Below are 42009 nucleotides of genomic sequence, written 5' to 3'. Positions count from 1 at the left end.
GGCGCGCTTTTTGCGTTCCGGGGACAAGAGCGAGCGTGAGCGCATAAGGCGGACGCTTTTGCGGGCCATAAATGACAAAGAGCCAGAAGGTCGGCGAATCCGGCTTCTGGCTCTTTCTCATTTAATTGATGTGTTACTTCATACGCAGACGCCGGCGTCACTGCCCCTCGGCAAGGCGGGCCAGATAGGCGCCGTATTCGGTTTTCTGGAACATCTCGGCGTGTTTCTTCAACTGCGCGCGATCGATCCACCCTGCCAGATAGGCGATCTCTTCGGGGCAACCGGACTGCATTCCCTGCCGGACCGACAGGGTCCGAACGAAATTGCCTGCATCGAGAAGCGACCCGTGTGTGCCGGTATCAAGCCACGCATAGCCACGGCCCATCTTCTCGACCAGCAGCGAGCCGTCCTTAAGATACGTCTCCAACAGCGACACGATCTCAAGCTCGCCCCGTGCCGATGGCTTGATCTCTCGCGCGCGGCGCGGTGCGTCGCCGTCCAGGAAATAAAGGCCGGTGACCGCATAGTTCGATGGCGGCACCTCGGGCTTTTCGATGATCTCGCGCACCGTCCCGTCGGGGGCGAAATCGACGACGCCATAGCGTTCGGGATCGGCGACATGATAGCCGAATACCGTTCCACCAGTGTCTTGGGCCGCCGCGCGCAGCAGGATCTCGGGCAGGCCGTGGCCGAAGAAGATGTTATCGCCCAACACCATGACCGACGGCGCACCGTTCAGAAAATCCTCGGCCAGCACATAGGCCTGCGCCAGTCCGTCGGGCGAGGGCTGTTCGATGTATTCCAGCGTCAGGCCCCATTGGCTGCCATCGCCAAGCAGGCGCTTGAATTGGGGTTGGTCCTGCGGCGTGGTGATGATCGCGATCTCGCGGATGCCGGTCAGCATAAGCACCGTCAGCGGGTAATAGATCATCGGCTTGTCGTAGATCGGCATCAGCTGTTTCGACACGGCCATCGTCAGCGGATACAGCCGCGTGCCGGAGCCGCCGGCGAGGATAATGCCTTTGCGCGCTGTCATGCTGTCTCCAATTCCTTCAGTATTTCAGTCAGTTCCGCCTTCCAGTCCGGACGGGAAATGCCAAGCCGATCCAGCGTGCTGCAATCCAGCCGAGAGTTGTGCGGGCGGCGCGCCGGGGTTGGAAAGGCCGTCGTCGGGATATCCTCCACGACCACGTCGCGGCCGGCCTGCCGGAAGATCTCGCGCGCGAAATCGGCCCAGCTGACGTCCGGCGCGCCGGCGAAATGGTATGTTCCAGAGACCGAAGCGTCGTTTTTCAGCGCCTCCACCGCGGCAAGGCAGGCGGCGGCAAGCGGGCCGGCGGGGGTAGGCCCACCGATCTGATCTGCTACGATGGTCAGCTTGTCGCGTGTTTCGGACAGGCGCAGCATCGACTTCACGAAGTTCGCGCCGTGCGCCGAGACCACCCATGACGTGCGCAGGATCGCGTGGGGGCCGCCCACGGCGCGGATGCCGAGTTCGCCCGCCAGCTTTGACTGGCCGTAGGCGTTGATCGGGCCGGTGGGGGCGTCGGGCGCCATCGGCGCGTCACCCTTTCCGGGAAAAACGTAATCCGTCGACATGTGGACGAAGGGAATGCCCTGTGCCGCGCAGGCGGCTGCCATTTCTGACGGCGCCTCACCGTTCACCGTCATCGCAAGGTCGCGTTCTTCTTCGGCGCGGTCCACGGCGGTGTAGGCCGCCGCGTTGATCACGGCAGAGGGTTCGGCAAGGTCGATGATCGCCTTCAGCTCTTGCGGTCGGGACAGGTCAGCCTCGGTTCGGCCGATGAACCGCGCATCGGGCACGCGACGGGCAAGCTCGCGGGCGACCTGACCGGACTGGCCGAACACAAGGATCATTTGCCGCCCCCGGTGCCCAACCGTTGGCCGACGCCCTGCCGCGATTGCAGTTTGCGCCACCACGGTTCGTTATCAAGGAACCAGCGTACCGTTTTCTCCAGCCCCTCCTCGATGGTCACCGAGGGGCGCCAGCCCAATTCTTTGCGAATTCGCGCCGGGTCGATGGCGTAACGGGCGTCGTGGCCGGGCCGGTCGGTGACGAAGGTGATCTGGTCAGCATAGCTGCCGTTGTCCTTCGGCTGAAGCCTGTCGAGAATGCCGCACAGCGTCTTCACCAGTTCGAGGTTGGAACGCTCGTTCTCGCCGCCGATGTTGTAGCTGCGGCCAAGTTCGCCCTTCTGCACCACCAGCAGCAACGCGTCGGCGTGATCCTCGACAAACAGCCAGTCGCGGACGTTGGATCCGTCGCCATAGATCGGCAGCGGCTTTCCGGCCAGCGCGTTCAGGATGATCACCGGCACCAGCTTTTCCGGGAAGTGATAGGGGCCGTAGTTGTTCGAGCAGTTCGTCAGCACGACCGGCAGGCCGTAGGTCTCGTGCCACGCGCGGACAAGGTGGTCCGAGGCGGCCTTTGACGCGGAATAGGGACTGCGCGGGTCGTAAGGGGTCGTCTCGGTGAACTGCACGGACGGGTCGGCGGGCAGGCTGCCGAACACCTCGTCGGTCGAAATATGATGAAAGCGGAAGTCTTCGGGCTTGCCTGCGCCTTCCCAATAGGCGCGCGCGGCCTCCAGCATGTTGAAGGTGCCGGTGATGTTCGTCTCGATAAAATCGGACGGGCCGTCGATCGACCGGTCGACATGGCTTTCGGCGGCAAGGTGCATCACGGCGTCGGGCTTGTGCGCGGCGAACACGCGATCCAGCGCGGCGCGGTCGCGGATATCGACCTGCTCGAAGGCATAGCCCGGCGCCTTGGCCGCGTCGGCCACGTTGTCCAGGCAGGCGGCGTAGGTCAGCGCGTCGACGTTGACGACCTCGTGGCCGCGCGCGATGGCCAGCCGGACGACGGCGGACCCGATAAACCCGGCACCGCCGGTAACCAGTAGTTTCACGAAACCTTCTCCGCGTAGGTGAACGGCGTGTCGAAATCCGCCAGCGCGGGCGCCTTCGCGTCCTTCTCGGACAGCACCGGATCGGCGCCGGTGTGGGGCCATTCGATGCCGACGTCAGGATCGTCCCACCGCACGGCGCCGTCGCATTCGGGCGCGTAGAAGTCAGAGCATTTGTAAACGATCTCGCAGTCGGGCTCGAGCGTCATGAACCCGTGCAGGAAACCTTCGGGGATCAACAGCTGGCGACCGTTGTCAAAGCTGAGTTCCGCGCCGGTCCACTGGCCGTAGGTCGGGCTGCCGCGCCGGATGTCGACGGCAACGTCGAAGATCCGCCCACGGCCACAGCGCACCAGCTTGGCCTGTGCGTGGGGCGGCGATTGAAAGTGCAAGCCCCGGACGGTGCCTGTTGTCCCCGACAACGAGTGATTGTCCTGCACGAAGCGGATGTCGATCCCTGCGTCGGCGAAGACGCGTTCGTTATAGCTTTCGCTGAAGAAGCCGCGATGATCGCCGAAGCGACGCGGCGTGATAATGTAGACACCTTCCAGCGATGTCGTCTTGAATTCGGCCATGACCCCTGAAATCCACGTCGTGTCGGTACGGGTTCCCCCCGGGCGAACCTAGGGCAGTTGCAGGGTCCGGTCCATCATGCATCCGGGGAAATACTGTGGCGATCGAAGGGCGTTACCGCAGCGACCGGCCCTTGACGATCGCATCCGGGCCAAAGCGTTGCCGGATCGCGTCGGTGGCCCGTTCGGCGTCCGCGCGCCGCCCGGCGTTGGGGTCCAGCAGGTCCCCCACCCGGTCGGCGGTGTCGTCGCCGCTGAGATGCGAGATACCGACGCCCAACAGCCGATAGGGCCCTTGGTCGCCAACGTGGTCGAACAAGTCCCGCGCGGTCCGATAGATGCGATCCGCGATCTGTGTGGGATCGGTCAGCTGCGACTGTCGCGTCAGGATGCGGTGGTTCGCGCGCTTCAGCTTCAGCGTGACGACGCGTCCCGCCTTGCCCTTTGCCTTGGCGCGGTCGGAAACCTTCTCGGACAAGCGCCAGATGTGGCCGTCCAGAACCTCGGGGTCGGCGGTGTCCTCGTGAAACGTCGTCTCGTTCGAGATCGACTTCACCGGCGCGTTGCGGGTGACGCGCCGGTGATCCTCGCCGCGTGCAAGATGGTACAGCCGTTCACCCATCGACCCGAAGCGGGCGACAAGCTGCTCTTTGTCCCAGCGTTTCAGGTCCGCGAAGGTGCGAATCCCGGCAGCCTCCAGGCTGGCGCCCGACGCGTTCCCGACGCCCCAGATCAGGCTGACCGGCCGTGGATCAAGAAACGCCTGGGTCTCGGCCTTGCCGATGATCGCGAAGCCATGCGGCTTGTCGAGATCGGACGCGACCTTGGCGAGGAACTTGTTGTGCGACAGACCGATCGACCCGGTGATCCCCAGTTCGGTCTTCATTCGCTTGGTCAGCCGCGCCAACAAAACGGCGGGCGGCGCATGGTGCAGGCGTGCGGTGCCGGTCAGGTCCAGAAACGCCTCGTCCAGCGACAGCGGTTCGACCGACGGGGTCAGCTCTTCCATCATCTGCCGCACCTGTTTCGACACCTCGACATAGGTGTCCATCCGCCCCTTCACGACGACCGCCTCGGGGCACAGCTTCAGCGCCTGAAACATCGGCATGGCGGACCGCACGCCCTTGATCCGGGCGATGTAGCAGGCCGTTGACACGACACCCCGCCGCCCGCCGCCGATGATCACCGGCTTGTCGCGAAGCTCGGGATTGTCGCGCTTTTCGACCGAGGCATAGAACGCGTCGCAATCCATGTGCGCGATCGACAGGTCCCACAGTTCGGGGTGCGCGATGATGCGCGGCGACCGGCACGACGGACAGCGTGCGCCGGTATCGAAGCGTGTCAGGCAGTCTCTGCAAAGGGCGGGCATGGGGCGGCGTCCGTTCGGGCACTGGTCCGGTACGGTGCTTAGAATAGCGCGACCGCGCCCCGGACGGGAGAGGCGATCATCCTTCCGGTGCGCCAAGGGTTGCGCGCGGACGCGGACGGGGGGCAGTATGCGCCCCGTCGTCCCCGGTTGGAGAAAACCCTTGCGCGTTCAGGTCGTTGCATTCGACACGCCCGTCGATGCCTTTTTTGCGTTCCGCTCGGTACAGGCGGTTCTGGCTGCCGTCCCGGACGCGAAGGTCGACGTCGCGGTTCAGGGCGAACCCGGCAGCGTGTGGGAAGGCTTCCGCACCGCTGTGCCGGGCGTCACGGTAGCGGGCGCGCCTGCCGGGCCGGGCGCCGTGCCCGCGGGTGCGCTTTTGAGGCCGGGGCAGCCCGTCGCGTTTCCGGAAGACGCGCTGGCCGCGTGGCTTGCCGACCCCGAAACCGGCCCCGGCGACGTTGGCGGGTTCCTCGATATCCGGGGACGTATCAACGCGGTGGGCCTGCTGGATCTTCGGTTCTTCGACGAGGCCATGCGGGCGGAGGCGCGCACGCTGAACCATGCGTTCCGGTCCGAGTTCGACAACCGGCTGTTCTGGTCCTACCGCTATGCGGTGGACCCGAAACTGGGCAGCGGCAAGGGATCGCGGGGCGTTTTCGTCACGCTGAAACGCCACTGCCTGAAGCGCGTCGGGATCGAGAACGCAAGCAGCGTGCTGGACGTCGGTTGTGGCGATCTCGAGGTGGTGAATGCCCTGTCGCTGAAGGGCTACCTTGGTCTCGATCTTGCCGAGACCGCGCTGGACAGGGCGCGCGCGCTGCGGCCGGACTGGGCGTTCGAGGTCGGCATGGTCGACCCGGACCGCCACGGCCCGCGCGATGTGGTCCTGTGCCTTGATGTGTTGATCCACCAGCGCGACCCGCAGGCCTTCGCGACCCTTGTACAGGGGCTTGTCGCCGCCACCGGCCAGCGCCTGATCGTATCGGGGTACGAAGCCTCTGCCGGGCCGGGATACATGATCGGGTTCCACGAACCGCTGTCGCAGGCGCTGGCGGCCACCGGCGCCTTTGACCGGATCGAGGCGGTGACGCGGTATCGCGGCACGACGCTGCTTGTGGCTGACCGGCCGGAAAGCACTTTCCCGCCGGCGGCCCCGCTGGACACGCTTGAGATCGGGGAAATCCTGTTCGACCATCTCGACGGCCTTGGGCTGTAGGCCGCACGCATGACCAAGGCCGACCCCGCCCCGCCGCAGGATTTCGATGGCGCGAAGCTTGCCGTGATGAGCGAAGGCGTGGTGCTGTCGCTGTTACGGGACAATCGCCCCGACATCCCGTTCCCCGGGCTGTGGGATCTGCCGGGAGGTGGCCGCGAAGGCGACGAGTCCGCCGAGGACTGCGTTCTGCGCGAAACGCGCGAGGAAACCGGCCTGCACCTTGATCCGGCGTGGATCATCTGGAAGCGGCTTTACCCCAATGCGAACGACCTGACCGGCCCGCGCCGCTGGTTTCTTGTGGCCGAGGTGCCGCCCAAGGTCATCGCGTCCGCCCGGCTGGGCGACGAGGGTCAGGCGCTGCGGTGGTTCAGTGTCGAAGAATTCCTGTCCCGGCCCGACGCGATCCCGCATCTGCAGCGCCGTCTCAGGGATTACCTGACCGGCCGGGCAAAGCGGGACTGAGCAAAAAAATAGGAGGTTCCGCGCCACCGGGATGGGGACTGGTGAACACGGAACCTCCAGGTCCCCTGGGACGGGGAACCATTCGGGCGAAGGGAGACTGCTTCCGGGACCGAGAGGCCGGAAGATGCCCGAAACTGACAATACACAGCGGGTCCGATGCCGACCTCTGTTCCGGCGGCACACAAGCCGGAACATGGGATGAAGCGACAACGCGCGATGACCCTGGAAAACAATGTACTCGTTACTTCTCCGACCCGTTTGAGCCGGATTACCTAAATCCACGTAATGGTTTGTCGGAAGTTTCACGCGACGCGAAAAAAATTTGAAACTCCGAAAGAATGTGACGTCCGCTTGGTCAGCGCATTGCGTTGCGGGCCGGGTGGGGCGTGCTACCCTGCCACCGACCGACCACAGGAGACCGCGATGTCCGACCCTTTCTTTCACCCCGTGTCGGGTCTGGAACTGCCCCGTTTCGCCGGGGTGCCCAGCTTTATGCGGCTGCCGGTCGTGCCGCCGGGACACGACCGCTTCGCGGATGTCGACATCGGCGTCATCGGGGTGCCTTGGGACAGCGGCACCACCAACCGGCCCGGCCCGCGTCACGGCCCACGTCAGTTGCGCGACGCGTCCACGATGATCCGGGCCGAGAACGGGGCGACCGGGGTTCGCCCTTTCGAGGTGGTGAACTGCGCCGATTTGGGCGACGTCGCGCCGAACCCGGCGGACATCGCCGACAGCATGGCGCGGATCACGGCGTTCTACGAACAGGTGAAAGTCGCGGGCATCCGTCCGCTGACCGCAGGCGGCGACCACCTGTCCAGCCTGCCGATCCTGCGCGCGCTGGCGAAGGACGGACCGTTGGGCATGATCCACTTCGACAGCCACACGGATTTCTTCCACTCGTATTTCGGTGGCCAGATGTACACCCATGGCACCCCCTTCCGGCGCGCGGTCGAGGAAGGTTTGCTTGATCCGAAACGGGTGATCCAGATCGGCATTCGCGGCACTGCCTACGATACCGAAGACAAGGATTTTGCCCGCGCCAACGGCGTCCGCCTTGTCGAGATCGAGGAATTCTTCGCCCGTGGCATCCCGGACGTGATGGCCGAGGCGCGCGAGGTGGCGGGCGGTCGGCCCACCTATGTCAGCTATGACATCGACTTCGTCGACCCGGCCTTCGCCCCCGGCACCGGCACCCCCGAGGTCGGGGGCCCCAATTCCTTTCAGGCGCTGTGCGTTGCGCGGGAACTGGCGGGCGTGGACATCGCGGGGGCCGACCTTGTCGAGGTGTCGCCGCCCTTCGACGCGTCCGGCGGCACGGCGTTTCTGGGCGTGTCGATCATGTTCGAGATGCTGTGCGCGATGACCGGCAAAGGCTGACCGCGCACGAAATCGTGCGGGGGGCTGGGGGATGGACAAGCCCCGTTTTGCGCCAGATCATGGTGGAACCCCGACACCTGTCCGAGTGTTGGCCGGACGAAAGGAGCCCTTGAGATGGCTGAAGTGCAGATTTCCGCGCGCCGCGTGGCGCATGTGATCTTCCGCGCCCGCGAGTTGGACGCGAAGGTCGGTCGCTGGGACAGCCCGGGCGACTCGATCGATTCCGACGCGATCCTCGAGATGCGCCGCGGCGATGCCACCGAAACCGAGGTGCGCGAGTTCATCGAGAACCTGCCCAAGGACCAGCAGGCCGAGCTTGTCGCGATCATGTGGATCGGCCGCGAGACGTTCGAGCCCGAGGAATGGGACGAAGCCGTGCAGACCGCCGTTAACGAGCGTACGGGCCCGACGTCGGATTACCTGCTGGGGATTCCGATGCTGCCCGACTACCTTGAATCCGGTCTGGAAAAGCTGGGCGTCGACGTCTCAGAGGTCGAAGAGGACTTCCTATAGCCGCGTGCCTTACGGCATCGCGATGCAAAGGCCGGGAATCAGGTACAGCTCTTGCGGGTGGTTGCGATAGGCGCCGTCCGTGGGGGCCATTTCGGCAAGGTCCATCGCTTCGGCAGGGCAGGGCGGTTCGGACCCGCGCGGCAGAACCAGCAGCACGTCGCCGCCATCCGCGCGATACGGGTATTTCAGCGCATAGTGATGCGGCGCGCGACCCTCTGGTGGGACGGCGAACATGCGAATGCCCGCGTCGCGTCCGGTATAGAACAGGTCGGCAAGGATATCGCGGTTCGATGCGACGATGGCATCGACGCCAAGGTCGCCCGCGATGTCGATGATGGTTTCACTCATCTCGGCCCGGCCTAGATAACGCGATAGAAGTTGCTCACCGTTCCAGGTGAAGCTGGTCGGGATCACGCTGGCGACTGGCAGAAGCACGCAGAAGAACCCGTTGATCGCGAAGGACGCGACCAGCCACGCGCGGTGACGGCGCAGCAGCCACGGCACGGCGACCAGCAGGCCCGCGATATAGGTGGCGGCGGCCCAGTTCGCATAAGCGCGGCTAAGAAGCGCCTGCACGCAGACGATGGCAAGGATCGGCAGCGCGAAGATCAGCAGGAACTGCACGACGGGCGACCGCTTGCGGGCGCGGGCGGCGATGATCAGCAGCGCCGTGAACAGGACCGGCCCGAACACGATGAACTGCGACGCGAAGAATTCGAACAAGCCGCTGAAGTTCAGGCTGGCGCGGCTGCCCGGATCGCGGACCCAGTCGGCGTTGTCCAGCGTATGAGAGACCGTCGAGAACCCGTTCAGCAAGTTCCACAGCAGGTTCGGAGAGATCACAAGGACGAAGACGCCCATGATTATCCCGACGTTGCGGCGGGTGGGGCGCGCCTCGTGGAAGACGACGGCGGCCAGCACGGCGCAGATCGGATAATAGATCGCCGCGTATTTCCCAAGGAACGCCAGCCCCAGCAGCAATCCGGTCAGCGCCGCCGCCTTGCGGTCCTGCGTGTCGAGCACGCGCAGGTACATCGCCAGCGCCCCCGCCAGGAAGGGGAACATGATCGTGTCGGTGGAAATCAGCAGGCTCGCCAGCGCGACCATCGGCAGGGTGACATAGGCCAATGCGGTGACGACGGCGGCCCGCGCGCCGAACAGCCGGTCGGCAATGGCGCCAAGGATCATCGCCGTCGCGCCGTGGAACAGCGGCGCGGGCAGACGGACCCAAAAGGTCGCGTCGGAAAACACGGTGAACAGGCCGATCACCCAGCCAATCAGCGGCGGCTTGGAATAGTAGCCAAGCGCCATCTCCTGGCTCCACAGCCAGTATTGCGCCTCGTCCACGAACAGGTCGGTGCCATTCACCGCCAGAAGGACAACGCGCACAAAGGTGATGGCAAGGACCCCCGCCGCGGCGGGCTTCAGCCACCTGCGGGCGTCAGACACCGCGTTTCTCCGCATGGATCAGCCACAGGTTCCGCGCATAGATCACGACGCCCAGCGACTGGCCCAGCACGAACACGGGATCCGCGCGGTACAGCGCGTATGTGAACAGGACCAGCCCGCCGCCAAGCGAGAAATACCAGAACGCGATCGGGATCACCGAGCGGCGTTCGCGTTCGGACGCGATCCATTGGACAAGGAACCGGCAGGTGAACAGCAACTGTCCGGCCAGCCCGAAGACCACCCACCAGAATTCCGTCAGGGTGTCGACGTGCAGCCAGGAAAACAGCGTCTGCATCGTTTCGTTCATGGGCGCGTTGCCTCTTGCGGTTCGGCCTTCTTGCGGCGGCGGATCAGCCAGGCGACCCCGATCAGGTCGTAGATCCCGACCAGCGCGCGCTGAAGGTTACTATAGTTCGATGTGCCCGATTGTCGTTCACGGTGCGCAACGTCAACCAGCCGGATGTCCCAGCCGTCGCGTGTGAACAGCGCCGGAAGATAGCGGTGCATGTGGTCGAAGTAGGGAAGGCGCAGGAACGCCTCGCGTCGAAAGCCTTTCAGGCCGCAGCCGGTGTCGCGGGTACCGTCCTTCAGCGCCCAGCGGCGGATGCGGTTCGCAAGTTGCGACGCCACGCGCTTGGACCATGTATCCTGCCGCTGGACCCGCTGCCCGGCCACAAGCCCGACGGCGGCGTCCTCCATCAGCGGGACCCAGAGCTTGGCCAGCTCTTCGGGCGGGTTCTGGCCGTCGCCGTCCAGCGTGCACACGATCGGCGACCGCGCCGCCAAAACCCCGGAATGAACCGCCGCGCTTTGCCCGCCAGACGTGGCGTGCTGCACCAGGCGAACCGGATGGTCGGCCATCAGTTCTTTCGCGCGGTCCGCGGTGGCGTCGGTCGACCCGTCGTCGACCACGATGATCTCGTAATCGGGCAGCACGGAACAGGCGGCCGAAATGGCCGTGACCAGAGGGCCGATGTTGCCCTCTTCGTTCTTCATGGGAATGACGACCGAAACCGCCGGCATGATACGCCCCGAACTGCTGTGACCGCGCGCTGTCGCGGGGCATTAACAGGCTGGACGCAAGGTTGTCCACTGTGCACGCCGGTCGTGCGCGGCGCGCCGCGCGGGTCAGCGTTTGAGTGTCGCGCCCAGATCGATTGTTGGCGTCAGCACAACCTTCTCGCCACCGCCCTCTTCGCCGCTGGCACGCCGGGCGATGATGCGGGCCGCCTCGCGGCCGATTTCGGCGCGGCAGGCGTCCATCGTGGCCAGCTTCACCGGCAGACCTTCCAGCAATTCGACGCCGTTGAACCCCGCCAGTCCGACCCGGCCCGGAACGTCGATGTCGTTGTCCAGACAGTACAGCAAGCCGCCAGCGGCGATCATGTCGTTCGAATAATACAGGAATTCCAGATCGGGCGACCGCTTCAGGATCGTCTCGGTCATCTCGCGCCCCTTCAAAAGCGCCGATCCGCCTTCGTAGAACTCGCGGTCGTGGATCTCGATGCCTTCCTTGGCAAGCGCCTGCGTGAAGCCCTCGAACCGTTTGCGGGCCCGGTGGTCCAGCGGCATCTTGGTCCCGAGGAAGCCGATCTTGCGATAGCCCTGCTTTACGATGGCCTGCGCCATCTCGCGTCCGGCGCGGCGGTGAGAGATGCCGACGACCGAGTCGATGGGCTCGCCGTCGGTGTCCATGATCTCGACAATCGGGATGCCCGCGGATTTCAGCATCGCGCGGCTGGCGTCGGAATGTTCCAGCCCCGCGATGATCACGCCGGACGGACGCCACGACAGCATCTCGTACAGCACCTTCTCTTCACGCTCAGGCTTGTAGTTGGTGACGCCATAGACCGGCTGGAAATGGGTCTGGTCCAGAACTTCCGATATGCCGGCCAGCACCTCTGGAAAGACGAGGTTCTGAAGCGAGGGCACGATGACCGCGACAAGGTTGACGCGCTGCGACGCCAGCGCCCCGGCGATCTTGTTGGGCACGTAACCAAGCGCGCGTGCCGCTTCCAGCACCTTCTCGCGCGTGGCGGCAGAGACGTCTCCGCGGTTGCGCAGCACGCGGCTGACGGTCATCTCGCTGACGCCCGACGCCTCGGACACGTCGCGCAAGGTCAGGGGACGACTGGCATTCTCTAGATCGTCACTGGCCATTATTCATCCTCCATCGACTGCGCGTCTGCGGAAAGTAAGCGCCAATTCCGGGACATACGCAAGTCGCCGCGCTGCCGCATCGGGTCTGTTTGGGCGATGTGGCGCCCAACTGTCGCATGTCAAACCGCGTCGTCGCGGTCCACTGGCAGGCCGGCGTCGCACCATGCCGAGAAGCCGCCGGCGATCTCGGCGACATTGGTCATGCCGTACGATTGAAGCGCATCTGCCGACAGGGCAGACCGCCACGCGCTGGCGCAGAACAGGATCAGCGTGCGGTCGCCCGCCAGTTCCGGCTTGTGATAGGGCGAGCTTGGGTCGATCCAGAACTCCAGCATTCCGCGCGGCGCATGGAACGCGCCGGGCACGCGCCCTTCGCGGGCCAGTTCGCGGATGTCCCGGATGTCGACCAGCAACGCCGTTCCCGCGTCGGCGCGGGCCTGCGCCTCTGCGGGGGACAGGGTCGTGATGCGCGCCTTCGCCTCGGCGACAAGGTCCTTCACGGGGCGGATCGGCATGGTCGTCTCCTTAGTATCCCAGCGCGCAGCCATCCTTGCGGGGGTCCGAGCCGCCTTCAAGGATACCGCCGTCGTGATCGATGCGGATCGCCTGAGCGCCGCCGATGCCGACCGGCACGGGCGCAAGCGTGTGACCCTTGTCCGCAAGCTCTTGCTTCACCGCGTCGGAATAGCCGGATTCAATCGTCAGCGGGCCGCCGGGTTCGGGGAACAGGCGTGGGCCGTCGATCGCGGCCTGCGGGTCCATGCCGTAGTCGGTAACGTTGGTCAGGAACCGCCCGTGTCCGCAGGACTGGTACTGCCCGCCCATCACGCCGAACGTCATATGCAGTTTGCCGTCCTGCCGCAGCATCCCCGGGATGATCGTGTGCATCGGCCGCTTGCCGCCTGCGGCCTCGTTCGGGTGGCCTTCTTCCAGCGTGAACCCGGCGCCACGGTTCTGGAACAGGATGCCGAACCTGTCGCTGGCCAGCCCGGCCCCAAAGCTGTGGAACACCGAATAGATCAGCGAGACCGCCATGCGGTCGCGGTCGATCACGGTGATGTAGATGGTGTCGCGGTGCACCGACTCGGTCAACGTGGCGGGTGATGGCATCGCGCGGGCCGGATCGATCAGCGCGGCAAGCGCCTTGGCCGTGGCCGGATCCAGCATGTGCGCCAGCCGCGTCATGTGGTCCGCATCGGCCATGAAACGGGCGCGGGCGTCATAGGCCAGCTTGGTCGCCTCGGTCTCGATATGGGCGCGTTCGGCGCCGAACGGGTCAAGCGACGCAAGGTCGAAGTGCGACAGGATGTTCGCCAGCAACAGCGCGGTGGCGCCCTGACCGTTTGGCGGATGCTCGACAAGGTCGGTGCCGCGATAATCGGTCGACAGCGGGTCGCCCCACTGGCAGGCGGTGGCGGCGAAATCGTCCAGCGTGTGGCTGCCGCCAAGCGCGTTCAGCGATGCGACCATGTCTTCGGCGATCTCGCCTTCATAGAAACCGGCGCGCCCTTCGGCGGCGATCCGGCGCAGGACCTCGGCCTGTTGCGGGTGCCGGAAGATCGTACCGGGCACCGGCGCCGCGCCGTCACTGGTCAGATAGAAGTTGCGGGCGCGGCCCTGCAGCAGCGACGCGGATTCGTCCCAGTCGCGGGCAACGCGCGGTGCGACGGGAACGCCGTCCTCGGCATAGCGGATGGCGGGGGCCAGAACCTCGTCCAGCGCCTTGATGCCGTAGTTGTCGCTGAGACGGCAGAAAGCGTCGATGGCGCCGGGGACGGTCACGGCCTCGACCCCGGTGGTGGGGATTGCGGTCAGACCACGGTCGCGCATCGCGGCGGCGTCCAGACCGCGCGGCGACCGGCCCGAGCCATTGAGGGCGACGATGCGTTCGTCCCCGGCGGGTTTGATCAGCGCGAAGCAGTCGCCGCCGATCCCGGTCATCTGCGGTTCGCAGATCCCCAGCAGAACGGCGCCGGCGATGGCGGCGTCGACGGCGTTGCCGCCCTGTTCAAGCACATCGACCGCGACCTTGGCGGCCAGCGGGTGAGAGGTGGCGCACATGCCGTTCGCGGCGAAGACGGGCGACCGACCGGGCGCTTGGAACGAACGCGTCTGAGTCATGCTGGGGGCCTTTCCGGATTTTGGCGGAAGCCTACTGCGTCGTGCGCAGGTCTGGAACCGGAAACCGTGGGCCGGGCTGCCCGGAATAAGGGCAGTGTCTGAACGGTCCCGACAGGGCACACTGGGTGGGGGCAATGGTGCGCACCCTGCCGGGCTTAGCCATTCAGCTATGCCCCTGTTATCCCGCCGGTTGCGGGCCGCGATGTGACTGCCGCCGGGTCATTTGGCGGCGATTCCGATACTGTCGCCATGCATTCGCCCCAATCGTTTACGAACTGAAAACGATTGGGGGCGTGCCGCGCTGTGCGTCAGGGGTTTGTCCCAAGGCTGATCCGCAGCTCGTTCACCCCGTCCACGCGCCGATAGGACAAGTCTTTCGCTAAGCTTCGGATCAGGAACCAGCCGTAGCCGCCTTCGGACGGGGCGGTGGCCGGATCCGGCCGCTCGGGCAGGTCGCCGGCGGGGGCGTCGCCGCCCGGCATCGGCTTTCCCGTGTCGGTCACCCGCAGATCAAGGCCGCCGGGCCGCTGATCCCATTCCACCGTGATGCGGGCGTTCTGGTGGCCGCGCACCGCGTGTTCCACCACGTTATTCAGCACTTCCGCGAGCACCAGTTCCGCATGGTCCGCAAGGTCCGGCGGGATTCCGTAGGCGCGCCACCTGTCGGTCAGCCCGGCCAACGTGCGGCGCACATCGGCCAATGTCGCGGGCAGTTGCACGGCCCCGCCCGGGACGGCGCCTGCCTCGCCGCCGTCCTTGTGCGCCGCAGGGGGGTCAGGGGGCATCGGCCGGCGCGGCCAAGGCCTGTTCAACATCGGCATGGATCGCAAAGACGGTGTCCATTCGTGTCAGGCTGAACACCTTGGTCACGATCGGCCCCAGACCGGCCAGTTCCAGCCGCCTGTCGGGGGCAAGGTGTTTCATCGCGGCGACGATGGCGCCAAGACCAGAGGAATCAAGGAACTCCACCGCCGACAGATCCAGCACGACACGGTTCTGCGCGTCGGCCGTCACATCGCGGAACGCATCCTTGAACTGCACCGCGACCACCGCGTCCAGCCGTGGCTGCGTCGCCCGCACGATCCGGACACCATCCCGGTCCTCGGCTTCCAGCTGCATCGGTTCCTCCATCGCTCGGTCATGGGCAGGCTAGGGCGCAATGGTTACCATCCGATGACCGCCGCTCTGGACGCTGGGGGGCGCCACGAATATCTGGGACGGACACCGCCCCAGACGGCATCGAACACGGAGCCCGCCATGCGCATCGACTATCCCGCCATCGCCCGCACCATCGGCTCGCTGACCGAGGGCGAGACCGATGCGGTTGCCCTGATGGCGACCGTCACGTGCGAATTGCACCACGCCGATGACCGGTTCGACTGGACCGGCTTCTACCGCGTCACGGGGCCTGAAATGCTGAAGATCGGTCCCTACCAAGGTGGCCACGGCTGCCTTGTGATCCCCTTTGCGCGCGGCGTCTGCGGCGCGGCGGCGCGCACCGGCGAAACGCAGCTTGTGCCAGATGTCGACGCGTTCCCAGGCCACATCGCCTGCGCCTCGTCGACCCGGTCCGAGATTGTCCTGCCGGTGCGCAACGGCGATGGCGACCTGATCGCGGTGCTGGACATCGACAGCGACCGCCCCGCCGCCTTCGACGAGGACGACGCCGCCGCGCTGGAGGCCATCCTGACGTCGGTCTTCCAGCGGCCCGGCGTCGCCTGAGACCCCGCGCCACCCTTGCGCCCCGCGTCCGGCGAGGCTAGGCCGCGCGGCATGTCCGATGTCTACGATCCGCCCGACACCCCGCTGGAGGTGATCCACGCCGATCACGAGATCCTCGTGGTCGACAAGCCTTCGGGCCTGCTGTCGGTCCCCGGCAAGGGCGAGCATCTGTCGGATTGCCTGCTGTCGCGGGTACAGATCGCCTTCCCAGAGGCGCTGTTGGTGCACCGGCTGGACCGCGACACGTCGGGGGTCATGGTCTTCGCATTGACCCCGTCCGCCCAGCGGCATCTTGGGCTGCAGTTCGAGAAGCGGCAGACGAAGAAGACCTATGTCGCGCGTGTGTGGGGAAAGCTGGAGCCAGCGAAGGGAGAGGTGGACCTGCCGCTGATCGTCGACTGGCCGAACCGCCCGCTGCAGATGGTCGATCACGAGAACGGAAAGCCCGCGCAGACGGAATGGCGCGTCATGCGGCTAGAGAAAGCGGATGGCGCGGAGACCACGCGCGTGCGCCTGATGCCGCGCACCGGCCGTAGTCACCAATTGCGGGTTCACATGAAGGCGCTGGGCCACCCGATCCTTGGCGATCCGTTCTATTCCGAAGGCCCGGCACGCGCGTTCCCGCGCCTGATGCTGCATTCGGAAAGCCTGCGGCTGCGCCACCCCGACGGCGGGGTCGGCGTGACCTTCAAGGCCAAGGTACCGTTCTAGGGAAGAAGACCCGGGGGGTCAGTTCAGCTGCACCTGCAGCGGATAGTGGCCATCCTCGAAATCGCCGAACAGGTCGGGCAGGTCGGGATGGTCCACGGGTTCGCCGGAATAATCGGCGACAAGGTTCTGCTCCGAGACATAGGCCACGTAATAGCTGTTCTCGTTCTCGGCCAGCAGGTGGTAGAAAGGTTGCTCTTTCGACGGACGGCTGTCCTCGGGGATCGCGCGGTACCATTCCTCGGTGTTGGCGAACATGGCGTCCACGTCGAAGACCACACCCCGGAACGGGTGCTTCTTGTGGCGGACGACCTGACCCAACGAATACTTGGCACGCGATTTGAACATAGTTTTGCCCCCGTTTCGCCAGATTCTTACCGGAGTCGAAGCCCTGCGTCCATGCAACCGCCCGTAAATTCGGGGAAACAGTTTGTAGGGTCAGGTCCGACAGTGGTTTCGTCGGCCTGCGCAATTCTCGCCACGGGGACGAATTCGTGAAGGGCTGGAAAAGAAAATTTCGTTTCGTGCGCGTGGCTTTTACTTTAGTCTCTACAGGCAAAAGAACACAAGAGGGGCATATGAGCAGGACCCTTCGCGCATTGATTTTGCTGGCCTTCGTCGCGTCCTGCGGCGGTGGCAGCGTCGAGCCGCCGCGAAACCTGGACAACGCTTGCGCGATTCTCGCAGAGCGTCCGGACTTCAAACGCGCGTTCCGCCGGGCGGAGCGCAAATGGGGCGTGCCCGTGCACGTCCAGATGTCGACGATTTACCACGAGTCGAAATTCGAGGGCGACGCACGCACGCCGTTGAAATTCGCGCTGGGCGTCATCCCGATGGGCCGGCTGAGTTCGGCCTATGGCTACAGCCAGGCGCTGGACGGGACGTGGGACGAATACCTTGCCGCCGAGGGGCGGCGCAGGGCGCAGCGGGACGACATCCGCGACGCGACCGACTTCATCGGCTGGTACATGACCAATACCGAACGTCGGCTGGGTATCTCGAAACTGGACGCCCGCAACCAGTACCTTGCCTATCACGAAGGGCAGGCGGGCTATGCGCGCGGCAGCTTCCGCGCCAAGCCGTGGCTGATGCGCTATGCCGACAGCGTGCAAGAGCGCGCGATCATGTACGAGGTTCAGCTGCGCGGCTGTCGCTAAGCTGTGGGACCGGAACGGAAAACGCCGCCCTCAATGGGGCGGCGTTTCGCGTTTTCGGGGGTGATGTCCGGCAGGCTCAAAGACCGCGCTGGCGCATCTCTTGCGGGATGTTGAACAGACCGACGCGGGGGCTGGCCTGCGTATCAAGCCCATCCAGTGTGACCGTGGTCTTGGTCCCGTCGCCGCTGGTTATGATCCACTGCTGAAGCTGCGTCGGAGGGCCGCCGAACATCAGGCGGATGTTGCCATACTCGGGGTTCTTTGGATCCTGCGCGACGATCATGGTGTAGGTGCCGTCGTATTCGAACGCGGTCACCATGTTCGCGCGGGTCAGGTCGACGTCCCGTTCGAGGATGATGTTCAGCGGGGTACGCCGCAGCGGATACTGCTCGGGCGGTTGGTTCGACTTGTTGTCGAAGATCGCCACCTGACCGCCGCCGGCAATGACCAGCGCGTCGTTCGGGGGATCGTACTCGAACCGGATCCGGCCGGGGCGCCGGATGTAGATCGTGCCGGTGGCGGTCGATCCGTCGTTGTTGATCTGCGTGAACCGGCCCGTCGCATCGGTGATCGAGTTCAGATAAGCCGAGATCTGGTTCAGGTTCAGAGCGTCCGCAGAGGCTTGCTGAACCGAGGCCGCAAGGAGCAGCGGCAAAAGGAAGAGGCGAAAGAGTTTCATGCCGCGCATTTAAGCATGTCGGCGCGGCTTTGCACCTGCCGAGATTTCACGTTGCGGAGATTCGCCAAGTCCGGCCGAAGGGGGGGCCGCAGGCCGATCGCGGATCACTCGATCTCGAACACGACGGAATAGGCGACGTCCGCCCCGGTGCGGTTGACCAGTTCGACGATGTGGTCGCCCGACTGGGTCAGCTCTGCCGCATAGTCGCGGATGCTCGACAGGCGGTCCTGCAGCACGGTGCCGTCGGGGTTGATGATGCGATAGGTGATCGGCGGTCCATCCGGCGACACGTCGATCCGAAGCGTTCGGCCATTCCCGGCATCGACCACATAGCGCCGGGATTCGCCCGCGCCCAGCAGGCCAAGCAGCTCGGCCCCGGGCGCGTCGGGCTCTAGGTCGACCCGGGTGTCGCCGGGCGATGCGGCCGGGGCGGACAGGGGAAGAGGCATCTTCGACGCGTCTGCCTCGATCACATAGTCGCCCGCGACCCAGCCCTCGGTGGCGGGGTCGGTCAGGGTTACGACGTTGCACCAGCGGCGCCCGTCGATCACCCGGCATCCAAGGTTTCGCAGCCCCGCGCCGTTGACCAGCATCGCCAGAACCTCGGTCCCCGACGTCGGGCCGGCCCGCAGGTTCAGCGCGCTGCCCGGCGTCACCGACACGGCAAGCGCATCCGGCCCGCCGACAAGGGTCGCAGCCAGTTGGTCCGAGACGACGGCGTCCGACGGAATCTCTGCCACGTCGCCATCGACCGAAACGGTCAGGGTGAACGTCGCGCTTTCCCCGCGGCGCGCCGCGGCCCGGTACAGGTAGACAGAGATCGTGTAGTCGCCAGACCGCGTCAGCGTGCGGGTCCAGTCGTTCGGCGGATTGGTGAACTCTCCGACTGCAAGCGCCTCGTCGCCGGGGGCGCTGTCGGGCGCATAGACGTTGAAATAGGCGGCCGGATTGTCCGAGGTCATCGTGACGTGCACGGTCCGGCCCGCACTGGCGGTAAAGCGGTACAGCGCCAAATCGCGCCCGGTGACGGTTTCACTGATCGTGGTCTCGTCGCCGCCGTCGGACAGGCGAAGGTCGACAGCGGGGCCCGGTGCGGCGGCGGTCAGGTCTTGCGCCGCGGCGGTTCCGGCCACAAGCGCCAAAGCGGCTGCGGCAAACAGGGTTCTGGACCAGATCATTTTTGCCCCCCAGGCAAGGCCTGTCCCGTTTGGGCAGGCGCTGACCCAAGGTTAATAAAGGCGACCGGACAGTCAATGCGCGACACGCCCCGCGCGGGGCGGGGCGTGTGCAAAAGGGGGGGCATGCTGTGGTCCGCGCGGCGCGCGGGCGGCGCGATTACTGTTCGGGCACCAGGATCTCGCGCTTGCCGACATGGTTGGCAGAGCTGACGACGCCTTCCTCTTCCATCTGCTCGACCAGTCGGGCGGCCTTGTTGTAGCCGATGGCCAGCTTGCGCTGGATGTAAGAGGTCGAACACTTGCGGTCCTTGATGACGATGGCGACGGCTTGATCGTACAGCGCGTCTTCGCCGTTGGTGTTGCCGCCAAGGCCAAGCACCAGGTCGATGTCGCTTTCCTTGTCGTCGTCCGGGCCTTCGACCACGCCGCCGACATAGTCGGGCGGACCGTAGGCCTTGAGATAGTTCACGATCTCTTCGACCTCTTCGTCCGACACGAACGGGCCGTGTACGCGGGTGATCTTGGCGCCGCCGGCCATGTACAGCATGTCGCCCATGCCCAGCAGTTGCTCGGCGCCCTGTTCCCCAAGGATGGTGCGGCTATCGACCTTCGAGGTCACCTGGAACGAAATCCGGGTCGGGAAGTTCGCCTTGATCGTGCCGGTGATGACGTCGACCGACGGGCGCTGCGTGGCCATGATCAGGTGGATGCCCGACGCCCGCGCCATCTGTGCCAGACGCTGAATGCAGGCCTCGATCTCTTTGCCCGCGACCATCATCAGGTCGGCCATCTCGTCGACGATGACGACGATATAGGGCAGCTTCTCGGGCTTGAATTCCTCGGTCTCGAAGATCGGGTCGCCGGTCTCGTCGTCGAACCCGGTCTGGACCGTGCGGCTGAACATCTCGTTGCGGCTAAGCGCGTCGGCGACGCGACCGTTAAAGCCCTCGATGTTGCGCACGCCCATCTTCGACATGCGGCGATAGCGTTCCTCCATCTCGGCCACGACCCATTTCAGCGCGACGACGGCCTTCTTGGGGTCGGTGACGACCGGGGACAGCAGATGCGGGATGCCGTCGTAGACCGACAGTTCCAGCATTTTCGGGTCGATCATGATCAGGCGGCATTCGTCGGGCGTCAGCTTGTACAGCAGCGACAGGATCATGGTGTTGATCGCGACCGATTTACCGGAACCCGTGGTCCCCGCGATCAGCAGGTGCGGCATCTTCGCAAGGTTGGCCACCACGGGGTCGCCGCCGATGTCCTTGCCAAGGGCCAGCGGCAGGCGCTGGTTGCCGTCGCCGAAATCGCGGGTTGCGAGGATCTCGCGCAGGACGACCTTCTCGCGGTTGGCGTTGGGCAGTTCGATGCCGATCACCGACCGGCCGGGCACGGTGGACACACGGGCGGACAGCGCCGACATCGACCTGGCGATATCATCGGCAAGGCCGATCACGCGGCTGGCCTTGAGGCCGGGCGCCGGTTCCAGTTCGTACATGGTAACGACGGGGCCGGGGCGGACCGAGACGATCTCGCCCTTCACGCCGTAGTCGTCCAGCACCGTTTCCAGCATTCGCGCGTTCATCTCCAGCGCCTCGTCGCTGAGATGGTGGCGTTCCACTTCGACCGCGCTGGTCAGCAGCGACAGCGGCGGCTTCTGATAGTCGTCCACCGGTTCGTCGAACTGCAGCGCCGGCTGCGCCTCGGCTTGGGCCTGACGCGACGGGGCGGTCTTGCGATGCGTGTGCTGGACCATGCCACGGGTGTCCGGGCCGGCATTGGCTGCCGGGGCAGGGGAGGCGGCGGGCATCGTCGCGGCGGACGCGGGCGCGGCCTCGCCCCGGCGGATCACTTCGGGGGCCGGTTCGGCACCATAGGCATCGTCATAGGCCTGCGGCGTATGATGCGGGGCGGCGAAGGTACCGGCGGGCTCTGCGTCGATACGGAACTCGGCTGCGGGCTGCGGTGCCGGGGCGGCGGCGGGCTGGGCGTGGGCCTGCGGTTCCGGGCGGATGCCGGTTTCCAGCGCGGCCTGGTGCGCCGCCTGGCGCTGGGCCACGGCGGCGGAAACGGCCGACATGCCCGGCGCGCGCATCAGCGGCTCTTGCGCCTGCGCAGCGGTCACGGGCGGTTCCTGCGGCAGCACGTTGGGATTGTTCAGCAGCATCGGGCGCGGTCCGTGACCACGGCCACGGGTCAAAGACGGCTCGGCGCGCGCGGACGATCCAAGGCCGGGGACCTGCCGCACGCGGGTGCGGATCACGTCGGCGATCTTCGTCTTGATGCGGTCCTCGGTCGGGCCTTCGGCGTCGTCGAAGGCCAGCGGCTGCGGCTCGACCAGTTCCGGCTCGGGTTCGGTCTCGGCGCGCTTCATCAGGCCGGGCAGACGCAGGCGCAGGCCGCCTTTCGGCTCTGGCTCAGGCGCGGGGTCGGCGTACAGCATGTCCGGTTCGTCGAAGTCGTCCGGCTCGGGTGCTTCGATCGTGAAGTCCTCGTCCGCCGGGCGGCGGGCGACCAGCGGGGCGCTGCGGGTCATGCGCGGCGCGATCTCGATCTCGGCGGCGATGGCGGCTTCTTCGGCTGCCGCTTCCTCCGCGGCAAGACGGCGGCGTTCCGACCGTTCGGCACGGGCCGCCTTCATGGCAGACGCACCACGGACCGCCCCGGTCAGCGCACCTGACGCGCCGCGCCCGGCAAGAGTCATCAGGCTGGCATAGGCAAGGACCACGCTATAGCCCAGATACCGGCCGATGGTGCGCAGTTCGGGTACGGTGAAGCCCAGCACGAACAGCGCCATGCCAACAGTCCCGGCTGCGAACAGCAGCGCCAGCACCTTCAGCCCAAAGGCCGCGCCCACGGGCACCACGCCCAGCACGGCGCCCAGAACGGTGTCACCGAACAGGCCGCCAAGGCCGAACGAGTGCGTCCAGACAGAGCTGGGCACATGGGTAGAGGCATAGACGGAAGCCACCGCGATGGCGATCGGGGCGAAGATGACACGGCCCACCGCACGGTCGGACCCGCGATGCAGCACAAAGCGCACGCCCCAAGCAAAGAATACCAGAGGGAAACCCCACGCGCCGAAGCCGACGATGATGAACAACGGCGAGGCGATCGACGCGCCGAACCGGCCCAGCAGGTTGTGCGCGGGCTGGTCGGTGGCCGACAGCCACGAGGGATCGTCGGGCACGTAGGACCCAAGGATCATCGCGGAAAGCAGCCCGAGTATCAGAAGCGCGACGCCCAGCAGTTCTTTGCCCCGGCGTTCGATGATCGCCTGCGTCTTGCTGTCGAAAAGGCGCTCTCGCTGTCTGACCTGATAGGAAGCCATCGGTTACCTCGTCCTTACCCGTAAATGCAGTCGCGCAGCATCATAAGGCCGCGTTGCATGTTCTCGATCGGGGCCACCATCGCGACCCGAATGTATCCCGCACCCGGATTTCCCGCGCCGGTGTCGCGTCCGAGATAGGCGCCGGGCAGAACCCGCACCCCGGTCTCGGTCCAAAGTTTGAGTGCCGCTTCCTCGCCGTCCGCCACCGGCAGCCACAGGAAGAAGCCCGCGCGCGGCGGCATGTAGTCCGGCACGTCGCCAAACAGTTCGTCGGCCAGCTGGTACTTGTCCTGATACAGCGCGCGGTTCGACTCGACGTGGACCTCGTCGGCCCAGACCCGTTCGGCGGCGCGTTGCAGGGGCAGCGGCAACGGCGCACCGGCGTAGGCGCGCAGTTTCTTGATCCGCGAGATGCTTTCCGGCCCGCCCGCGACGAAGCCGGACCGCAGGCCCGGCAGGTTCGACCGCTTGCTGAGCGAATGGAAGATCACGACGCGTTCCGGTGCGGCGCCCATCTCGTAGGCGACCTGCAGCGCGCCCACCGGGGCCTCGCCGCGATAGATCTCGGAATAGCATTCGTCCGCGAAGATCTGGAAATCGTGCTTCTCGGCCAGCTCGATCAGCCGCGCCCAATAGGCGCGATCGGCCACCACGCCCTGCGGGTTCGACGGCGAACAGAGATACGCGATCTCGGTCCGGTCAAGGATCTCGGGCGGCAGCGACTCGTAATCGGGCAGGAACCCCGTTTCGCGGGTGGCGGGCACGTAGACCGGCTCTGCCCCGACGGCCAGCGCGGCGACGGCGTAGACCTGATAGAACGGGTTGGGCATCAGCACGACGGGCTGCTTGCCGTGGCGCGTCTTCTCGGGGCACAGCGCCATGCAGGCGCCGAACAGCCCCTCGCGGGTGCCGTTCAGAACCATGATCTGCTTGTCCAGCGCCACCGGCACGCCATAGCGGCGACCGATCCAGCCCGAGATGACGTTCAGCAGCTCGGGCGTGCCGTCGTTCGGGGGATAGCGGCCCATGTCGGCGATGTTGTCGGCGATGATCTGGCCGATCCAGTCCGGGAACGCGTGTTTGGGTTCGCCCAGGGACATAAGGATGGGATCACCGCCGGGCGCATAATCGTCCAGCAGTGTCCGCAGACGCGGAAACGCGTATTCTGGCAGGTTCGAAAACCGCTCTGGGAACGTCATCGGTTCGCTATATGCCTCAGGGTCCGGGGTCATTGGCGCCCCGTTTGCCGATCAGCGTACCGGGCAAAGGCCGCCCGGTCCAGAAAACGACAGGTTTTTCGAAGCTTGAGGGGCGAAGTTGTGTCTTTTAGGCCAGCGCCTAGGACAATGTTGCCTCTGCCGCGAAAGACAGCCGCAACAGTCGTTCTTCTGCCGTCGGCGGCGCCATCAGCAGGATGCCGGTGGACGGCACGCCGGTCGGTAGCGTCAGCGAACAGTTGCCCAAGAGATTGCCGATCCGCGTGTTGCGCAGGGTCAGCAGGTTCTCTGTCACGTAGTAGGTGTCGTCGCTCATCAGCCGCGCCGCGTCGGGCGGAAGGTTCGGGGCGGTCGGGATCACCACGGCGTCGTAACCGGCGGTCGCCTCGGCCCACTGCTGCCGGAACCCGTCCAGCTTGCGCCACGCGGCCACGTAATCCGCGGCGCTGACCTCCGCGCCGCCCCGGAACCGTTCAAGGATCGGCGGGTACATCTTTTCGGGCGCGGCCTCGATCACGTCCTTCCAGATGCCGTAGGCTTCGGGCGCATACAGCAGCGGCGACAGCGCCAGCATGTCGTCCACGAAGGGCAGGTCAACCGTGTCGACGGTCGCCCCGGCGGCCTGCAAGCTTTTGATCGCGTTGTTGAATCCGTCAAGCGGCGTGTCGCGGATGTCGTCCATCGCGCCGGTCGTCAGCGCCATCAGCCGGGCACCGTCCAACGTCGCGCCGCGCAGGTCGGGCGCGGTCTTTCCTTCCATCACGGCCATCAAAAGCGCGGCGTCTTCGACCGACCGGCACAGGGGGCCGACGGTGTCGAACCTGTCGCACAGCGGCACCGCGCCGGTCAGCGACAGGCGACCGTGGGTCGTCTTCAGGCCGACCAGATCGTTCCACGCGGCGGGAATGCGCACCGATCCCCCGGTGTCGGAACCGATCCCGGCGGCGGCCAGCCCGAAGGCGACCGAGGCCGCGGCGCCCGACGACGATCCGCCGGGCACCGCGCCGGCGTCGTTGACGCAGGGCGGCGTGGCGGTCATCGGGTTCAGGCCCAACCCCGAGAAGGCCAGTTCCGACAGGTGTGTCTTGCCAAGGCACACCAGCCCGGCGGATGTCGCGTTGCGAAGCACGGTGGCGTCACGTTCGGGGATGCGGCCCTCCAACAGCTTGCTGCCGGACTCGGTCGCGGTTCCGGCGCTGTCGAACAGGTCCTTCCACGAGATCGGCACCCCGTCCAGCAGCGACAGGCGCCGCCCCGACGCCGCGCGGTCGGCGGCGGCTTTCGCCTCGGCACGGGCGCGGTCGGGCGTGGTGCGGGCATAGATCCGGCCGGCTTCTGCATGGTCGTCTATGGCGGCCAGATAGGTGTCGGTCAGCGCGACCGGATTGACCCTGCCGTCCGCGATCCCACGTCCGAGATCCGCCGCCGTCATCCACAACCAGTCGTCCACGTTCCGCACCTCCTGCTTTGCGCCGACGCTAGTCGCTGCGGGCGCGAGAGGAAATGGGGGAAGTGACGAAACCGCCGCCGTGGCGCGGGCAGGTTCGGGCAGCGGCGGGCAGGTACGGTCGGGCCAAACCCATACTGTCGCATGGACAAATCCGGCCGCAGGCGCATATAGCGCAGCATGGACGTGATCCTCATAGGCGGCGGGCTGAACGGCCCGGCTTTGGCACTGGCGCTGGCTCGCGCGGGCCTTTCCGTGACGTTGGTCGAACGGCTTGCGCCCGAGCGGCGGACCGATCCCGATTTCGATGGCCGTGGCTATGCGCTGGCCCATGCCTCGGCACGGCTGCTGGATGCGGTCGGCGCTTGGGGCGCGGTGCGCGATCAGGCGCAGGCCATCGACCGGGTCGTCGTCAGCGACGGCCGTGCCGGAGAGGGGGCGTCGCCCCTGGCGCTGCTGTTCGACGGCGCCGAGGTCGAGGACTATCCCGTCGGCTGGATGATCGAGGACCGCTACCTGCGCGGCGCGTTTCAGGACGCGATGGACGCCGAGGCGAGCATCACCCAGATCACCGGCGTCGACGTGACCGGGCACGAGGTCGGCGGCAGCGGCGTGACCGTCGCACTGTCGGACGGGCGGAGCTTGCAGGCGACCCTGCTGGTCGGTGCCGACGGTGTGGCATCGCAGACCGCGAAACGGGCGGGCATCGGGCGGATGGAATGGTCCTATGGCCAGACGTCCTTTGCCTGCGCCATCGCCCACGACCTGCCGCACGGCGGTGTCGCGCACCAGTTCTTCATGCCGCCGGGGCCGCTGGCGATCCTGCCGCTGCCGGGCAACCGGTCGTCGATCGTCTGGACCGAGGCCGAAAGCACTGCGCGCCGGATCTCGGCGCTGGACGACGCGGGTTATCTTGCGCTGCTGCGCCCCCGGGTCGGGGATTTCCTTGGTGATATCCGGCTGGAGGGCAAGCGGTTCGCCTACCCGGTGCCCTTGTCCATCGCGCACAGTTTCGCCGCGCCGCGCGTGGGGCTGATCGGCGACGCCGCGCACCGGGTGCATCCGCTGGCGGGGCAGGGGCTGAACGCCGGGCTGAAGGACGTGGGCGCGCTGGCCGAGGTGCTGGTCGATGCGTATCGCCGGGGCGAGGACATCGGGGGGCTGGACGTGCTGCAACGGTACGAACAGTGGCGGCGGTTCGACGTGGCCACGCTGGCGCTGGCGACGGACGGGATCAACCGCCTGTTCTCGAACGACAATCCGCTTCTGCGGCTGGGGCGCGACATCGGTCTGGGCTTGGTGAACGGCCTGCCCGGCCTGCGCCGGACCCTGATGCGCGAGGCCGCCGGTGTGACCGGCGACCTGCCGCGTTTGCTGCGCGGGCTGCCGCTGTAGCAGGGGGCTCTGCCCCCCGGCCTGCGGCCTCCCCCCCGGGATATTTCCGGACAGAAGAAGATCAGACGTATTTGACCTGATCGCTTGCGAGCAGTTCGACGATGTTCTCGGGAACCTTCAGGCCCTTCTGAAGCTCGGCGTCGAGGCTGTTTTCCAGTTCCGTGACCTTGGCCAGCATCTCGATGACCTCGTCGATCCGGTCGAACGGCACCACGGCGATGCCGTCGCGGTCGGCGACGATCATGTCGCCGGTCTCGATCGCGCGGCCGCCAAGGGTGATCGGGAAGCCGACCCGGCCGGGGCCCTTCGCGAAGGGCGAGCCCGGCGTCAGGCCGGTACACCAGACCGCAAGGCCGGTCGCCTTGATGCCAAGGATATCCCGCATCGGGCCATCCGTGATGAAGCCGATGGCGCCGCTGTTCTTCATGAAGGCGCAGACGCGGTCGCCCGCCGCGGCGCAGCCCTGATGGCCGCCGAAATCGGACACCACCACGTCGCCGTCGCGGACCTGAGGCAGGGCGGCAAGAACCGCAAGGATGTCGGCGGGACCGGCCTCGACGGTCAGGGCGGGGCCGGCGGCGGCATATTCGGGGTCAAGCGCGCGGATCACCGGCGGCAGCGCGCCGTCGCCGTACATCGCGTCGACGACGAAGCTGGACGGCACGCCCTGAAAGGCGGCGATCTGGGCGTCGGTGGGGCGGCGCGTGGGGCGCCGGATGGTCAACAGTGGCGGTTCTTCGATCATGGATGGTCCTCCCTGCGCGGCACCAAAGCCCAATCCTGCGGGAAGGTCCATCCACCGATTAAGCTGTTCAGGACAGGGGCACCGCGTAGCCGCAGGTTACCGGCGGCAGCAGCGCGGGGTCGACGACTTCGAACCCTGCGGAATAGACGACGCCCGCCGCGGTGCGGGCGGTCATCCGCCACTGGCCCTTCAGGATCTCGTATTCGTAGTCGAAGGTGTAGCCGTAGTACTGTGCTTCGAGCCCCGAGATGTCGGTGTACCAGGTCTGGCTGGTGACGTTGTTCGGCCCCATCGGCGGGTGTTCGATGGTGATCTCGACCGGGCCCGCGTAATCTGGCAGCGCCCGGACGTGCACGCCGAAGCCCACGTCTTTCTGGCCGGGGACCAGCGGACCGGGGCCAAGGAATGGCGGCAGCCCCTCGACGAAGGACACGGTGCCCGACACCGTGCCTTCAGCCTCGCCGATGTCGACGGGCTCGCGGGCGCAGAAATATCCTGCGGTAAACTCGGCCGCGCCGGGGGTCCGCGTATCGGCCGCGACCCCGTTCGCGGGCAGCAGGGCAAGGGCGCAGACGAAAAGGAGCCAGCCGGCGATCCGGCGGGCTCCCTGCGGTGCGATGCGGGCAAGGCGTGTCATGGGCTGCACCCTAGACCCGCTTTGACCCGGTGGAAAGCGTCAGCCGATTGCGACGGCCTTCACGTCCTCGTGGATGTACGCCTCGTACTGCGAGAAGTTCTCGGCGAACATGCCGACCAGCTTCTGCGCCTGCGCGTCGTAGGCGGCGCCGTCATCCCACGTGCGGCGCGGATCCAGCAGAATCGCGGCCACGCCGGGCACCGAAACCGGCACGTCGAAGCCGAAGTTCGGATCCTTGCGGAAGGTGCTGTCGGCGAGCGATCCGTCCAGCGCGGCGGTTAGCAGCGCGCGGGTGGCCTTGATCGGCATCCGCGACCCGGTGCCATAGGCGCCGCCGGTCCAGCCGGTGTTGACCAGCCAGCAGGTCGCGCCGTGCTTGGCGATCTTCTCGCGCAGCAGGGCGCCGTAGACCTCGGGGCGGCGCGGCATGAACGGCGCGCCGAAGCAGGTCGAGAAGGTCGGTTCCGGTTCGGTCACGCCCTTTTCCGTGCCGGCCACCTTCGAGGTGAAGCCCGACAGGAAGTGGTATTCCGCCTGCGCGGGCGACAGCCGTGCGATCGGAGGCAGCACGCCGAACGCGTCGCAGGTCAGCATGATGATGTTCTTCGGATGTCCGCCAAGCGCGGTGGCCGACGCGTTCGAGATGGCCTCGAGCGGGTAGGCGCAGCGCATGTTCGCGGTCTTCGAGTCATCCTCGAAGTCCAGTTCCAGCGTCTGCGGGTCGTAGACCATGTTCTCGATCACGGTGCCGAACATCGAGCAGGTGGCGTAGATCTCGGGCTCGGCCTCGGCGGACAGGCTGATCGTCTTGGCGTAGCAGCCGCCTTCGAAGTTGAAGGTGCCGCGGTCGGACCAGCCGTGTTCGTCATCACCGATCAGGACGCGGTTCGGGTCGGCGGACAGCGTGGTCTTGCCGGTGCCCGACAGGCCGAAGAACACGGCGGTGTCGACGGGATTGTTCGGCGCGTGGTTGGCCGAGCAGTGCATCGCCATCACGCCTTTGCCCGGAAGGATGTAGTTCAGCAGCGTGAACACGGATTTCTTGTTCTCGCCCGCGTATTCGGTGCCGCCGATCAGGATCAGCTTCTTGTCGAAGTTCAGCGCGATCACGGTTTCCGACCGGCAGCCGTGCCGCTCGGGGTCGGCGTTGAAGCTGGGGCAGTTGATGATGGTGAACTCGGGCGTGAACTCGTCCAGTTCGCTGCGCGCGGGGCGGCGCAGCAGGTGGCGGATGAACAGGTTGTGCCACGCCATCTCGTTGACGATCCGCACGTCCAGCCGGTGTTGCGGATCGGCGCCGCCGAACAGGTCCTGAACGAAGTAGTCCCGGCCCTTCATGTGTTCCAGCATGTCGGCGTGAAGCTGGTCGAACGCGGCGGGGTCCATCGGCTTGTTGTTGTCCCACCAGATCGAATCCTCGACCGACGGGGTGCGGACCACGAACTTGTCCTTGGGCGAGCGGCCGGTGTGCTTGCCTGTGTCGACCAGCAGCGTGCCGCCGTTGCCCAGCTCGCCCTCGCCCCGCTCGACCGCCTTTTGCATCAGAGCGGCGTCGATGAGGTTGTAATACACATGGCCAAGCCCGGTGATGCCGTGTTGCTCGAGTGTCTGGTTAGGATTGACCCGTCCGGTTTCCATGCGGTCTGTCTCCCTCGCCGCGCGGGCGGCGTCTGGCTGAACGTAAAAGGCGCGGGACTGCGCCAGCCGACTCCGGAAATGGTGCCGTGCTGGAGGCCTATAGCATGTCGGTTTTGGGCGTGAACAGGACGCAAGCGCACAGTTAGCGCAACCAGTACAGGGTTAGCGCAATCATCCGTCGCGGGCGGGAAACCATCTTTCCAAGCATGCAAAATCGTGCCCCTGAGTGAGACATATTAGCAATTGGTTGCGGATTTTCGTGCCTGATTGACCCGCGATACGGCCGTGATTCGCACATTGCGGTTGATTTGGCGGGGTTGCGTAGTGACTATGCCCAAAAAATGCAGGTATAAATAGAGCAGTAGAGGAAACCCTCATGTCGCGGATTGCTTTGGTGGACGATGACAGGAACATCCTGACATCGGTGTCCATGACTCTTGAGGCCGAGGGCTTCGAGGTCGAAACCTATAATGACGGTCAGGCCGCGCTGGACGCGTTTAACAAGCGTCTTCCCGATATGGCCGTCTTCGATATCAAGATGCCCCGCATGGACGGGATGGACCTGCTTCAGCGGGTGCGCCAGAAGACGTCGATGCCGGTCATTTTCCTGACCTCGAAGGACGACGAGATCGACGAGGTTCTGGGTCTGCGCATGGGCGCGGATGACTACGTCAAGAAACCCTTCAGCCAGCGCCTGCTGGTCGAACGCATCCGTGCGCTGCTGCGCCGTCAGGAAGCGATCGATTCCGGCGAGAAAGGCGATACCGAGGCGAACAAGGTGATGGTCCGCGGCGAACTGTCGATGGACCCGCTGCGCCACGCGGTGACGTGGAAGGGTCAGGACGTGTCGCTGACCGTGACCGAATTCCTGCTGCTGCAGGCGCTTGCCCAGCGTCCCGGTTTCGTGAAGTCGCGCGATCAGCTGATGGACGTGGCCTATGACGATCAGGTCTATGTCGACGACCGGACCATCGACAGCCACATCAAGCGGCTGCGCAAGAAAATGCGGACCGTTGATTCCGACTTCTCGGCGATCGAGACGCTGTACGGCATCGGGTATCGTTACAACGAAGAGTAATCATGAACGCCACGTCTGACATCGACGTGCGAGGGTCCAAGCCCGCGGCGCGTGACGCGGAAATGGATAACCTGGTCCTCGGCGAGGACTGGGAACGTCCAGAGTCCGAGGTCAGCGCCGACGTGAAGGAGCGTCGCAGCAAGCGAAGCTTCATCTCGATCAACCGTTCGCCGCTGGCGCGCAAGATCATCACCTTCAACCTGCTGGCCATGCTGATGCTGGTTGCGGGTGTGCTTTGGCTGAACCCCGTGCGCGAGAACATCGTGCTGCAGCGCGAAAGCACGCTGGTGGCCGAGGCGCATCTGGTGGCCAACGTTTTGGAAGCCGCGATTGCAGGCGATGCTGACGCGGGTGCCGGTCTGGATGCGGGTGCGCTTGGCTCGATGCTGGGTGCGCTTCGTCTGCAGCCGGGGATCGAGGTTTACGTTTTCGATGCGGACGGCGCCCTGCTGGAAGCGACCGGCGGCGTCGACCGGCCGCAGCTGGACGGAATGCCCGCGCCCGAGCGGGAAGAGTCCACCGTGCTGTCCGACTCCCTGAACCGAGCGTGGGACGCGCTTTCAGGGCTGTTCAACGCGCAGGACAGCGGCGTTTCCGAAGCCGACATTCAGGAAGCCTTGCGCGCGATGGCGGCAGGCGCCGCGCAGGGCGAAACGCAGGTTTCCAGCCAGGTGTATCGCGACGGCGGCACGATCTTCTCGGTCGCCACGCCAGTGATGCGTGGCGATGTCGCTGTCGGGGCCGTCGCCCTGACCAGTGCCGCCGGAGAGATCGACCAACTGGTGCTGGCCGAACGTGAACGCGTGCTGCAGATGTTCGTGATCGCGATCCTTGTGTCCATCGGCCTAAGCCTTGTGCTGGCCTCGACCATCGCCAACCCGCTGTCCGACCTTGCCGCCGCGGCCGAGATCGGGCGCGACAAGAATTCCAAGCGCCGCAGCCCCGCGCGCATCCGCATTCCCGATCTGTCGGGCCGCCCGGATGAGATCGGCCGCTTGTCGGCCGCGCTGCGCGGTATGGTCGGCGCGCTGTACGAACGGATCGACGCGAACGAACAGTTCGCCGCCGACGTCGCGCACGAGATCAAGAACCCGCTGGCGTCGCTGCGGTCCGCCATCGGCACCCTGCGGGTGGCCAAACGCGACGATCAGCGCGAGCGGCTGCTGGAGGTGATCGAACACGACGTGCGCCGGCTTGACCGGCTGGTCAGCGACATCTCGAACGCCTCGCGGCTGGACAGCGAGCTGGTGAAAGAGGACGAGGAATCGTTCGACCTTCTGGCGATGCTGCGCAACCTGTCCGACTATCTCGGCAACGAAGCGCGCGAGAAGGGGATCGAGTTCATCACCGACATGCCCGCCGATTCCATCGAGATTCAGGGGCTGGAAGCGCGTCTGGCGCAGGTCTTCGTAAACCTGATCTCGAACGCGGTGTCGTTCTGCGAGGACGGCGACGCGATCCGCGTCTGGGTCCGCCGCCGCGACAACCGCGTGCTGGTGGTGGTCGAGGATACCGGCCCCGGCATCCCGGAAGAGGCGCTGACCAAGATCTTCAACCGCTTCTACTCGGAACGGCCCGCCGGGCAGTTCGGCAACAACTCCGGTCTCGGGCTGGCGATTTCCAAGCAGATCGTCGAGGCGCATTCCGGCGTGATCTGGGCTGAGAACATCCGCCCGACCGACGCCGACGTGACCTCGGACCCGCTGGGCGCCCGCTTCGTGGTCGGCCTGCCGGTCTGATCGTGAACGCCTGTCGCCAGAGGCAGGATTGTCCGGAAAATCCTGCAAGCGAAAAATCTGCAACAAAATTCTGCGGCCCAGCTTCTTCTAGAAGAAGCTGCCGCCGTCGGTTGTGATCGTCCACGCAAGCTGCGTCGCGCTGGGCGGGCGCGGGGTTCTGATCCTTGGCGGGTCCGGAACAGGCAAGTCGGGGCTGGCACTGCAGCTGATGGCTTATGGCGCCGCGCTTGTTTCGGACGACCGCACGATCCTGTCCAACCAAGGCGGCGCGTTGCAGGCCGCCGCGCCAGACACGATCCGCGGCCGGATCGAAGCGCGGGGCATCGGCATCCTGAACGCCGCGGCGGCAGACCCCTGCCGCGTGGTCCTTGCGATCGACATGGACCGGGTCGAGACGGCGCGGATGCCGCCGCCGCGCGACTGGACGGCTTGCGACGCAACGGTACCCCTTCTTCACAAGGTGGAGAGCCTTCATTTCGCCGCAGCGATCCTGCAGTATCTTGAATCTGGACCCGCCGAGATATGAGCTTTCGATGTCGCTAGACCGTGCAGACGCTTCGCAGACGACGCGACTGGTGCTTGTCACCGGCCCGTCCGGGGCTGGCCGGTCTACGGCGATCAACGTGCTTGAAGACCTCGGGTACGAGGTGATCGACAACATGCCGCTGCGGCTGATGCCGCGCCTGCTGGACGGCCCGCCGCTGGGGCGGCCGATGGCGCTGGGGCTTGATGTCCGCAATCGCGACTTCAGCGTCGACGCGATCCTAGACCTTGTCCGCCAACGCCGGGCAGAGGCCGGGCAGGCGGTGGAACTGCTGTACCTCGATTGCAGCACCGAGGTTCTGCTGCGCCGCTATTCCGAGACCCGCCGCCGGCACCCGTTGGCGCCGGCCGAGGCGCCGCTGTTAGGGATCGAGCGCGAGGCGGCCCTGCTGCAGCCGCTGCTGGAACAGGCTGACACGCTGATCGACACCTCGGAACTGACGGTTCACGACCTGCGCGACGAGGTGCAGGCGCTGTTCGATACCGACCCGAACGCGCGGCTTGCCGTGTCGGTCCAAAGCTTTTCCTACAAGCGCGGGTTGCCGCGCGGGATCGATACGGTGTTCGATTGCCGTTTCCTGCGCAACCCGCACTGGGAGCCGTCGCTGCGCGCGATGGATGGCCGCGACGACGCCGTCGCGACCTATGTCGAGGGGGACCCGCTGTTCCCCGAATTTCTTGAACGTGTGACCGGATTGATTGAAATGCTGCTGCCCGCTTATCGCGATGAGGGCAAGTCGCACCTGTCCATCGGTTTCGGCTGTACCGGAGGGCAACACAGATCGGTTACCCTTGCGGAAAAGCTGGCAAATATCCTTGCAATGCAGGGGTGGCAGGTTTCTAAAAGGCACAGGGAACTGGAGCGGACGGCGCGTGCGGCGCCCCCGTCATCCGTGGGGTAAGCGTACCTTGATCGGCATCGTCATCGTCGCCCATGGCGGCCTAGCCCGGGAATATCTAAGCGCCGTCGAGCATGTGGTCGGACGGCAGAACGGGATTCGTGCGATCTCGATAGAGCCGGACCATGACCGGGGCGTGAAGCAGACAGAGATTTGTGCCGCAGCCGACAGCGTTGATGGCGGCGACGGCGTTGTCGTCGTGACCGACATGTTCGGCGGGTCGCCCAGCAACCTTAGCCTGCGCGCCTGTACGCCGCAGGACCGCAAGATCATCTACGGCGCCAACCTGCCCATGCTGATCAAACTGGCCAAGTCGCGGCACATGGCGCTGGGCGATGCGGTAAGCGGCGCGTTGCAGGCCGGGCGGAAATATATCGACAGCTACGACGTGGCGTGACATAGCCTTTCCCGTCATGAGCAAAGCCGTCAAACGTACCCTGTTGATCGTCAACGAAAAGGGCCTGCACGCCCGGGCCTCGGCCAAGCTGGTCGAGGTGGTCGAGGAACATGACGCGACGGCGACCGTCGCCAAGGACGGTCAAAGCGCCACCGGCGACAGCATCATGGGGCTTTTGATGTTGGCAGCATCAAAAGGAACCTCTATTGAAGTCGAAACCAGCGGCCCGGAGGCAGAGAAGCTTGCCGACGCGCTGGAGGCGCTTGTGGCCGACCGTTTCGGCGAAGATATGTAGCCGGGTCCCGCGAGGAGAGAGTTTGGCTTGTCAGACACCACTCCCCAGAGGCAGCAACTGATGCAGGCGCGGCGTGACAGAATTGCCGCGCGCGGCGCAGAGACCTCCGGCGGCCAGCCCGTCCCCGCACCGCCGGGGCAGGCCTATGACCGGCGCCGTCTGACCTATGCGAACACGTTCGACAGCCCGCTAAGGGCCTTCACGATCCGCGCGCTGGAATGGTTTACCGGCAAGATCACGATCATCCGGATGCTGCGCGAGTTCCAAAGACGCGGGCCGCACGACCGGCGCGACATCTGGGGGGATGCGCTGGACATCATGCGGATCCGGCTGGACACCCCGCAGGACCAGATCGACCGGATTCCGGCGACAGGTCCGCTTGTGGTGGTCGCGAACCACCCGCACGGGCTGGTCGACGGGATGGTGATCGGGCACCTGCTGAGCCACAAGCGGCAGGACTACAAGTTGCTGGTCCGCGCCTTCCTGACCGGCATCGACGAGATGGCGGCGAGCTTCCTGATCTCGGTTCCGTTCCCGCACGAGGACGATGCGCAGCGCAAGGGCATCGAGATGCGCGAGGCGGCGATGAATCACCTGAACGACGAAGGCGCGATTGCGCTGTTTCCGTCGGGCGTCGTCGCGCATTCCGAGACCATGTTCGGACCGGCTGTCGAAGCCGAATGGAACGTGTTCACCGCCAAGATGATCCGCCGGTCGGGGGCGACGATCCTGCCGATCTATTTCCCCGGTTCGAATTCGCGCTGGTACCAGATCGCCAACCAGCTGTCCCCCGCGATGCGGCAGGGGCTGCTGCTGCACGAGATCGTCGCCGCCTGCAAGAAGCCGCAGGCGCCGGTCATCGGACGCCCCATCACGCCCGACGAATGGGACGAGCCGATCAAAGAGCCGCGCAACTACATGGCGTGGCTGCGCAACCACGTCTTGTCCCTGAAGGACAGCGCCTGATCGCGGGCGTTGCAGGGGCTCTGCCCCAGTCACACTGCGTGTGACTTCCCCGGGATATTTCCGGACAGAAGAAAGGGATCGGTCAGCCGGGGTAAGCGGCGCGGACCGCGGCGGCAATCACGCCGCGCAGCCATGCGTGCATCGGCGAGGCGTGGGTCCGCGTCGTCCAGACCAGATCGATCTCGAACGGGGCCGGGCAGGGACAGTCCAGGATGCGGACCGCGGGGCCCAGCGTTCCGGCAAGGCGTCGGGGAATCGTCGAGACGACGTCCGTGCCGGCGACGATGGATTCGATCCCCGCCGGGCTGGGCAGGCGGAACACCGTGTTCAGCTCGATGCGCCGCGCTTCGAGTTCTTGCAGATAGCCGGATTTCCATGTGCCGCCGTAGGTCACGACCGCGTGGCGGGCGGCAGCGTATGAGTCCAGCGTCAGCGGCTTGTCGCACAGCGGATTGTCGGGGTCGGCGATGCAGACGTAGCGGTCGTCCAGCAGGTTGCGGCAGTAGTACCCGTCCTCGTCCGGGCGGAGCGGCCCGATCAGCAGGTCGGCCTCGGCGCGCTTGAGTTGCAGGCGCCCCTGTGCGGACGAGTTGATCAGGTCGACGCGCAAGCCCGGTGCGTCGCGCCGCAGACGGCGGATCACATGGGGGGCGATCAGGACGCGTTCGTAGTAGTTGCAGGCGATGGTCACGGTCTGGCGCGCGCGGGCCGGGTCGAACTCGGGCGGGGCGGCCAGTGTTTCGAACTCGTCCAGCAGGCGGATCGCCGATGCGATGACGGTCGTGCAGCGTTCGGTGGGGGCGATGCCGCCGCCTTGCCGCACGAACAAAGGATCGCCAAGCGCGCGGCGCAGCTTGTCCACGGTGTAGCTGACGGCGGACTGGTTCGTGCCCAAAGCCTCTGCCGCGGCGGTGAAGCTGCCCTTTTCATGGACCAGCCGCAGGGTCCGAAGTGCGGCGAAATCTATGGTGTAAGCATCTGACATGGCTATCCTATCGGATTCTCCGATGTTCTAGATCAATTCCATCGGATTGTCATGTGGGGGTCTGGCGAATTAGCTCGTCCGTCATAGCCAGAACGCCAAGGAGGAGGGCAGCATGGCACTTGCGCCATATGACGACACCATCACGATTCCCGAGCTGACGGCGAACCCGTATCCGGTTTACCGGAAGATGCGGGCGGAAAGCCCCGTGCTGCGGGTTGCGTCGGTCGGCCGTACCCTTCTGACCCGGGCGGAAGACGCCCGCGCGGTGAAGGACAACCCCGACCTGTTCAGCTCGAACGACCCTAACACGCCGATGGAGCGCGCGTTCCACGCCCAGACGCTGATGCGGAAGGACGGACCGGACCACAAGGCCGAGCGGATGGCGATGGCGCCGACGTTCAGCCCGAAGAACCTGAAGGGCCTGTGGGGTCCGGCCTATGAGCAGCTGGCGAACGACTATCTTGACCGGTTGCCGCGCGACGAGGTCGTCGACCTATTCCCGACGCTGGCCGGTCCGCTGTCCGCCCGCATTCTTGCCGTGATCCTTGGTATTCCGGGCGCGTCGGACGAGGACATGCAGTTCTGGAGCCAGGCGCTAATCGATGGCGCGGGGAACTTCGGCTGGGATCCGAAGCTGTTCGAACGCTCGGACCTCGCGCATGACCAGATCGTATCCGAGATCAACCGGCAGGCCCCCACCGCCCGCCAAGAGCCGGACCAATCGGCGCTGTCGGTGATGCTGAATGCCGAAAACCCCATCGAGATGAGCCAGGTGGTGGCGAACATCAAGATCGCCATCGGCGGCGGCATCAACGAGCCGCGCGACGCGCTGCTAACGATCCTGTACGGCCTTCTGACCAACCCCGACCAGCTTCAGGCGTTGAAGGAAAGCGGCGACTGGGGGCTGGCGTTCGAGGAAGGCGTCCGCTGGGTCGCGCCTATCCAGGTCAGTTCGCGGCTGGTGACAGAGGACACGCAGATCCGGGGCTTCGACATTCCGAAAGGCGATGTGGTGATGACCGTGCAGGCCAGCGCCAACCGCGACGAGGATCTGTTCGAGAACGGCGACCGGTTCGACGTGTTCCGCAAGCGCAGCCCGCACCAAAGCTTCGGCAGCGGGCCGCATCACTGCCTTGGCACGCATCTTGCGCGGATGATGCTGGGCAAGATCATGCTGCCGCTGATCTTCGACCGCTTCCCGAACATGGAGCTGGTGACGCCCGAGGACGTGGTCTGGAAGGGCTTCGGGTTCCGCGGGCCGCTGAACCTGCCGGTGCGGCTGAACTGAAGGAGAGCATGATGATCGAAGTGACTTTCGTGGAAGCCTGCGGCAAGCGCATCACCGTGCAAGCCGCCGAGGGCGCGACGCTGATGCAGATCGCGCGGGACAACGACGTCGAGGGTATCCGTGGCGAATGCGGCGGCTCTCTCGCTTGTGCAACCTGTCATGGCTATGTTGAGGATACGTTCCTGCCCGAGGTGGGCGGGGCCGGCGAGGAAGAGTCCGAGATGCTGGATTTCGCCGCCTGCGAGGTGAAACCGTCGAGCCGCCTGTGCTGCCAGATCGCGGTCCGCCCGGCGCTGAACGGCATGGTGGTGCATCTGCCTGAGGCACAGATCTGACGCTGGCGGGTGGGGGGCTCTGCCCGTCGCACCGAGCGGTGCGCAATGTGAGGGCGAAAGGGGGCTCTGCCCCCGGCCTGAGGCCTCCCCCGAGGTACTTGGAAAGAGAAGAAGCCCCGGCCGTTGTGGTCGGGGCTTTCTTTATCAGCGTGTCGGGACCGGCGTTTCGCCTCGGTAGTCGTAGAAGCCGCGCTGGGTCTTCCGGCCGAGCCAGCCGGCCTCGACGTATTTCACCAGCAGTGGGCAGGGGCGGTACTTGGTGTCCGCCAGCCCGTCGTGCAGCACGTTCATGATGGCAAGACAGGTGTCCAGCCCGATGAAATCCGCCAGTTCCAGCGGCCCCATCGGATGGTTGGCGCCGAGTTTCATCGAAGTGTCGATGGATTTCACCGATCCCACGCCTTCGTAGAGGGTGTAGACCGCTTCGTTGATCATCGGGATCAGGATGCGGTTTACGATGAAGGCCGGGAAATCCTCGGCCGAGGCGGCGGATTTGCCGAGGCTTTCGACCACGGCGAGGCAGGCCTTGTAGGTCGGCTCGTCCGTGGCGATGCCGCGGATCAGCTCGACCAGCTGCATCACCGGGACCGGGTTCATGAAGTGAAAGCCCATGAATTTTTCCGGGCGGTCGGTGCGGCTGGCCAGGCGGGTGATCGAGATCGACGAGGTGTTCGAGGTCAGGATCGTGTGCGGCTGCAGATGCGGCACGAGGTCTTCGAAGATCGCCTGCTTGACGGTTTCGCGTTCGGTCGCCGCCTCGATCACAAGGTCGGTGCCGCCGAGATCGGGCAGTTTCAGCGTGGTCGAGATCCGGTCCATCGCGGCCTGCTTCTCGTCCGCGGAGATGCGGTCCTTCGAGACCTGCCGGTCGAGGTTCTTCGACACCAGCGACACCGCTGCGGACAGTGCGTCCTCGCTGATGTCGGTCAGCAGCACCTCGTACCCCGCGAGCGCCATGACATGCGCGATCCCGTTGCCCATCTGGCCTGCGCCGATCACGCCGATCCGCTTGATTTCCATGCTCGCCGCTCCTTCGGGTTGTCGCCGGGACCATATGCGCCGCCTTCGCGGCACTGCAAGGGCGAATGCCCTGGGATGCCGCGCGGCAATTCGAGACAAATGCACGGCTTAGGCAGATGGCAAGGAGTTTGTGCGAATCCGGTCGCGGGTGGATCACTTTCAGAAGTGGGGTGCAATGAACTACGGCAATCTCGAACGACCGGCTCTCGATTACTTCCCGTGCCGGTACGGCGCGTCGAAACAGCTTTTCCGCGGACCGCGCCGGCGGCTGGAGGGGGACTTTGTCGCCTATCTTGGCGGTACTGAAACCTACGGCAAATTCATCGACACGCCGTTTCCGGCTTTGGTCGAGGTGGAACTGGGAATACGGGGCGTGAACCTTGGCTGTATCAACGCCGGGATCGACGCCTATTTCAACGACAAGACGCTGCTGGAGATCTGCAACAAGTCGCAGGTCGCGGTGATGCAAGTGATGGGCGCGCAGAACATGTCGAACCGCTTTTACGCAGTGCACCCGCGCCGCAACGACCGTTTCCTGCGGGCGTCGACGCTGCTGCACAAGATTTACCCCGAGGTCGACTTCACCGAGTTCAGCTTCACGCGCCACATGCTGCAGACGCTGAAGGACATCTCGCCCGAGAAGTTCGCGATGCTGCGGGGGGAACTCAAAGAAGCGTGGCTGGCGCGGATGCGCATGCTGTTGTCGCAGATCGAGCGGCCGGTGGTGTTGTTGTGGCTGTCCGATCATCCGCCGCTGGAAGACGACGACCGCAGTTTCGGGCAGCACGAGCTGGCCTGCGGCGATCCGCTGTTCATCGACCGGCCGATGCTGATGTCACTGGAAGGGAAGGTCACGAAGGTGGTCGAGGTCGTCGCCTCGGCGCCGGAACGGCGCAGCGGCATGGACGAGATGCACTTTGCCGAGGGCGAGCGCGCCGCGGCAGAGGAAATGCTGGGTCCGGTGGTGCACCGGCGCGCCGCTCGGGCATTGGCGCCGGTGCTGAAATCGATGCTGTGACCGGACGGGGTTAGTTAGCGCAGGCTTCGGCCAGAAGCGCGGCGAATGCGGCGGCGACCTCTTCGGCCGATTTGTCCTCGGAGTTGTCGGCGCGGACCTTGAAGGTCATCTTCGACCGGGCCCGTGGATCGTCGAGGTACTCGGCAAGATAGTCCTTGGGGTCCAGCAGGTACGTGGCAAGGTTCTCGGCGTCCCACACAAGGCCGGCCTCTCCGGCCTCAGCCATCGACTTGCCATAGCGGAAACCGTCATAGCTGCCGGCGGTGCGGCCGACGACGCAGTGCAGGTTGGGACCGACCTTGCCCCGATTGCCGTAAAGAACCTCGCCCGAGTCGTCGGCGATGACGTGGCAGGTCGCGCATTGGCCGAAGCTTTCGGCGGCGTAGGCGGCCTGTTCGGACAGGTCCTGCGCGGTGGCGGGGGCGGCCAGAAGGCTGGCGGCCAGAAGGGAATTGGCTAGGCGTTTCATGAGGTCCTCGCTTTTCGCGTCCTTCGGGGGCCGGTGCGGCCCATGTACTTGGCTGTCGCGCGCCGCCGACGATTCCCCGTATCGGGCCCAAGATCAAGGGCGCCCCATGCGGCGAAGTGACCGGGATGTCTGGCGATACTGCGCGGCATGGCGTATCTGGCGGCGCGATGCAGGACATGATCCCGGCCTGGGTGAACGGCGAATTGATGGCGGTGGACAAGCTGGCCGCGCACCGGCAGGGGCTTCGGCACAAGGCGGTGTCGGTTTTCGTGCTGGACGGCGACCGGGTGCTGCTGCAGCGCCGCGCGCTGGGCAAGTACCATACGCCCGGGCTTTGGGCGAACACCTGCTGTACGCACCCGCATTGGCAGGAGTCCGACACTGACTGCGCCGTGCGGCGGTTGCAGCAGGAATTGGGGATCGCGGGGCTGACGCCGATCCACCGGGGCGAGGTGCGGTATCGCGCCGATGTCGGCAATGGCATGGTCGAGGACGAGGTGGTGCAGGTTTTCGTCTGTGACGCCGGTGCCGACTTGGCGGTGGCGCCGAACCCGGACGAAGTGGCCGAGGTACGCTGGGCGACGCTGGATGCGCTGCGGGCCGAGATCGCGGCAGACCCCGCGCGGTTTACGCCGTGGCTTCGGATCTACCTTGAGGATCATGCCGCACGGATCTTCGGTTCTTTGGGGCGCTGAACGCACAACGCAAAAGGCCCGCCGTTTGGCGGGCCTTCCGGGATGGGGTGGAACCCCATCCTACGTTAGGGCTTGTCGGATGGGGGTTTACCCCATCCTCACCGGATCAGAGCTTCTCGGTCAGTTCCGGGACTGCGGTGAACAGGTCCGCGACAAGGCCGTAGTCGGCGACCTGGAAGATCGGCGCTTCCTCGTCCTTGTTGATCGCGACGATCACCTTGGAATCCTTCATCCCCGCAAGGTGCTGGATCGCGCCCGA

44 protein-coding genes and 1 pseudogene are annotated in these 42009 nt (G+C 65.7%); 19 read left to right on the top strand and 26 right to left on the bottom strand.

Going from position 1 to position 42009, the window contains the following annotated elements; genetic code table 11:
- Window positions 1–157: 157 nt before the first annotated feature.
- The 5 genes from rfbA to P1K30_RS22410 all read right to left on the bottom strand — a co-directional run bounded on the left by rfbA (window position 158) and on the right by P1K30_RS22410 (window position 4868).
- The gene (gene rfbA / locus P1K30_RS22430; protein WP_275635008.1) at window positions 158–1036 is read right to left on the bottom strand and encodes a glucose-1-phosphate thymidylyltransferase RfbA; all 879 of its coding nucleotides are present in this window, start codon (window positions 1034–1036) and stop codon (window positions 158–160) included.
- On the bottom strand, window positions 1033–1878 hold the full coding sequence (gene rfbD / locus P1K30_RS22425) for a dTDP-4-dehydrorhamnose reductase (protein ID WP_275635007.1): 846 nt from the start codon (window positions 1876–1878) through the stop codon (window positions 1033–1035). Before rfbD ends, rfbA begins: the two co-directional genes overlap by 4 nt.
- A complete protein-coding gene (gene rfbB / locus P1K30_RS22420) occupies window positions 1875–2930 on the bottom strand; it encodes a dTDP-glucose 4,6-dehydratase (RefSeq protein ID WP_275635006.1) in 1056 nt (351 codons plus the stop codon). The genes rfbD and rfbB overlap by 4 nt, the downstream gene beginning before the upstream one ends.
- Window positions 2927–3502 (bottom strand): dTDP-4-dehydrorhamnose 3,5-epimerase, encoded by a 576-nt coding sequence (gene rfbC, locus P1K30_RS22415; RefSeq protein ID WP_275635005.1) that lies wholly within the window; start codon window positions 3500–3502, stop codon window positions 2927–2929. The genes rfbB and rfbC overlap by 4 nt, the downstream gene beginning before the upstream one ends.
- A gap of 112 nt (window positions 3503–3614) precedes the next feature.
- Window positions 3615–4868 (bottom strand): DNA polymerase IV, encoded by a 1254-nt coding sequence (locus P1K30_RS22410; protein ID WP_275635004.1) that lies wholly within the window; start codon window positions 4866–4868, stop codon window positions 3615–3617.
- A 160-nt stretch (window positions 4869–5028) separates the two neighbouring features.
- On the opposite strand from P1K30_RS22410, the gene P1K30_RS22405 reads away from it, so the two are divergent.
- From P1K30_RS22405 to P1K30_RS22390, 4 genes are all read left to right on the top strand, one after another.
- A complete protein-coding gene (locus P1K30_RS22405) occupies window positions 5029–6084 on the top strand; it encodes a class I SAM-dependent methyltransferase (RefSeq protein ID WP_275635003.1) in 1056 nt (351 codons plus the stop codon).
- 9 nt (window positions 6085–6093) lie between these two features.
- Window positions 6094–6546: an NUDIX hydrolase gene (locus tag P1K30_RS22400; protein ID WP_275635002.1), complete on the top strand. Its 453-nt coding sequence runs from the start codon at window positions 6094–6096 to the stop codon at window positions 6544–6546.
- Window positions 6547–6969: 423 nt separating this feature from the next.
- Window positions 6970–7926 carry an agmatinase gene (gene speB, locus P1K30_RS22395; protein WP_275635001.1) on the top strand — a complete coding sequence of 319 codons (957 nt, stop codon included), beginning with the start codon at window positions 6970–6972 and terminating at the stop codon, window positions 7924–7926.
- 114 nt (window positions 7927–8040) lie between these two features.
- Window positions 8041–8439 carry a DUF3775 domain-containing protein gene (locus P1K30_RS22390; RefSeq protein WP_275635000.1) on the top strand — a complete coding sequence of 133 codons (399 nt, stop codon included), beginning with the start codon at window positions 8041–8043 and terminating at the stop codon, window positions 8437–8439.
- Between the two features lie 9 nt (window positions 8440–8448).
- Here P1K30_RS22390 and P1K30_RS22385 read toward each other — a convergent pair whose 3' ends face one another.
- The 8 genes from P1K30_RS22385 to P1K30_RS22350 form a co-directional block, all read right to left on the bottom strand.
- Window positions 8449–9888, bottom strand: coding sequence for an ArnT family glycosyltransferase (locus P1K30_RS22385; protein ID WP_275634999.1), 1440 nt, complete (start codon window positions 9886–9888; stop codon window positions 8449–8451).
- Entirely contained in the window at window positions 9881–10195 is a 315-nt protein-coding gene (locus P1K30_RS22380) for a lipid-A-disaccharide synthase N-terminal domain-containing protein (RefSeq protein WP_275634998.1), read from the bottom strand. Before P1K30_RS22380 ends, P1K30_RS22385 begins: the two co-directional genes overlap by 8 nt.
- Entirely contained in the window at window positions 10192–10911 is a 720-nt protein-coding gene (locus P1K30_RS22375; protein WP_275634997.1) for a glycosyltransferase family 2 protein, read from the bottom strand. The genes P1K30_RS22380 and P1K30_RS22375 overlap by 4 nt, the downstream gene beginning before the upstream one ends.
- Window positions 10912–11016: 105 nt before the next feature.
- Window positions 11017–12048, bottom strand: a complete 1032-nt coding sequence (locus P1K30_RS22370) for a LacI family DNA-binding transcriptional regulator (protein WP_275634996.1) — start codon at window positions 12046–12048, stop codon at window positions 11017–11019.
- Window positions 12049–12167: 119 nt separating this feature from the next.
- Window positions 12168–12563, bottom strand: a complete 396-nt coding sequence (locus tag P1K30_RS22365) for a rhodanese-like domain-containing protein (protein WP_275634995.1) — start codon at window positions 12561–12563, stop codon at window positions 12168–12170.
- A 10-nt stretch (window positions 12564–12573) separates the two neighbouring features.
- A complete protein-coding gene (gene ggt, locus P1K30_RS22360; RefSeq protein WP_275634994.1) occupies window positions 12574–14169 on the bottom strand; it encodes a gamma-glutamyltransferase in 1596 nt (531 codons plus the stop codon).
- Between the two features lie 308 nt (window positions 14170–14477).
- Window positions 14478–14954: an ATP-binding protein gene (locus P1K30_RS22355; RefSeq protein ID WP_275634993.1), complete on the bottom strand. Its 477-nt coding sequence runs from the start codon at window positions 14952–14954 to the stop codon at window positions 14478–14480.
- Window positions 14944–15288: an STAS domain-containing protein gene (locus P1K30_RS22350; RefSeq protein ID WP_275635011.1), complete on the bottom strand. Its 345-nt coding sequence runs from the start codon at window positions 15286–15288 to the stop codon at window positions 14944–14946. Before P1K30_RS22350 ends, P1K30_RS22355 begins: the two co-directional genes overlap by 11 nt.
- Before the next feature lie 138 nt (window positions 15289–15426).
- Here P1K30_RS22350 and P1K30_RS22345 point away from each other — a divergent pair, with 138 nt between their 5' ends.
- Both P1K30_RS22345 and P1K30_RS22340 read left to right on the top strand, forming a co-directional pair.
- Window positions 15427–15891 carry a GAF domain-containing protein gene (locus P1K30_RS22345; protein ID WP_275634992.1) on the top strand — a complete coding sequence of 155 codons (465 nt, stop codon included), beginning with the start codon at window positions 15427–15429 and terminating at the stop codon, window positions 15889–15891.
- 51 nt (window positions 15892–15942) lie between these two features.
- Window positions 15943–16602 (top strand): RluA family pseudouridine synthase, encoded by a 660-nt coding sequence (locus P1K30_RS22340; protein WP_275634991.1) that lies wholly within the window; start codon window positions 15943–15945, stop codon window positions 16600–16602.
- A gap of 18 nt (window positions 16603–16620) precedes the next feature.
- Here the strand turns inward: P1K30_RS22340 and hspQ are convergent, their stop codons facing one another.
- Window positions 16621–16947: a heat shock protein HspQ gene (gene hspQ / locus P1K30_RS22335; protein WP_275634990.1), complete on the bottom strand. Its 327-nt coding sequence runs from the start codon at window positions 16945–16947 to the stop codon at window positions 16621–16623.
- A gap of 230 nt (window positions 16948–17177) precedes the next feature.
- Between hspQ and P1K30_RS22330 the strand changes: the two genes are divergently transcribed.
- Window positions 17178–17756, top strand: coding sequence for a transglycosylase SLT domain-containing protein (locus P1K30_RS22330; protein ID WP_275634989.1), 579 nt, complete (start codon window positions 17178–17180; stop codon window positions 17754–17756).
- 76 nt (window positions 17757–17832) lie between these two features.
- On the opposite strand, the gene P1K30_RS22325 is transcribed toward P1K30_RS22330, so the two are convergent.
- From P1K30_RS22325 to P1K30_RS22305, 5 genes are all read right to left on the bottom strand, one after another.
- On the bottom strand, window positions 17833–18435 hold the full coding sequence (locus tag P1K30_RS22325; protein ID WP_275634988.1) for a LolA family protein: 603 nt from the start codon (window positions 18433–18435) through the stop codon (window positions 17833–17835).
- 104 nt (window positions 18436–18539) lie between these two features.
- Window positions 18540–19613 carry an SH3 domain-containing protein gene (locus P1K30_RS22320; RefSeq protein ID WP_275634987.1) on the bottom strand — a complete coding sequence of 358 codons (1074 nt, stop codon included), beginning with the start codon at window positions 19611–19613 and terminating at the stop codon, window positions 18540–18542.
- A 157-nt stretch (window positions 19614–19770) separates the two neighbouring features.
- Window positions 19771–22944, bottom strand: a complete 3174-nt coding sequence (locus P1K30_RS22315) for a DNA translocase FtsK (protein WP_275634986.1) — start codon at window positions 22942–22944, stop codon at window positions 19771–19773.
- A gap of 14 nt (window positions 22945–22958) precedes the next feature.
- Complete coding sequence (locus tag P1K30_RS22310; protein ID WP_275634985.1) at window positions 22959–24143, bottom strand: aminotransferase class I/II-fold pyridoxal phosphate-dependent enzyme; 1185 nt, start codon at window positions 24141–24143, stop codon at window positions 22959–22961.
- Window positions 24144–24282: 139 nt separating this feature from the next.
- Window positions 24283–25611, bottom strand: a complete 1329-nt coding sequence (locus P1K30_RS22305) for an amidase (protein WP_275634984.1) — start codon at window positions 25609–25611, stop codon at window positions 24283–24285.
- 177 nt (window positions 25612–25788) lie between these two features.
- Here P1K30_RS22305 and P1K30_RS22300 point away from each other — a divergent pair, with 177 nt between their 5' ends.
- On the top strand, window positions 25789–27003 hold the full coding sequence (locus tag P1K30_RS22300) for an FAD-dependent monooxygenase (RefSeq protein ID WP_275634983.1): 1215 nt from the start codon (window positions 25789–25791) through the stop codon (window positions 27001–27003).
- Window positions 27004–27064: 61 nt separating this feature from the next.
- Here the strand turns inward: P1K30_RS22300 and P1K30_RS22295 are convergent, their stop codons facing one another.
- The 3 genes from P1K30_RS22295 to P1K30_RS22285 all read right to left on the bottom strand — a co-directional run bounded on the left by P1K30_RS22295 (window position 27065) and on the right by P1K30_RS22285 (window position 30023).
- The gene (locus P1K30_RS22295; RefSeq protein WP_275634982.1) at window positions 27065–27748 is read right to left on the bottom strand and encodes an RraA family protein; all 684 of its coding nucleotides are present in this window, start codon (window positions 27746–27748) and stop codon (window positions 27065–27067) included.
- Window positions 27749–27815: 67 nt separating this feature from the next.
- Complete coding sequence (locus P1K30_RS22290) at window positions 27816–28385, bottom strand: DUF3859 domain-containing protein (protein ID WP_275634981.1); 570 nt, start codon at window positions 28383–28385, stop codon at window positions 27816–27818.
- Window positions 28386–28424: 39 nt separating this feature from the next.
- Entirely contained in the window at window positions 28425–30023 is a 1599-nt protein-coding gene (locus P1K30_RS22285; protein ID WP_275634980.1) for a phosphoenolpyruvate carboxykinase, read from the bottom strand.
- Between the two features lie 376 nt (window positions 30024–30399).
- On the opposite strand from P1K30_RS22285, the gene P1K30_RS22280 reads away from it, so the two are divergent.
- The 7 genes from P1K30_RS22280 (at window position 30400) to P1K30_RS22250 (ending at window position 35940) form a co-directional block, all read left to right on the top strand.
- Entirely contained in the window at window positions 30400–31101 is a 702-nt protein-coding gene (locus tag P1K30_RS22280) for a response regulator transcription factor (protein WP_275634979.1), read from the top strand.
- Between the two features lie 2 nt (window positions 31102–31103).
- Entirely contained in the window at window positions 31104–32840 is a 1737-nt protein-coding gene (locus P1K30_RS22275) for a sensor histidine kinase (RefSeq protein ID WP_379561978.1), read from the top strand.
- 112 nt (window positions 32841–32952) lie between these two features.
- Entirely contained in the window at window positions 32953–33366 is a 414-nt protein-coding gene (locus P1K30_RS22270; RefSeq protein ID WP_275634978.1) for an HPr kinase/phosphorylase, read from the top strand.
- Between the two features lie 7 nt (window positions 33367–33373).
- Complete coding sequence (rapZ, locus tag P1K30_RS22265; RefSeq protein ID WP_275634977.1) at window positions 33374–34285, top strand: RNase adapter RapZ; 912 nt, start codon at window positions 33374–33376, stop codon at window positions 34283–34285.
- A gap of 7 nt (window positions 34286–34292) precedes the next feature.
- On the top strand, window positions 34293–34679 hold the full coding sequence (locus P1K30_RS22260; RefSeq protein ID WP_275634976.1) for a PTS sugar transporter subunit IIA: 387 nt from the start codon (window positions 34293–34295) through the stop codon (window positions 34677–34679).
- A gap of 16 nt (window positions 34680–34695) precedes the next feature.
- Window positions 34696–34974 (top strand): HPr family phosphocarrier protein, encoded by a 279-nt coding sequence (locus P1K30_RS22255; RefSeq protein WP_275634975.1) that lies wholly within the window; start codon window positions 34696–34698, stop codon window positions 34972–34974.
- Window positions 34975–35034: 60 nt separating this feature from the next.
- Window positions 35035–35940 (top strand): lysophospholipid acyltransferase family protein, encoded by a 906-nt coding sequence (locus tag P1K30_RS22250; protein WP_379562063.1) that lies wholly within the window; start codon window positions 35035–35037, stop codon window positions 35938–35940.
- Between the two features lie 82 nt (window positions 35941–36022).
- Here P1K30_RS22250 and P1K30_RS22245 read toward each other — a convergent pair whose 3' ends face one another.
- Window positions 36023–36925 carry a LysR family transcriptional regulator gene (locus P1K30_RS22245; RefSeq protein ID WP_275634973.1) on the bottom strand — a complete coding sequence of 301 codons (903 nt, stop codon included), beginning with the start codon at window positions 36923–36925 and terminating at the stop codon, window positions 36023–36025.
- A 112-nt stretch (window positions 36926–37037) separates the two neighbouring features.
- Between P1K30_RS22245 and P1K30_RS22240 the strand changes: the two genes are divergently transcribed.
- Entirely contained in the window at window positions 37038–38213 is a 1176-nt protein-coding gene (locus P1K30_RS22240) for a cytochrome P450 (RefSeq protein WP_275634972.1), read from the top strand.
- 11 nt (window positions 38214–38224) lie between these two features.
- Window positions 38225–38548: a 2Fe-2S iron-sulfur cluster-binding protein gene (locus P1K30_RS22235; RefSeq protein ID WP_275634971.1), complete on the top strand. Its 324-nt coding sequence runs from the start codon at window positions 38225–38227 to the stop codon at window positions 38546–38548.
- Between the two features lie 144 nt (window positions 38549–38692).
- Here P1K30_RS22235 and P1K30_RS22230 read toward each other — a convergent pair whose 3' ends face one another.
- Window positions 38693–39568, bottom strand: a complete 876-nt coding sequence (locus P1K30_RS22230) for a 3-hydroxybutyryl-CoA dehydrogenase (protein WP_275634970.1) — start codon at window positions 39566–39568, stop codon at window positions 38693–38695.
- 175 nt (window positions 39569–39743) lie between these two features.
- On the opposite strand from P1K30_RS22230, the gene P1K30_RS22225 reads away from it, so the two are divergent.
- Window positions 39744–40586, top strand: coding sequence for a DUF6473 family protein (locus P1K30_RS22225; RefSeq protein ID WP_275634969.1), 843 nt, complete (start codon window positions 39744–39746; stop codon window positions 40584–40586).
- 10 nt (window positions 40587–40596) lie between these two features.
- Here the strand turns inward: P1K30_RS22225 and P1K30_RS22220 are convergent, their stop codons facing one another.
- The gene (locus P1K30_RS22220; RefSeq protein WP_275634968.1) at window positions 40597–41055 is read right to left on the bottom strand and encodes a c-type cytochrome; all 459 of its coding nucleotides are present in this window, start codon (window positions 41053–41055) and stop codon (window positions 40597–40599) included.
- Between the two features lie 167 nt (window positions 41056–41222).
- Between P1K30_RS22220 and idi the strand changes: the two genes are divergently transcribed.
- Complete coding sequence (gene idi, locus P1K30_RS22215; RefSeq protein WP_275635009.1) at window positions 41223–41750, top strand: isopentenyl-diphosphate Delta-isomerase; 528 nt, start codon at window positions 41223–41225, stop codon at window positions 41748–41750.
- Window positions 41751–41856: 106 nt separating this feature from the next.
- Here idi and P1K30_RS22210 read toward each other — a convergent pair.
- Window positions 41857–42009, bottom strand: a pseudogene (locus tag P1K30_RS22210) (electron transfer flavoprotein subunit alpha/FixB family protein); the annotation flags it as partial.

It is taken from the genome of Psychromarinibacter halotolerans (genome assembly GCF_029168315.1).
GTDB classification, from domain to species: Bacteria; Pseudomonadota; Alphaproteobacteria; order Rhodobacterales; family Rhodobacteraceae; genus Psychromarinibacter; species Psychromarinibacter halotolerans.
The sequence above is the reverse complement of the archived record's forward strand: the minus strand, read 5'-3'. Positions and strand labels throughout refer to the sequence as shown.

Bases quoted from the DNA above. Each gene is read 5' to 3' on its own strand.
- rfbA (WP_275635008.1), bottom strand. From the start codon at position 1,036: ATGACAGCGCGCAAAGGCATTATCCTCGCCGGCGGCTCCGGCACGCGG.
- rfbD (WP_275635007.1), bottom strand. From the start codon at position 1,878: ATGATCCTTGTGTTCGGCCAGTCCGGTCAGGTCGCCCGCGAGCTTGCC.
- rfbC (WP_275635005.1), bottom strand. From the start codon at position 3,502: ATGGCCGAATTCAAGACGACATCGCTGGAAGGTGTCTACATTATCACG.
- P1K30_RS22410 (WP_275635004.1), bottom strand. From the start codon at position 4,868: ATGCCCGCCCTTTGCAGAGACTGCCTGACACGCTTCGATACCGGCGCA.
- P1K30_RS22400 (WP_275635002.1), top strand. From the start codon at position 6,094: ATGACCAAGGCCGACCCCGCCCCGCCGCAGGATTTCGATGGCGCGAAG.
- speB (WP_275635001.1), top strand. From the start codon at position 6,970: ATGTCCGACCCTTTCTTTCACCCCGTGTCGGGTCTGGAACTGCCCCGT.
- P1K30_RS22390 (WP_275635000.1), top strand. From the start codon at position 8,041: ATGGCTGAAGTGCAGATTTCCGCGCGCCGCGTGGCGCATGTGATCTTC.
- P1K30_RS22380 (WP_275634998.1), bottom strand. From the start codon at position 10,195: ATGAACGAAACGATGCAGACGCTGTTTTCCTGGCTGCACGTCGACACC.
- P1K30_RS22375 (WP_275634997.1), bottom strand. From the start codon at position 10,911: ATGCCGGCGGTTTCGGTCGTCATTCCCATGAAGAACGAAGAGGGCAAC.
- P1K30_RS22370 (WP_275634996.1), bottom strand. From the start codon at position 12,048: ATGGCCAGTGACGATCTAGAGAATGCCAGTCGTCCCCTGACCTTGCGC.
- P1K30_RS22365 (WP_275634995.1), bottom strand. From the start codon at position 12,563: ATGCCGATCCGCCCCGTGAAGGACCTTGTCGCCGAGGCGAAGGCGCGC.
- ggt (WP_275634994.1), bottom strand. From the start codon at position 14,169: ATGACTCAGACGCGTTCGTTCCAAGCGCCCGGTCGGTCGCCCGTCTTC.
- P1K30_RS22355 (WP_275634993.1), bottom strand. From the start codon at position 14,954: ATGCCCCCTGACCCCCCTGCGGCGCACAAGGACGGCGGCGAGGCAGGC.
- P1K30_RS22350 (WP_275635011.1), bottom strand. From the start codon at position 15,288: ATGCAGCTGGAAGCCGAGGACCGGGATGGTGTCCGGATCGTGCGGGCG.
- P1K30_RS22345 (WP_275634992.1), top strand. From the start codon at position 15,427: ATGCGCATCGACTATCCCGCCATCGCCCGCACCATCGGCTCGCTGACC.
- P1K30_RS22340 (WP_275634991.1), top strand. From the start codon at position 15,943: ATGTCCGATGTCTACGATCCGCCCGACACCCCGCTGGAGGTGATCCAC.
- hspQ (WP_275634990.1), bottom strand. From the start codon at position 16,947: ATGTTCAAATCGCGTGCCAAGTATTCGTTGGGTCAGGTCGTCCGCCAC.
- P1K30_RS22330 (WP_275634989.1), top strand. From the start codon at position 17,178: ATGAGCAGGACCCTTCGCGCATTGATTTTGCTGGCCTTCGTCGCGTCC.
- P1K30_RS22325 (WP_275634988.1), bottom strand. From the start codon at position 18,435: ATGAAACTCTTTCGCCTCTTCCTTTTGCCGCTGCTCCTTGCGGCCTCG.
- P1K30_RS22320 (WP_275634987.1), bottom strand. From the start codon at position 19,613: ATGATCTGGTCCAGAACCCTGTTTGCCGCAGCCGCTTTGGCGCTTGTG.
- P1K30_RS22315 (WP_275634986.1), bottom strand. From the start codon at position 22,944: ATGGCTTCCTATCAGGTCAGACAGCGAGAGCGCCTTTTCGACAGCAAG.
- P1K30_RS22310 (WP_275634985.1), bottom strand. From the start codon at position 24,143: ATGACGTTCCCAGAGCGGTTTTCGAACCTGCCAGAATACGCGTTTCCG.
- P1K30_RS22300 (WP_275634983.1), top strand. From the start codon at position 25,789: ATGGACGTGATCCTCATAGGCGGCGGGCTGAACGGCCCGGCTTTGGCA.
- P1K30_RS22295 (WP_275634982.1), bottom strand. From the start codon at position 27,748: ATGATCGAAGAACCGCCACTGTTGACCATCCGGCGCCCCACGCGCCGC.
- P1K30_RS22290 (WP_275634981.1), bottom strand. From the start codon at position 28,385: ATGACACGCCTTGCCCGCATCGCACCGCAGGGAGCCCGCCGGATCGCC.
- P1K30_RS22285 (WP_275634980.1), bottom strand. From the start codon at position 30,023: ATGGAAACCGGACGGGTCAATCCTAACCAGACACTCGAGCAACACGGC.
- P1K30_RS22280 (WP_275634979.1), top strand. From the start codon at position 30,400: ATGTCGCGGATTGCTTTGGTGGACGATGACAGGAACATCCTGACATCG.
- P1K30_RS22275 (WP_379561978.1), top strand. From the start codon at position 31,104: ATGAACGCCACGTCTGACATCGACGTGCGAGGGTCCAAGCCCGCGGCG.
- rapZ (WP_275634977.1), top strand. From the start codon at position 33,374: ATGTCGCTAGACCGTGCAGACGCTTCGCAGACGACGCGACTGGTGCTT.
- P1K30_RS22255 (WP_275634975.1), top strand. From the start codon at position 34,696: ATGAGCAAAGCCGTCAAACGTACCCTGTTGATCGTCAACGAAAAGGGC.
- P1K30_RS22250 (WP_379562063.1), top strand. From the start codon at position 35,035: ATGCAGGCGCGGCGTGACAGAATTGCCGCGCGCGGCGCAGAGACCTCC.
- P1K30_RS22245 (WP_275634973.1), bottom strand. From the start codon at position 36,925: ATGTCAGATGCTTACACCATAGATTTCGCCGCACTTCGGACCCTGCGG.
- P1K30_RS22240 (WP_275634972.1), top strand. From the start codon at position 37,038: ATGGCACTTGCGCCATATGACGACACCATCACGATTCCCGAGCTGACG.
- P1K30_RS22235 (WP_275634971.1), top strand. From the start codon at position 38,225: ATGATCGAAGTGACTTTCGTGGAAGCCTGCGGCAAGCGCATCACCGTG.
- P1K30_RS22230 (WP_275634970.1), bottom strand. From the start codon at position 39,568: ATGGAAATCAAGCGGATCGGCGTGATCGGCGCAGGCCAGATGGGCAAC.
- P1K30_RS22225 (WP_275634969.1), top strand. From the start codon at position 39,744: ATGAACTACGGCAATCTCGAACGACCGGCTCTCGATTACTTCCCGTGC.
- P1K30_RS22220 (WP_275634968.1), bottom strand. From the start codon at position 41,055: ATGAAACGCCTAGCCAATTCCCTTCTGGCCGCCAGCCTTCTGGCCGCC.
- idi (WP_275635009.1), top strand. From the start codon at position 41,223: ATGCAGGACATGATCCCGGCCTGGGTGAACGGCGAATTGATGGCGGTG.